This is a genomic window from Gammaproteobacteria bacterium, assembly GCA_035546635.1.
Taxonomy (GTDB): Bacteria; Pseudomonadota; Gammaproteobacteria; order JAURND01; family JAURND01; genus DASZWJ01.
Map to the genome: position 1 here is coordinate 1 of DASZWJ010000019.1, position 57,671 is coordinate 57,671.

Genomic DNA, 57,671 nt, shown 5'->3' on the forward strand with positions numbered 1-57,671 from the left:
TCAATCAAGCTCACAAAATCAGACGCAAAGAAGTAGAACCCACCTCTCTCCTGCCGCAGTTTATCAATAAGTCCTTATTTATATAAAGAAAACATTCGCTAGAAAAATTCAAATATGGGATGGAATTATTAGGGGCTTACAGTAAAATCCGGAAGTTCATCCATTAATTCTGAAAAAACTACACTTTTTGCACTATTTTACAACTTTGTTCTCATCATATTTCATTGTATTTATTTTGGTGTCTTTACGCTTGGATTGGTATAGTTTGATTAACTTGTAGTGAGAAAATGAATTGCAATCAATAATGATAAATTTTCGGCGATGCACGTGAATAACCGGGTAGTGTGTGATAAATGTAGTAAAACATGATATAAATAAATTAATTTCTCTTTGCCAGCCCTACTGCGACGGCGGGAAAACTGGGCACCTTCACCTGGCTGGTGCTGGCAATCTTTTTTGAAGGCACACGCTGGAAGGAGCGGGCAATGAAAAATAAGGATAAGCCTGACTATAAATTGTGGGCAAAAAAAGAAACTTGGTCGTTGAAAGAAGGGGTATTATTGCTGCATGGACTTGATCCGCTAAAGCATCGATCATTGCGGCCTTATGATCGTGAGGTACCTCCAGAATTTGAAGAAGTGCAGAAAACTTATTTATTAATGCGCTCTGTTCCTTGGCGAGAGCGGTATCCAGAATTTTATTCTTATAGTGAAGGTTTGCATCCTATTGTTATGATTCGCGAGGCAATGCGAAAGGAAATACGTGTGCCTAAACTTTTATTGAAGATGGTAAATGAGCGTTTTAAACGTGAAGAAGCTGAACGGAAAGAACAGCCAGCAACTTCAAAAGAGTTAGAGTCTGTACTCAGAGAACCAATTTATCCTTACAAAGAAATACAAAAAAATAAAACCACTTCTGAATCTCCGCTAACCAGCCGCGAGCGTCGTAATTTATTAAAAACTATCGCCATTCTGGTGCAAATGCATTTTGCAGAAGGTCAGAATTCTTCACCTCGTTATAATCGTGGCAATAAACTAAATGCCTATCAAGTAGCTCAATCCATTCTTGAAAAAGCGCAAGCCATGGGTATAGAAATAGAGGGCATGAAAAGTTTGGATCGTAAAATTACTGATGCTCTCGAATTGCTGGAAGAAGAAATCACTGCTTAGTTTTTTATCATCACTTTTTGCAATTGCAAATGGAATTTTGTAATTGCAACATTTCTTAAAAATCTTAAGGCATGCTTTGGCTTGTTATTAACAAGTTGGAGTAAGCCTTATGAAATCTAAAATAACCCGTTTAGCTCTTATCAGCCAATATGAATTAGCTCCTGAGGCAGCATTATTTTCGCAGGATACTATCGCTGCCATCCGTGATTGTTAATTTATGGTGAAACTGATCTGTTTGAGAATACGGTGTTAAAGGATATTGCTATTAATGCTATTTTATTAAACCGTGAAGTTTTAGGTTGAGCCGGCCAACCTTTAACCGTTCAAACTAGCTCTATTTCCTGCGGCGGCTGCTTCTTGTTTGCACGCATAAGACCCATGCTTGGTATTCCCGTACCATCGTCCATTTCTACTATGCCAAATTCCACTATTGGTGTTAAGCCAAACAACTTCATCATCAGGACAATGTTTCTGGGCAGCTTGTTCGGTAGTATATAAAGTTAAACTTGCAGTGTCTTGGGGGAGTGAGGCATAGCTAGCCGGTAACAAGCTAACTAACAGGAAAAAAGTTAAAGCGAATATACGCATTTCAGTCCTCCTTGACTGTTTTAATAATTTGGCTGGTTTTTTTATTTAAACCTTCGACACATATTCGACACGTTTCTGATATTTTTTAAGCTGCTTACTTTAACTCTTTGATTCTATGGTGGGCCCACTAGGACTCGAACCTAGGACCAAGGGATTATGAGTAATTGTTTAAATTTTTCTGTAATTACCCATTTTGTTCTAATATATTGATTTTATTGCTGTTTGGTATTTGCTGAAGTTCTTTAATATACTCTAAAAATACCCTGAATTCTCCATTTTTCTTTGCACGATTACACAGGAATTACACAGACTTAGCCATAAGATGTGTGTCAAAACTTGCACAAAATAACGGAAAACAATATATAGCGCAAGTATTGGCCCAATCTTAATCGGAAGCTAAAAATCTCTGTACAAATGTAGAAGGCTTTAGTACCTCAATTTCCCTCAGGCCAGTTACAGTTAGTAAATCTTTATCGCCACTGACAATAATCTTAACTTTTGCTGCTAAGGCGCATGCAATAAACATGTCATCTGCAGGATCTCTGGATATCTGTTCTTTTAGTTTAACAGGGGTATGTAGTTCAGCATGTATTGTCAAAAGCTCCATAAAGGGAGCTAAATCTATCGCAGGGTATTTTTTTGCAAGCTCATTAGCAACGAAGTCATATTCTTTTAAAATTTCTTCGGAAAGAACTAATTTAATTTTCTTGTTCTGCCAAGCTTTGAGAATCTTATAAGGAGGACCAGACCAAAAAATACCTGAAATTAACACATTGGTGTCTAGTACAATTTTCATGTGTTCGAGCGGGCTTTTTTAATGATTTTGGCAACGTCAGATTTCTTGAAGCCAGCTTTTTTCGCTTGCTTGCGGGCAGTCTGTATAAGCTCATCAAATTCAGTTAAAGAGGGCGGTGTAACAGTTTTTAGGATGATAACGTCCTTTTCACCTAAAACTACAAATTGCTCGCCTGGATTTAGCTTCATCGACGTTCTAATTTCTTCTGGTATAACAACTTGGCCTTTTGAAGACATGCGGGTGGTTGCAATTGATGTCATGATTATGACCCTTTGGAAGTATGTGGGTGTAAGAATACTTACTATTAGTAAGTATTCTTACTGGTAAGATAGCAGGTCTTTATGTTTAAAGCAATTATGCGCTAAGCGTCTGCTAAATTGGTTGGAAATGGCCGTACTGGCTGTGCAATTAATATCCCATCGGTCATGAGTAAGCAATTCATTAATAGCGTAGTTAGGCTCATAACGGTTTAAACCTGTTAAAACATACAAAAATGTATACTTTGAAGGTTTGTAACCGTTGTAATCTTGATGTGCTGTTTCTAGAACGAAAAATAATTTTTAATTTTAACGCTCGCCGCTGGGCAGGGGTTGCAGAGAAAAGATTCTGCAACCCTGGTGATAGCGTGGGGTCGCCTCCAAAATGTCAAGGTCAAGCCCTGCGGGTGCGCTGCGCGCAACCTTGACATTTCTCCGGCTCCTGCACACCCGTTAATTGAGTGCTCCAATATAGGCACTGGCAATTGCTGGTCTACTATGGCCCGCAACTTCAGCTATTTCTTGGCGCGCTACCTGGTCCAGTTGTGGGTTTGCATGGTTGCTACTATTTTTTATTGGACTTTCCTGGCCGGTAATATCCAAATAAAGCTCATTTAGCCTTTCATGGCGTAATCCGTGGCTGGTTATGCCGTCTTTGCGACTGATGCCATGCTGCCTGCAGATATAGTAATAGTGGTTACGCCATTGTTTATAGTTGTATTGAGTCGGAACCATCGAATGGGCAGGATTAGCTATCAAAGCTTTTGCCTGCGCTAATACGGTGCGTTGGTATTCCGTGGTAATGGGGATAATACGATCCCGTCCGCCTTTAGTGCCCCAATTGACTGCAAGATAATTCACTTTATCTGCTCCGTGCGGTTTTAGCAAAGCAGCTTCTTTCATGCGTAAACCAAAGGCACGTTGCAATTCTAGCTGTAGGGCAATAAATTTATCCTGCGCTTGGATGATATCAAGTTTATGTTTTAAATCCTGTTGCTGACTGCTCCAGGTTTTATCTATTTGAGCAGCCAAATGACGTGTTACGCTTTCAGGGTGTTTAACATAATTTTCTGAACTACGGATCATCCCGGGCTTGCCTATCCACTCTGCAAATACTCGGAATGTGCTAATGCGGTTTTGAATGGTCGAGGCGGATAGTTTCTTGGCTTCCCAAGCATGACCCAAAGCAATGATATGCCGTTCTTTAAAACCACGAACATCATCGAGTTTATAACCTAATTCGCGCAACTCTTTAAACCCGCGCCATAAAATTTCCTGGCGGGCATCCTGGGTGGCAAAGCTTACCGCTTTGCCACCGACAGCAGCGGTTTTATTATTCGCCTTCAACACTGCTTGTAAAGTTGATTTCCAGCTCATGCTAAATTCCTTAATTCAATTTTATTTGGCAATACGTAAGTGTTTTACCGACACTGCCCTACAACGTTTCCGCCATAGTTACAGTTCTGTTACCAGATGATGCATTGCGCATCAGTCAACCCCACTTTAGGACTGCAGGGGAGCTCAGATTAGAAAGGGGATTTACCCGCTGCCAACGAGGGAGCTTTCTACCACATGCGGTTACGGTTCTGCCAAGTGTTGTAAACACACAGCAAAACAGCAGGCAACAATGCCTGATTCATGCAGATGATTTTAGAAGAGCCGAAAATCATGCTATATCGGCTTGAGTATAGTAGAACCACTGAACCTTTTGTGGTGCAGATATTAAAATCAATACCTAACGCCAGGCCAGCAGATGATACGTAAATTACAGAAAATATAATCTGTGGTATTTACGCTCATGGATAAAGTAGAAAATAGTGCTAAACAAAACACTATTTGAGTTGTAAAGTAGAATTCTCACCAACTGCGTGAGGAGTGTGATGAATATCTTTCTCACAAAAGATACCAGCATTCATCACGGTTGTTTTGCTGGGTTTTTACTGCCATTTTGAGTCGGGCAGATACGACGCATACCGATTAATTTATCAGAATTTTAATGACAAACAAATACCAAAACGTTCTGAGTTATTCTGATTTGATTTTTTCAACTTTTTATTCAGGGTACTATTCACTGTTGAAAATCAGAATAAAGTAATTTTGTTTCAACAGCTTATCAGTAGCGTGATCGCACTCTCTGTTGACAGAGCTAACGCTCTTCAACAGAGAGTGCTTTAATTTTCAGTGTCGCAAAAAATGGAAGCTAAAAAAAATCCCTATAAATACACCCATACCGGCTAGGAAGAAAAGACAAAGATCATGTTTAAATTGAGATGTAATTTTATGCCAAAATTCCAGTTCATCTAAAATTTCATTAGCGTATATTTTTAAGCTGGATAATTTCGATCGCAGAGTTGAAAGTTGTTGTTGCCCAGAATTGTAATCACGAAAGCTTAATTCAGTGAGTTGATTAATTTCACTAATAAGTTTAGCCATTTCTTGAGCGCATTCCCGTAGATTGCTTATGCTCATCGCGGTTCTCCTTGTAGATGAGGAATATTACTTTTTATTAAGCTGGATAGAATAGATTCGCTCAAAAGAGAAGCTTCGAGAAGGAAATCGCTGATGGCTGCAAAATAGTAATACATTAGCGTTGCAGGACAATCCAGCAGCTCTTTCACGATCACTAAATCTATTAATGTTTTAGCTTTAAGAATGTTTTCGTTCAGGGATTCTTGAATTTGGGTTTGTAAAATCATGGAATGGTTAGTGCCATTACTCATTGTTAGACTCCTGAAATTGATATGATGGTTATGCGAGATGCCTAAGTGATCCAGTGAATTAGGATTGGAGCAAACGGGCGCCGCGCATTTAGTAATATATTAGTTACTATAATATCTAAAAAGTTACCAAAAATCAATCATCTTTGACCCTGCAAAACTTTATGCTAAGTTGCATAAAAGGATTAGTGTAATTAGGGGTTACTATGCCAAATAAGAAAACGTTCTGGGCTAAAGCGGCATCAAACTTGCTTAGAGTTGAACTTGCCAAGCGGGGCATGAGCTATGGTGATTTAAAAATAAAACTTGCGAATATTGGGGTGGTGGAAAGTGAAGCAAATATAAAAAATAAGTTTTCCCGAGGCACATTCAGTACGATTTTTTTTCTGCAGTGTTTGCGAGCTTTAGAGGTAAAAAAACTGGAATTAGATGAAACTATTTTCACTGATGCGAAAGCTGCGAAGTGATAAGATTTAAAATCGTTAACAAGCAATCCCCCTGAAAAAGTGAAAAATGTGAAAATTGTTATTGCTGAGAACACTTTTTTCACAATTTTCACTTTTTCAGGCACCTCTGAAGTTTTAAAAATATTTTTTAATGTTAAGAAAATAATTGCGGATTGATATAGTATAAAGTAGTTGGTTTACGCGTTGGCAGTTTAATCGCTTGACTAATAATATTGCGCTGCTGCAATACTCGTAATCCCTTCAATAACCGCTCGGCTTTGCCTAACTTCCTACCGCGCATGGCTAAAGTAATCTCCGACTGAGTGAAATTAGGATTAGTCCGCTCCCGCAACCAATGAAAAATAGCTTTGGCATCTTCCATATCTTGATCTACTCCCATCAGGCTGAATGCAGCAACGGCGTGCTCGGTGAGTAAAGCCGCAATTTCAAGCGCATTGTTCATGATGTTTTCTGAAATGCAGTTGATCTCCCGTTCCTGTTGTGCCACCTTCAATAAGCCAGCAATGCGTAAAGCATAACCGCAAATTTTCCCTCCCCAGCCTTGGCAATTGCTCAGTTTCCCTTCAGGTCTTAGTTGAATTTCAATGTGGGATTGAAACGCGCGCCATAATTGAAGGGCTGCATCAGATAAAGTCAGTGCAGCAACGGAATTGTTTTGAGCATCTAGGGCGTATTTGTTTAGCAAACCAGTCACTTCGGCATGATATGCATTTTGTATGGATGGTGGGATAGGTGGTTTATCATGCGTTCGGTATCCCAGCTTGCTTTTGGGCAGCACATACAAAAACCGTTCCAGCACCCCGTTACCGAAATAAGCGCGCTTTTCACTCATGCTTTGGATGATGCTGGGCTGAACAGTCAGCACTACCGTTAAAAACGGATTAAGCGCAATGCTAGAATCTTTGCGCCTGATGCGTACTTCACCGCCGTCAATCCCTTTCAGTAGAATATCGACATTAGCTAGACCATTGCTATAAAGTCCAGCTAATGTTTCCAGAATGCCGCCTTCATCGGAAAAAATTGCCAGTCGCCCGCCTTGTTCATGCACCAAATATGCCAGAGATTCAGGAGTGACATCGTTGATAAATAGAGTAGGCAAGGGCGGCACTGCGGTGAGTGTCGCTTCTTTGGCGGAAATCTCTGCAATCAACAATTGCTGCTCAGCGATATCATTGGCTTTGGCGGCTTTCAAACGCAGTCCTTCAATAATCTTTTCCTGAGTTTTACGTTCTGAAGACAGACGCTTGATATTCCCTTCCAAGAGAAGGCGTTGTGCATTTTCCCAATCGATTAAAGGCTTGGTGCATTGCGCCAGCACCAGCGATTTATGATTGGCTGGGGGCAGGGCGATCAGTGTATAAAGATTTATTGGCTCCTGCCAACCTGGAATCGGGGAAACAACGAAGCGTTTGCTTAAACAGGCCGATAAGACCCCAAGAATGACCATCACGGATAAGGCTTCTGGAGTTTCAGTAGTGCAAGCTAAAGCGGAGGCAAATTCACCAAAAACGCCAGGTAAAAGGTTCGCTGGAATTTTGGGTGTTTCGAGTTCATTAAAAAGTATTGGTTCATCCCAGGCGCTAGATTCAGTTATTGCCGGGAGTTCTATTACGGGTGGATGAGTCATCATATTTTTTTTCCATCCTATATTGCAATTAGTACTAAAAGAATTTTACCGGCGCCACTGGCTTGAACAGCTTGGGCGAGCGCCATAGCTTCATTGAATTGACAAGGCTTTGAATACATTACCCAGACTTCTCGTTGGTAGCAAAAGCTCAAGTTATAACGACTGGGATGTTCTTTGCAAAATAAGCACTGTCCTTTTAGGCGATGCGTAAAGCGCAAGCTATGGATATCAGCTGTGATAGATAGTGGGTTTACTTTGGGAAAGTGCAAAAGCTCTTGATAATAGCTGGGATAGGGCAAGGTTTGGTAAGTCTGGTAATATAGGTGCCTGAGTCTATTAATCTCAAAATTATTATTAACCATAGTGATTTTTCCGTAAGTTATTCATCTCGCGATATTTTTTTGCTGCAAACTTTGGGCGGTACTTAAAAGCCGACCACGTTCATTAAGCCATTGGTCTAAATCTTCTTTGTAATAAAAAACACGTCCCCGCTTGATAAAGCGTGGTCCTGTGCCTTCGCTGCGCATCATGGCCAGGGTTTTTTCTGTATACCCTAAATAGAGTGCAGCATTTTTGGTATTAAAGCGGCCATCTGGGAACATCATGATGCTGGGAGAAGCAAGGGAAGGGGTTTGCATGATTATATGCTCCTGTATTTAGGAAATAGTTATGATAAAATAGATTAATAGATTATAATGTAATTTACAACATTACATTTATGGGTCGGATAAAAGTAGATATTTTTAGAACAGAGTAGAACTCTTAAAGAGGAGAATAATATGGCTAGAAAGAAAGGTGCAGGTGGGAAGCTGAATCGTACTGAAATCCTGCAAGCACGCCTGAACTCAAAACTTCGTTTTGCCGCTGAAATTTTATCTCGGCTTGAACGTCGCACTGTATCTAGTCTGGTCGAGGGTTTAATTGAAAAAGCAGCTAAGGAAACTACAGTGGAAATGGTGCCATTATATCCATCTCCTGACGCAGTGTTCTTTGTTGAAGATCATGAGGTGCAAAAAATTACTCTGGATAAAGCGCTGCTACAAATTTGGAGTGAAGAAGAGTCAGATCGGTTTGTCGCTTTTGCAATGTGTTTCCCTGACTTGCTCAATGATTATGAGTATCGTTTGTGGGAAATTATCAAGCTCACACAGTATTTTTGGAAGTATTTTCGGGTTGAGGTAAAAGATGAGAAAGGGCAAGTGACAGGTGAACGCTGGTGGCCAATGCTAGAATATTCTGGCGTTATACGAGAGCATTTGCGTCAACATTGGAAAATATTGAATGAGGTTGTTTCGCGTCGTAGACCTTTCAGTGATATACGCGAGCTAGTAGAGACAATGGGTGAAAAAGTGGAGAAACCTGAGAATTACCCAGAACTATCGGAAGTGATGAGGGATTTATGGCAATCAAATTCGAAAAAATAACCCGCTTGAAACAGCGTAAATTAAGCGTAAAGCAAAAATTGGAAGAACACGGTATTACTTTTGAGCGTTTAGCTAATGGTGATGGCCGCTATACGGTTAATATCATGGTGGATGGTCAGCGCATCCATCGTGTGGTAGGCAAAGAATCTGAAGGTGTCACTCGAGTACAGGTGGAGGAACTGATTGCTAAATTACGCACTGATGCCCGACATGGCCGGTTGAGTCTTCCTAAAGGTCGTAAGAATAGTTTGGTATTCAAAGAGGCGGCGGAAAAATATTTGGCTAAATTGAAACAGGAAGCTGGAAAAGATTTAGAAAAAAAGAATTATCGTTTGAATTTACATCTGATTCCATTTTTTAACGAAAAGCCTTTATCACAGATTGATAGTTCTGATGTAGAACTGTATAAAAAACAGCGGTTGGCAAATAGTGCAAAGCCAGGCACAGTAAATCGTGAATTGGCTACACTTTCGCATTTGCTAAATAAGGCATTGGAGTGGAAATGGCTGCAACATTCACCATGTCGTATTAAAAGACTGCCTGAAGGTCAGGGGCGTATTACTTACCTAACCACTGAACAAATTAAGCGCCTGTTGGAGGTAGCTAAGCGAGACCCGTCACCACATATTTATCTATTTACCATGATTGGCCTTGAAACCTCTATGCGTAAGACGGAAATTTTGTCGATTAAATTGCAGAATATAGATTTAGGGCGAAAAATGATTTATATCCCTAAAGCTAAAGCAGGTGCTAGGGAGCAGCCGATTACTCAGCGTTTGGCGAATGCCCTAAAGCTTTATCTGGAAGGGGTTGGAGAAGAGCAAGAATGGCTGTTCCCTTCCAAACGTTCTGTAACTGGCTATTGCGTGAATATCGAAAAGCCTTTCCGCCGCGTGGTTGCAGAGGCAGGGCTCGATGTCAAACAGATAGTGAGGCATACTTTGCGGCATACTGCGATTACCCATTTGGTGCAAGCTGGGGTTGATTTGCCAACGGTGCAACGGATTTCAGGGCATAAGACTCTACAGATGGTGGTGCGGTATAGCCATCAGAATGGCCAGCATATTCAAGAGGCAATGGATGCTTTGGAGCGGCGATATAATAATGCTGGGGAAGGAGCATAAATGAAACCGAGCGTAATTATGATTGCAGGTCCGAACGGCGCTGGTAAAACCACTGCCGCCATGACGCTGTTACCTGATTTTCTGCATATGCGTGAATTTGTTAATGCGGATGAGATAGCCAGAGGTTTATCACCACTAAATGCTTCCTCTGTTGCTATTGAGGCCGGACGCTTAATGTTAAAACGATTACACACTCTGATTGAACAGCGCAAACATTTTGCTTTTGAAACGACGAGCGCTGGTCAAGGACATATTCGCACTTTAGAACGGTGTCGTGATGCAGGTTACGAGATTAGTCTGGCTTTTCTGTATTTACTATCAGCTGAAGTCGCTATTGACCGAGTCAAACTCGTTTCTCAAGGTGGGCATGATGTGTCGCAGCCTGATATAATTCGTCGCTACAATAAAGGGATAAAGATGTTCTTTACCCGTTATGCTCCATTGGCTGATAAGGTAGAGGTTTATGACAATAGCTATGGAGATACAAGATTAGTAGCTGATAACTGCCTGGATAAATCATGGAGAGTATACCAACCGGCAGTTTGGAAAGAAATTCAGGAAAAAATCAATGAAAGATAATCAAGAACCAATTCCTTCAATACATGATGTTTTAGGTCCAGCCCTACATAAGGCATTTCTCCGGGCAGCTGAACTTGCGAAACAAACTCGCACTTATCTTGTTGTGCAAGAGGGAGATAGAATAAGGCATGTTTCCTATGAAGAAATTGATGCTTTTGTGGCAGAACGTAATATTTTTAAGGAAAGAAAATAAAATCTATCATTGAGGCTTGAAAATACAACGCTAGGATTATAACTAAAAATCTATGAATAATTTTTTCTCTCATATTATTTCATTTGGGCTTTCATTAGGTCTTATTTTTCAGATCTGGTTGTATTGGAAAAACTCAGTCTATAAAAAATCTGAAGCTTTTCTAAATGAAATAAAAAACAGTTTTGATAATGCGACCAATCTTATATCTAGTCAAGATAATACTAGTTCAAAATGGCATGCCGCAACAAATTCGTTGAGGCAATGTATTGCTCTCGGGGAAAATTTAAAAATTAAAGAGCATAAAATAATATATGTAGTAAAATATTTGGATGTAATATATAAGATAACCTGCCAGATTATGGCGATTGATTCTCCTGAATTTTTTTCTGGAGTTAGAGCCTATCAAGTTGGAAGTGTTATTAAACAGCTTGTACTCATGACTGAACCCAAATTATTGACTCTGTCTTACACCAATCCAACTCCAGAGCTTATTGAAATAGGTAGGAATCGTGTGCTCATCTCTTGTGCACAGCTTTCTTTTTTATTACGTTTTCTAGGGAAAGCACAATATTTTCATAAAGAAAATTTTGGAAACACAGAGAAAGAGTATAAAAAAGTCTTTGTATTTCTTACCAATAAAATAGAGGAAGAGGTGCTAACCCATAATGAGATTAGTGATTACTGTATGCTCTACCCTGTAGTGGTAGAGTACATAAAGATTTATGTCAAATATTTCTCGGATATAGAAAAAGGCGGAAAACCTTGTTAGAAATATTAAAAGTGATTATTTCAGAATCAGCTGTTTCATTTCCTTTGGAATTCTGGTTGAAACCGCTCACTTCTGTTTCAAATTGAATAAGTTATCAATGTTCAGATTTGACGTATTAGAGGGTAAATTACTATTATTGAGGATTGAAACTCCAGGGGTTGGAATTGTTAGAGGATTAGGCGAAGAATTTAAGTCGAATAAGTTATTGTTATATATTGAATGATATTTGTTACGTGATAATTCTTCCTGAAGATTTACAATCTCGTTCTTTAATCTGGAAATTTCACAGTGATGCTCTGAGCTAGATTTATCAGCTTCTGAACTGAGTTTTTTAAGATCAGCTTCGTGCCCTTCAATCTTTTTCTTTAGCTTCGTTATAATACCCAGCTTTAAATCCTCATCCTCTTTATTGAGTGCATCTTTTGGGATGATATTTTTCCAGTTTTGAATAGAATTTACAGCTTCCTCTTCTAACATGCCGCATAAGTTTATAATTTCGCTATAATTTCTGTTTGTTTCAATATCTTGAGATTTTTCTCGCAAAAAAGTGATAACACGATCCTCTAAAGCGGAAATATTGCTCAATAACAATTTAAGTGCATCAATGGAAACTCTTCCAATTTTAATAACTATGGTGTCGCTAGTAATTTCTTCATACCGCTTATATATTCGAGCTCCTATGATCCCAGAAGACAGACTACTTAAAATATTTAGCGCTGATGAAATCCATACAGTTTTCTCCACCAGAGGAGATATTGAAAAATATAGTAAAGCTATGGTTACAAGAATAAGGATAAAAGTCCATGGGTCCAAAATAACCTGACAAAAATCAATCCAGCGTTCTTTAAGTTTTTCCATTATAATTTCCAATTACTTAAGAAATGACCTCTTCCTTATCTTGGTTACACAGAAATTACACAGGCTTTAAGGCGGAGGAGAATGCGATATTATGAAAAATGGTTTATATTCAATCTATTATATGGTGGGCCCACTAGGACTCGAACCTAGGACCAAGGGATTATGAGTCCCCTGCTCTAACCAACTGAGCTATGGGCCCACGAGGGGAGAAGTATAGCTTAATAACAGCTAATGTAAATAACCCAATATAAGGAAAAGCTTTTATTCTTTCATGAAAAACTTCTCTTAGACTATTCCTTTTCTAAATCCGTAAAGCTAATCAATTTCTCAGCGCGGCTGGGATGGCGGAGTTTCCTTAATGCTTTGGCTTCGATCTGTCGGATACGCTCACGTGTCACATCAAACTGCTTACCCACTTCCTCTAACGTATGGTCGGTGTTCATTTCAATACCGAAGCGCATGCGCAATACCTTGGCCTCTCGGGAGGTTAGGCTGCCGAGGACATCATTGATGGCTTGTTGCAGGCCGGCGATGGTGGCGGCGTCGATGGGGGATTCTTGGTACATGTCTTCGATAAAATCGCCCAGGTGTGAGTCTTCGTCGTCGCCAATGGGGGTTTCCATGGAGATGGGTTCTTTGGCGATTTTTAGTACTTTGCGAATCTTATCTTCGCTCATTTCCATGAGTTTGCTGAGTTCTTCCGGGGTGGGCTCTTGGCCGGTTTCCTGGAGGATTTGCCGGGAGATGCGATTTAATTTGTTGATGGTCTCGATCATGTGCACGGGGATACGGATGGTGCGAGCTTGATCGGCGATGGAGCGGGTGATGGCTTGGCGAATCCACCAGGTGGCATAAGTAGAGAATTTGTAGCCGCGGCGGTATTCGAATTTATCTACAGCTTTCATTAGGCCAATGTTGCCTTCCTGGATCAGATCGAGGAACTGTAGGCCGCGGTTGGTGTATTTTTTAGCAATGGAGATCACTAGCCTTAAGTTGGCTTCGATCATCTCCTTTTTGGCGCGGCGTGCTTTGGCTTCGCCTATGGACATGCGGCGGTTGATTTCTTTGATTTCAGGAATAGACAGATCGGTTTCTGTTTCTATCACCTGGAGTTTTTTCTGGGCGCGCAAGACATCTTCAGCAACGAGTTTAAGTGCGGCGCTTTTGGCTTTGTGGCTTTTGATGTATTCGTTTAACCATTCATGGTTGGTCTCATTATTGGGGAATGAGGCGATGAAGGATTTACGTGGGGTGTTAGCACGGTTGACGCAAAGATCGAGGATGATGCGCTCTTGTTCGCGTACTTGTTCTAGCATTTCGCGCACGCGGCGAATTTGGCGGTTAAACTGCTTAGGTGATAATTTGAAGGCGGAAAATACATCTTGCAGGTTTTTCAAGTGTTTATCGGTGGTGCGGTGTTTTTTGCCGTGTTTGGCTTTAGCATTGAGATAGTTCTCTTGCATTTTAGCTAATTCGGCAAAACGCTCTTTGGCCAATTCGGGGTCGGGGCCGGTGTCGAGGATGCTGCCTTCTTCACCCCCTTCGCCACCTTCTTCCTCTTCGGCGACTAAGGCTTCTACATCGAGGTCGGCAACAGCCGGTAGAGGCGCGGGAGTGGTTTCACTTTCGTCTAAGAAGCCGGTGATGACATCGCTTAAGCGTTTTTCGTCATTCATAGCTTTTTTGTATTCAGCTATGACGGAATCGATGATGCGAGGATAGTGCGCCAGGGCAAACATGACGTTTTTGGTGCCTTCTTCTATGCGTTGCGCAATGGCGATTTCGCCTTGACGGGTGAGTAGCTCGACGCTGCCCATTTCACGCATATACATGCGTACTGGGTCGGTGGTGCGGCCAAATTCTGAATCGACGGGCACTAGGGCGGCAGCTAGTTCTTCAACGACGACTTCTTCGTCGGCTTCTTGGTCTTCGCCGGCTTCGGTGAGGAGTAAGGTTTCAACGTCGGGCTGTTGTTCGAAGACTTCAATACCCATATTATTAAAAACGCTAATGATGTCCTCAATACGTTCCGGGTCTATAAACTCGGGCGGGAGTCCGTCATTCAGGTCGGCGGTCGTAAGGTAGCCTTGGCTCTTGCCTTTAATTATGAGGGCTTTTATTTCAGACTTTTCGGTTTCGAAACTCATAGGGAAGGTGCATCCAGAATAGGGGGAAGGTTAAAATAGTACATGGTAACTTTTTTTTGAATTTCAAGCTAGTAGGGCAACTTTTTTTAGCTATTACTAATGGTTGGTTGGAGGCTTTACCTGGGGGTAAGGAATTTTGTATTTTGGTGGCTCCTTCCGCCTTTACAAGAACATAGTAAGTGAGGGAGCGTAAAAGGTTGTACTGATTTTTAATATAGCAGTCAGCAATTTTTTGATGTAGATTTTAATAGTTTTTAATTACTTTGATTGAGGGAAATTACAATGGAAGACAATCCAGAAATGGGTGTTGGGCTTAAGGTTACTAAACGGTCAATGTTGAGCTCTTCTAATTTAATGGCTCCAAGGCCTCTATCAATATCACAGGCGCCACAAAGTCATGAGAATAGAGAATTTAAAGGTATAACAACTGCTCCAATAGTTGCAAAAATATTAATGCAGCTTAAAGAAGTTCAAATGTTAATAGCTCAGGATAAGGCTGAGGAGGGGATCGACTATTTTTTGTGTAAACTAATTTTTGATAACATTGCTAATTATCTTGAAGAGCTGGGTGATAACGAATTAACGAATATAGAAAAAAAGGCTATTCAAAAATTTTTTTCGCCAAAGTTCTGCAAGGATTTAGATAAAAATATAGGTAAATTTAATGATGATTATAGACCTTGGGGTAGTTATGACTTTGAAAAAATCATTAAAAAGCTTGATTTAAAAACTAATAATATGCTGTCATGGAAGAGAAAAGCTGATTATATAGTTTATGAGCTAAAAAATATTTTAACTTTTTTGGATGTAGCGAATAAAAAATATGTTCCAGGGCAAATTTACGATTTTTTGTTTCTAGCGAATTTTCAGGAAATTGAGGTATCTTTACGCTCAATTAGAGCAACTGATATGAGTAGAGAATATGTTAAAGCCATTAAACAGGGGATGCGGGATATCTTATTAAAATTACAAAAATATGAAAGATTTAATTTTTTTATTTACAGAGATTTTTTTAAAAATATTGATAATTTATTGGCTACACATGAAAAAACAAATGGAGAAATAAAGGGTAAAAAACAATCATCATTTAGTACAGTATTAATTAATTTATCGGAAAAAACTAAGAAATTTTTGCAGATTGATGCAGTAATTATCCAGCTTGACAAAATTTATAATTTATTTACCCATTCAACTTTTAAGAAAAACCCCGATGATGATTTTGATTTGGTATGGGAATTTGAAAAAATTAAGGGTTTGATAGACCAAGTAAATTTAGATGATAGCTATAAAAAACAGCGTATTAGCCAGGCTTTGCAAAACATCAGGTTACTAATAGTTGAGAAGAGGTTTGAAGCATTTTATAGTAGTAAGATGGCAGAGATTTTTTTAGATTTGGAATCCAGATGTGTACTTCAAGATGATGAAACTAGGGAAGTAAAATCCAAGTCCAAGTCCTACTCTTCTAGGGTAATGTCTTTTCAAGAGTTCTTAAGAGATAAACAAGAACGAAAAGAAAGAGATAAACAAGAACAAATAGAGAGAGAAGAAAGCATATTAGCCTTAGATAAAGTAGAGGAGGAGATTACAAGTTTTGATAGTGTTGAGACTTATGGTGAAGGGGACGATTATATTGGTGCGGACGATTATATTGAATCGGTTGAGCTTAAGAGTATGACTAATTAATATTTAAACCTGCTGTTCATGCCGTTCTTTATATAAATTAAATAAAGATTCTTTTTCTAGAACTGTTAATCCCTGTTGAGTCCGTTTATCTTCTAATATCAGAATCTTTTTTTCACGATCTTGCGCTAGGATGCCATTAAAAGCATCGCTCAGTAAGCGGGATTGAATTTCAGGTGCTGGGTTAAAAAAATCCCATTGAGCCAGCTCACCTAATCTGGCTGCTGCTTTGCTGTCTCGCCAGTGCTCAAGCAGACTGCCGGTATTTAAGTTGGGATTGGCTTTTAAACGCTCGAACAATTTACGCAAATGCTCCATGCCGGGGAGATTTATGTCTTGCAGGGCTTCTGGTAAGGGGTGAGTGGCTGCCAGCGCGGGATATTGTAGTAGTAAAGCAATAGCCAAGGGCACAGAAGATAATCCTTGAGATTTTGCAGCAGGTACCGATGGGGTAGCTGTTGGGCGCTTCTCTTCATAGTGTTGGCTAAGGGTAGTGACATTCATGCCTACCAGAGAGGCTAGTTTTTCTAGCATCAATTGTTGGAATACGCCATTTTGGATTTTATATAACAGGTTTTGCGCTAGGCTGGCCAGTTTGGCTTTGCCTTCCAGGGTTTGCAGGTTGACTTGCTGGCATAAGTGCTCAAAGAAAAAATCTTCTAAAGGTAGGGCTTGTTGTATCTGTTGTTGAAAATGGGTAGCGCCAATTTTGCGGATCATGCTATCTGGATCTTCGCCACTAGGGAGGAACATAAAACGGATCTGTAAGCCGTCAGCGATCACGGGCAAACTGACTTCTAGGGCGCGCCAGGCGGCGTCGAAACCGGCGCGGTCGCCGTCGAAGCAGAAGATAATTTCTGGGTAATAGCGAAATAGGCGTTGTAAATGTTTGGCGCTGGTAGCGGTGCCTAAAGTGGCGACTGCGTTGGTGATGCCGAATTGGTGCAGTGCGATGACGTCCATATAACCTTCGACTACCAGTATTTGGGTCGGAGGTGGGTTGCTTTGGCGGGCTTCATAGAGCCCGTAGAGTTCGCTGCCTTTGTGGAATAGGGGGGTTTCGGGTGAATTGAGGTATTTGGGGGTTTCTTCTCCTAGGGCACGTCCGCCAAAACCAATTATATGGCCGCGGCTATCTTTGATGGGGAACATAATGCGGTTTCGGAAGCGGTCGTAAATTTTACCTTGTTCATTTTTTATTAATATTCCGGTAGTAATGTATTCGGATAAGCTTTGGGCTGTGGGTTTGAAGTGGGGTTGTATGTTGTGCCAGGCGGCAGGGGCAAAGCCGAGGTTAAAGCGTTGTATGATGGCAGCTGATAACCCGCGCGCAGTTAAATAGGTTTTTGCCGCCTCATTGCGTGTCAGTTGTTGTTGATAATAGTTGGCGGTTTTTTCTAGCAGTGTATAGAGCGGGGTCTGGCGTTGTTGTGCGGCGTTGGTCACTTCTTGGGGAATGGGCAATCCTAGGTGGTTAGCCAGTTCTTCTATGGCTTCGACAAATTCCAGGTGGTCGTATTCCATGAGGAAGGAAATAACATTGCCATGTGCCCCGCAGCCAAAGCAATGGTAAAATTGTTTTTGCGGGCTGACGGTGAATGAGGGGGTTTTTTCGTTGTGGAAGGGGCAGCAGGCGTTGAAATTGCTGCCGGTTTTTTTTAAAGGGACGCGGCGCTCTATCCATTCGATAATGTCGGTGCGGGCGAGAAGTTCGTCAATGAAGCTGCGGGGGATGTGGTTAGTCATGGGGTGATGAATGCATCGCTTTAGTTGCAAATGGGTTGGATTCTTTTCCGCTATAGGAAATGTAAACTTCAATGACTTTAAGGTAAAATTATATATAAATATACAGTTTATGCAAAGAATTGTTCGATAGGTAATTTTTTTAGGTATTGTTAACTTTTACGGGGTGGTTATGTCTGATAAAAAAGAAACTGAAATGGGTTTAGTGAGTTCTTTTCCTTCTTCTTCAGGTTCTTCCGGTTCTTCAAGTTTTGCAGAGCTGCCGAAATCTGTGACTTATGCAAATTTGAGTGCATCCTTTGCCTTAACTGATAATTATGTAGGTAATTCAACTGATATTAATGATCAATGTGGAAAAAACATATTGGCTGGACTTAAGGAAATATCCTCTTTGATATCTGAGACTGAAGAAACAGCGGCTCCTTTTGTGAAGCATATTAAAGAAATTGATATGGCTTTAGACTTGCTAGGTAATAATGAGTTAAGTTTCTCAACTAAAAACAAGATTTCTTTTGCTTTAAATTCTTTTGAAATAGATTTTGAAAATTATATTTCTACCTATTTTCCTGATAATTATGAGTTTATTAAAACTGTCATGAAGCTTACATTAAAGCTTAATGATGAATTATCTCCAGATGCTAAAAATACGCTTTATATAATTTATGAACTTAAAAATGTTTTAAAGTTGTTGCTTGAGCATGATAAAGAACAGATCAGTAAGGCTCATGATCGATTTGATATACATTTTGAAGCAATTGATGCATCATTGAAAAAGATTAAGCAGCTGCCAATAGAGCTTAAAGGTAAAACAAGTAAACTGGTAGATAATATCTTAGGGCAAGCACGGATGGATGAGTTTTATTCTCCTGCTAATCAGATGGTTTTAAACAAACTTAATTCATTATTGCTTGGTTCCTCTGATAAAAAACAGGGAAAAAGACCCAGTTCCATTCCGCAAAGTTTTTATAGTCAACAAAAAAGCGAAATTCCAAGCACTCTTGATAGTAAAAAAACTCAACGTGAAGAAGCTTTTTCTATCATCGAGGCGCTCGGGCAGATTAAGCAATTAATTCCTGATTGTACAAAAACTTCAGACCCACCAAATTATGCGCCCTTAAGTCAAGAATTTGCCAAAATTAAAGTAATATTAGAATCTTTGAAGCAAGTCGAAAAAATTGATTTAGAGGGATTTGAGGGAAATATTTCAAGTCTTCTGGGAGAAATTAGAGAAATTATAATTAAAAATCAATTCTATCAATTTTACGAAGATGAAGAGTTAAGCAGCACTCTTTCTGAACTTGAATATTTGTGTCGATATAAAGAAATATATGTTGCTAAAGAAGAAATAAATTACTCTACCTTTGAGGAAGAGTCTAGGCAGACCAAAAGCTCATGCATACTTAGCTGATAGGTTTGTTTTTGGAATTTATAAAAGTGTATTTTTTTCGTCATCTTCATGGTTTAGTTTTTATATCAACTACAAGGTTTCTTGCGTCATAATCACTCATTATAGTGAGAGCAGTTCTTAAGTATTCCACTGATTTTTCTTCTATCTAGTAGCTTAAGGTTAGCTTAAGCTACTCCCATTTTCCTCTCAGCTTTTTTGCTTATTAACTCAAGAATTCAACTCAATTTAGCGATTCCCTAATATCTCCTTAATAAACTTTATGTAAAATATAGTATGTTTTAATTATATTTATTGATCATTTTAATATAAAAAATTAGCTTAAGTATTTGGTCGATGAGATGAGGATATGGTTATGATGCTAGATAAAAAAGAAAATTCAGTAATTAAAAAAAAATTAGTAAAACTAGAAGAGTTCGTGGCTGACACAAGACAAGAAATTGCTGAAATAGAAGATGATTTAACTCCATTAAGTGAATTCTTGTATAAGATTGTTAGAGAATATGTTGAGCTTGAAAGATTATTTGAATTTCAGAAACATGCATCTTTGTATTTTGACGAGTTAGATAATTTATATAGAACTTTGAAATTTGTGGAGGAGGATTTACGAAATAGTAATATTAATTTCCCAGCACTGGGAGCATTCATAACTAAAATTGAGCAAAAATTAGGCTATGAAGGTGTTCAGGAAAGCAAAGTACAATCAGAATCTAAATTATTATATCGTCATGAATCAGTTGTAGATGAGCAGGGTAGCCAGAGCCAGCCTGTGCCCAAGTATGAAAATTATAAGGATCAAAGTTTTTTAGTGTCTGATAGTGGGAATTTAAGCAAAAATTTGATTAAAAGACTGACGTTTTTTGAACTAGGAGATATTACATCTGAAGCTGCGAAGAAGAAGGTACAAGATATTATCAAAGATATAAATAGCGAGCTTGATAAAATACCTAAAGCTGCCTGGGGTCGAATTAAGCAAGAACTTGATAAGCTGGTAGAAACTATTCAGAGAGCTGGAGATAAAGCCAATCTTTATATACGAACCGAGAATATAAAATATATATCAACAGTAGGTTATAAGAAAAATCAAACGGAAATAAGCAGAAATCAATTGATAGCATCAAAAGCAGAAGAACTAATTAAAGATTTTATTCCTTTGCTTAGAAAGTTCAATGACGAACTCAAACCTAAACAAAATATTGAATTAAATAGGAGTGAAAGTGCGAGTTGCATAATTACTTAGTTAATTTACTTAGATGTAAGTTTTTAGCTCAATTTTTCTTTAATTAAACTACTAACCACAGCCATATCCGCTCGACCTTGCAATTGGGGCTTTAATTCGGCCATGACTCGTCCCATGTCTTTCATGGAGCTGGCATTGAGTGCTGTAATTGCCTGGTCAATTAGCGCTCTAATCTCCTGGTCACTTAAAGCGGGGGGTAGATAACCTTGCAGCACGGATATTTCAAAATTTTCCTGCTCAGCCAAGTCAAGACGATTAGCTTGTTGAAATTGGTTGGCAGAGTCTTGCCGCTGCTTGATCATCTTGTCGATGACAGCTAAAACTTGGCTGTCATCGAGGGTGATGCGTTCATCGACTTCACGTTGTTTAATGGCGGCCATTAATAACCGTATGGTGCCAAGCTTTTGTGTGGCTTGGGCCTTCATGGCGGCCTTCATATCTTCCTGGATACGTTGTTTCAAAGTGAGGTTATTCATTGGTTTCCGCGTGGGTTGGTCCTGATTTGAATTCACCACGGGGGGCATAGCCGCCACGGGTGGGGCGTTTGCGTTCATTGCTGGTACTGCTTGGGCGTTGTGGCATCATGCTTTCTTTTTCTTTGAGCAATTTTTTCTCCCAGCGTTTAACGGCAGCGGCGCGTTTACGTTTGCGTTTGCTGGTGGGTTTTTCATAAAACTCCATCTGTCTTAGTTTGGCGAGTATTCCGGCTTTTTCACATGCGCGTTTGAAGCGTCGTAATGCGACGTCGAAGGGTTCAGTTTCCCTGATATGAACTTGGGGCATTCGTTTAGCTACCTCAGTAGGTTGGATTGAGTTTATTTTTTGAATATTCTGATAGTGTTGGCTATCAGAGAAGCCGTCTATGATAAACACGATTTTTATTGAATGCAAAGATTTGTGCGCTTTGGAGGGAAATTTGTGTTATAAAATGGGCGATTTTTACTTCAACCTTACGGGAGCCAAGTCATGTCCGGGCGAGATACATTTAAAGCCAAGCAATCATTAGCCGTTAATAATATCACCTACCATTACTACAGTTTGCCTGCAGCGTACCAGTCTGGCTTGGGAGATTGTTCACGTCTGCCGGTTTCATTAAAGGTCTTACTGGAAAATTTATTGCGCCATGAGGATGGCAGCACCGTTACGGTTGAAGATATTAAGGCAGTGGCAAAATGGTTACAAGATAAGACTTCGCAGCGTGAAATTGCTTTTCGCCCTGCACGGGTGTTGATGCAAGATTTTACTGGGGTACCCGCAGTAGTCGACTTGGCAGCGATGCGGGATGCAATTGTAAAGCTGGGTGGCGATCCTAAGCGCATTAATCCTTTGACCCCGGTGGATTTGGTGATTGACCATTCGGTGCAGGTAGATGCCTTTGCTACTCCTTCGGCATTTGCACAAAATGTAGATATAGAAATGCAGCGTAACTATGAGCGTTATGTGTTTTTGCGCTGGGGGCAGCAGGCATTTGATAATTTCAGAGTAGTACCCCCCGGCACGGGAATTTGTCACCAGGTTAATTTGGAATATTTGGCTAAAACGGTATGGACTGAAGAAATTAACGGAGAAATTCTAGCGTTTCCCGATACTTTGGTTGGCACGGATAGCCATACCACCATGGTGAATGGTTTGGGTGTGTTAGGCTGGGGAGTGGGCGGTATTGAAGCGGAAGCGGTGATGTTAGGTCAGCCCATTTCTATGTTGATACCGGAAGTGGTAGGAGTCAAACTGACTGGAGAATTACGTGAAGGGGTCACAGCGACGGATTTGGTATTGACGATTACGCAATTGCTACGCCAAAAGGGTGTAGTGGGTAAGTTTGTAGAATTTTATGGGGAGGGTTTATCGCAGTTAGCTTTGGCCAATCGTGCTACGGTGGCGAATATGGCGCCGGAATATGGAGCAACTTGTGGATTTTTCCCAATTGATGAGCAAACCTTGGATTATTTGCGTTTGACGGGTAGAGATCAGCAGACAATTGCTCTGGTGGAGGCTTATGCTAAGGCACAGGGGTTGTGGAGAGCTGAGGCGGCAGTTGATCCGATATTTACTAGTGTTTTAGAGTTGGATTTGAGTAGCATTGCTCCGAGTTTGGCGGGTCCGAAACGGCCGCAAGATAAGGTGTTGTTAGAGCAATTACCCACCGTGTTTGAGAAAACGTTAGTGGAAGCAGGTAAAACAGCTACGGAGAATAAAGAGGATTTGACTGATGGCGCTGTGGTGATTGCAGCGATTACCAGTTGTACCAATACGTCCAATCCCAGTGTGTTATTGGCGGCGGGTTTATTGGCGAAAAAAGCGGTTGAGAAAGGTTTGCAGCGTAAGTCTTGGGTGAAATCTTCTTTAGCTCCAGGTTCTAAAGTGGTAACCGGGTATTTGAATAAAACCGGGCTACAGACTTATCTAGATCAGTTAGGATTTCACTTGGTTGGTTATGGCTGCACCACTTGCATTGGTAACTCGGGGCCTTTACCTGAAGCAGTACAACAAACTGTGGCGCAGAATAATTTGTTGGTGTGTTCAGTTTCATCGGGTAATCGTAATTTTGAAGGACGGGTACATCCTTTAGCTAAATTCAATTGGCTGGCATCGCCACCTATGGTCGTAGCATTTGCGTTGGCGGGAACGGTGCGTATTAATTTGCAAACTGAAGCTTTGGGAGTAGATAAGCAAGGTATGCCGGTGTTTTTAAAAGATATTTGGCCTTCCAATGCGGAGATTAATGCCGAAGTGGCGAAGGTTTCAAGTGAAATGTTCGCGCAAGAATACCGCGATGTGTTTGCGGGAGAGGCTAAGTGGCAAGAGATTACTGTAGCTCAAGGCACGACTTATCATTGGAATGAGCAGTCGACCTATGTGCAAAATCCTCCCTTTTTTAATCAATTGACCAAAGAGCCGCCGCAAGTTGCTGACATACGCGGTGCGCGGGTGTTGGCAGTCTTTGGTGACAGTATTACTACAGATCATATTTCTCCTGCAGGTAACATTAAAGTGGATAGTCCTGCTGGTTTATATCTTAAGGCGCAAGGTGTAGCTCCAGAAGATTTTAATGCTTATGGGGCAAGACGTGGTAATCATGAAGTGATGATGCGCGGGACTTTTGCCAATATCCGTATTCGTAATGAAATGACACCTGGTATTGAAGGTGGGGTAACCCGTTTTCTGCCAGATGGTAATGTGATGTCTATCTATGATGCGGCGATGCGTTATCAGGCTAGTCATACGCCGCTGGTCATTATCGCGGGCAAGGAATATGGTTCAGGCTCTTCGCGTGATTGGGCGGCGAAGGGGCCGAGTTTACTTGGGGTGAAAGTGGTGATTGCAGAAAGCTTTGAGCGTATTCATCGCTCTAATTTGATTGGTATGGGGATTTTGCCATTGCAGTTCTTAGCGGGGGTTACGCGTCAGAGTTTGCAATTAACAGGTGAAGAAATTTTTGATGTGACGCATATTGCACATTTACAACCGGGGGCTGAAATAGGGGTGAGGATAACTCGTGCCGATGGGCGGCAGGAAATGCTGCAGTTGCTTTGCAGAATTGATACGCAGAATGAATTGGATTATTGGCGTAATGGTGGAATTTTGCCGTATGTGTTGCGGAATTTGTGCAAGTCTAATGAACAGACAGGTGCGGTATTGGTTTAAGATAAAACTCAGGGAGAAACAATGATCGATTTATATTACTGGCCTACACCCAACGGCCATAAAATCACCATCTTTTTAGAAGAAACTGGAATTCCTTATAAGATCATCCCAGTGAATATTGGGCAAGGTGAGCAATTTGCCGAAGATTTTTTGCGAATTTCGCCTAACAATAAAATGCCTGCAATCGTTGACCACCTGCCGGCAGATGGGCAGGAGCCTATATCTGTATTTGAGTCAGGGGCTATTTTAATGTATCTGGCGGACAAAACAGGCCGTTTTTTGCCGCAAGATGATATACGCAATCGCTATGAAGTGTTGTCATGGTTATTCTGGCAGATGGGTGGATTAGGTCCCATGGCGGGACAGAACCATCATTTTGTGCAATATGCACCCGAAAAAATCCCTTATGCCATTGATCGCTATGTTAAAGAAATCGGGCGTTTATATGCGGTTTTAAATAAACAGCTGCATAATCATGAATATATCGCTGGGGATTATTCCATTGCCGATATGGCATGTTATCCCTGGATTGTGCCTTTTGAATTGCAACAACAACGTCTGGACGATTTTTTGCATTTAAAGCGCTGGTTTGCACTGATGAGTGAGCGCCCGGCTGTGCAGCGCGCTTATGCGAGGGCAGAGGGTTTTAATCAGGGAGCTATGAGTGAGTAAGCTAAGAAAATTTTATTTGGTCAAGATGCTGCTAGTAAGGTGCGTTGAAAATTTTCTAGTTACATAGTTCAGTTAAATTTACCGTAACTATTCAGCACATTTCTTGAAGTAGCACAAAACGGTCAGATTTTCCCAAGATCGTCCTTAAAAATTTAGGAAAAAGCGCAGCATACACAGAGTATGTGAGCATTTTTCCTAAATTTTTAGGGGCGAGGTTGGGAAAATATGGCCGTTTCAGTTCTGTGGTGAATGGTTACAAATTTACGAGAATATTTCATGATAAATAAAACCTTAGTCGGTCTAGTGATGGGATCGAAATCTGATTGGGATACGATGCAGCATGCGGCGGAAATTTTAGCAACACTGCAGGTGCCTCATGAGGTGAAAGTCGTTTCTGCGCATCGTACGCCGGATTTGCTGTTTGAGTATGCTCAAACAGCACATGAGCGCGGATTGCGAGCGATTATTGCAGGCGCCGGAGGGGCGGCGCATTTGCCGGGGATGCTGGCAGCAAAAACTTTATTACCAGTGTTGGGAGTGCCGGTACAAACGGCAGCTTTGCAAGGTATGGATTCATTATTGTCTATGGTGCAGATGCCAGGTGGTGTGCCGGTAGCGACTTTTGCTATTGGTAAGGCGGGGGCAATCAATGCTGGTATTTTTGCTGCATCTTTGCTCGCTGACCAATTCCACAATATTGCTTTGGCCTTACAGAATTATCGCAGCCAACAAACTCGTCAAGTACTCATGCAACCCGATCCGCGAGGCTAAGTACGCTCATGAATATTGGAGTCATTGGCGGTGGTCAATTAGCACGAATGCTAGCTTTGGCCGGGTATCCATTGGGATTAAAGCTCATTTGCCTTGAGCCCAATGCTAATTGTCCAGCGGCAGAAGTGGCAGAAGTTATCAAAGGGGATTATGCTGATCCTAAACAATTGCAGGCTTTGGCTGATCGAGTGGATGTCATTACCTATGAGTTTGAGAATATCAACCTAAGCGCATTAGCAGCTATTACCCACCCACCAATTTATCCTGCAATTAATGCATTGGCAGTTGCGCAAGATAGATTGAGTGAAAAGACTTTTTTTAACCAATTAGATATTCCTACTACACAATTTGCGGCGATAAATTCTTTGGAAGAATTGTATAGTGCCGCGAGAAAAATTGGATTACCCGCGGTTTTGAAAACACGGCGTTGGGGCTATGATGGTAAAGGGCAGGTAGTTATACATGCAATGGATGAGCTGGAGCCAGCGTGGCTACAATTACAGCATCAACCTTTATTGTTGGAAAATAAAGTTCCATTTCAGCGTGAAGTGTCCTGTTTAGCTGTGCGTTCTACTTTAGGTGAAACGGCTTTTTATCCTTTGGTGATGAATCAGCATCAAGCTGGCATTTTGCGTCTTTCCCAGGTTGTGACAGAAGAAGATGAAGTTGCTGCTGCTGCGCGTGATTATGTGGGTAGGATTTTAAATGAATGGAATTATGTAGGGGTATTGGCGGTTGAGTTTTTTGAAGACAAGGGATGTTTGTTTGCGAATGAGATAGCGCCGCGGGTGCATAATTCAGGACATTGGTCTATAGAGGGTGCAGTGAGCAGCCAATTTGAAAATCATCTGCGTGCAGTTGCTGGGTTACCGTTAGGCGCAACTACGGCTAATGGTTACACCGCGATGGTGAATTTTATTGGCAGCGTGCCACCACTTGCAACAATTTTGAAAATACAGGGTGTGCACTGTCATCTCTATGGTAAAGAGGCAAGGCCAGGGCGGAAATTAGGCCATGCAACGATCTGTTCAGTCGATAAAAATAGCTATTCTCAGCAGTTGCAAGCATTGTGTGCTTTAGCAGGTTTTGAAAATTCAGTTTGATTTTTAGGACCGTTCTGTGGTAAAAACTGTTCTGTCATTAGCGTAATGATTGGAGATTTTAAAGGGGAACCGCAATTCCTCTGATACGGGCGAAATCTTTTTCGAGCCGTGTCAATATTCTTTTGTTCCTGAATAACGGAGCAACTGGCAAAAAGTAAACTATCGAGCATTTCTGATACATGGATGTGAAAGGCGAGAAGTACTGGTGCCACGAGTAGCATAGAACATCATTCTAACCACCAGCCAAAGAGATGATTGAAATGACCCGGATATTTATTTTAGCACTCGCATTATTTCTTGTTCAGCCTGCAATAGCAGCGACACATGTATCACCCACTACTTCGCATCCCGTTAAAACTTCTACTAAACGCGGTGCAACGAATAACAAAACCACACTACCTTCTTCCAAAACATATAATAGCGGCCGTAAAAGAGTGAGTCACCATGCTGCAAAGTCTGGTCGGCATCACCATCACTATGTGAAAACTGCTCGTGCTAATTTTGGCTATAGCGGTAGATCTCCGCTATTAACTGAGGCAGCTGATACGCCTTTAGTATCTGTTCCAGTTGATTCTTCTAGTGTTGCTAATACCGCGCCTGCTCCATCCAACCGCTATATGCGTTGGGCTAGTTCTATGGAGCATAAAATGGTAGGTATGGTGCAGAGTACTATACAAAATTTACGTTACAGTAATTACCGAATGGGCGGTTCTAATTTTGATCCAGCTCGTGGTGTTTATGTGTTGGATTGTTCGGATTACGTCGATCATTTGCTGAATCGGGCAAATCCTGGAGCCTATTACAGTCTGGTGAATGGTACGGGTACCGATAAACCAACTACAGCCGATTATTACAGATTTTTTAACCGATTGCCGGAGGTTGGTCGTAATGACGTCTGGCGCAAGATTTCCAATGTCGGGGATGTCCAACCAGGTGATATATTAGTTTTCCGCAGTATGGGTGGGGGTGGTCATGTGATGGTGGTAATGGGTAAGCCTATCCCTGTACGCGATTCTGATGTGTTTTCTGTGAGAGTTGCAGACTCTGCCCGCTCTGGTCATAGTTTGGATACCAGGCCGCCGCATGCTTCAGGTATTGGTATTGGCACCATGCTCCTGAAAGTAGACCCTAGAACTGAGCAATTAGCTGCTTATTCTTGGAAAATGGGTGCGCCTTGGAAAAGTAATGTCAATTTCGCCATTGCTAGGCCAGCTAATGCTTAATTATTCACCCCTTTTTTCAAAGGGGTGAATAAGTCAAAAAAAATCCATTAACAACAGTCTTTTTAGACTCTGGACTTTCCTTATTGAGCTACTTGTGAGTTTGATTGACCAGTTCCGCTGTTTTCGTTGCCTGTCTCACCAGTTCCAGTACCAGTACCACCTGTTCCAGTTCCTGTCCCTTCTTGATGCTCCATTTCTTTATTGTGACCTATTTTGTGTAGTCTTTTATTTTCTTGCTCTTTTGCTTTTTGTTTCTGCTCATTACTCATATGACTCCAGGCTTTTTCTGCGTTGGCGCCTTTGTTATTTTTGACTACAGTTTGAACTTGCTCGTTTCTCAGCACGCTTTCAGTGGGATTGCCAACAGTGGCGAGTGCCGTGGTGGTTAAACACATAGCAGCAGCGCTGGATATAAGCATGACTTTAACTGAATTTAAACCAATTTTCATAAAAAACCTCGTTAAGTTGAGCTACAAATTCCTAATATTTAGGGTTTCACGATCCTGCTTCTGCATTATAATTCTTTTCCCTGAAAAACAACAGCAGCGCTCCAGACTCTGAGTATCTACCCTTGTACTATAATTAAAAGAGGGGGTAGTATCATGAAAACTAATGATTATTTAGTAAAAATAATAAAAATTATAGGCCTAGCCATCCTGGCTGGCATTGGGCTGGGTAGCTTGCAAATTGCATTTGGGCAAGCAACGAATTACTTTAGTGCATATTGTAAAGCTTATGAGAATTCTCCCTATTTATATGGAAGTAGTGTTAATAATTATTACAGTTTCAATCCCTATAATTATTATTTCCTGCAAAATTTGGCTATTTTGAATAAAGAGACGCAATGCAATAACTATTACTCGGGATACTATTCCTATAACTACCCAGATGTTTATTATTCATATTATCCATTTTATGGTTATTTTCCTCCGATAATTTACTACCCACAAATCATTGTAGAAAATAAAGAACATCATGAAGAATATGAGAATCATGATGAAAATCATCACGGATATGAAAATAATGATGAGCAGTTTCATCATTACCCCTATTTAAACCCGAACTCTTATGAGGGGCGTCCACCTAAAGTGGTTGGAGGTCCTAAGCCGGTTGAGTCACAAATGGTTAGCCATGCCCCTTCAGGTGTTGGTGAGCATGAAGCGGGTAAACCGCCACAAATGGTCGGGAATCAAAAGTCAGGTAAAACACAGATGGTTGGCGGTGGACATAATAGAAGTTTACCTCCTGGAAACTTGGGTGCTCCTAATAAGTTTAAGCATGAGAACTTAAATCAAGTGACTCATACACCCAGGATGCATGCGCCAGGCACTGTGTATCATGCTAATCCCAATGCGATGCACCACCCATATCAAATGATAGCGCCCCGAGGGGCACAGCTATATCCCATGCTGCATAATTATCAAGTGCCAATGCACATGTTTGTCCCTCAAGAAGGCATGAGGCCATATCCTGGTTTTATACCTCAGGGTACTACTTTCCATGGTGCACCGCCGCCTATGTTTAGAGGGTCGGTGCCAGGTACTACTATAGGAGCTCCCCAAGGAATACAAGGCGGTGGAATTCTATTTAGACTACCTATGGAAGGTGGCATGGGAGGCGGTGTGCACATGGGCGGTGGCGGTATAGGTGGCATGCACATGGGCGGTGGTGGCAGGCATTGAGTCCCCCCTTTGAAAAGGGGGGTGAGACTTTATTTATAGAAATCCATTAAAACCTCGACTTTATCCCTCACATTGTTAAAATTGCTAAAAACCCACTAATTCCTTTTTATGCAGCCTGCAAAATTTTCCAGAACCTTGCTTGACTGGTACGACCATCAGGGTCGTAAGGATTTGCCGTGGCGCCAGGATATTTCTCCCTATCGGGTTTGGATATCGGAAATTATGCTGCAGCAAACCCAAGTGAAAACAGTCATACCTTATTTTCAGCGATTCATGCAATATTTTCCTACCTTGCCGGATTTAGCCAATGCGAGCGAAGATGAGATATTACATCTTTGGACTGGCTTAGGTTATTATGCCCGAGCTAGGAATATGCATCGTGCTGCTAAAACTGTGCTTGAACATCACGCTGGGAATTTACCAGACTCCTTGCAAGGTTTGCAGTCATTACCCGGAGTAGGACGCTCTACCGCAGGTGCAATTCTCGCCATCTCCTGGAATAAACGCGCGCCGATTCTGGACGGTAATGTAAAACGCGTTTTAACTCGCTTCCACACCTTGTCTGGCTCACCTAGTCAAGCAAGCGTTGCTGCAAAATTATGGCAGTATGCAGAACAATATACTCCTACTACCAGAGTGGGTGATTATACCCAAGCGATTATGGATCTTGGCGCGAGGGTGTGTGTGCGGGCGCACCCGCGCTGCCATGATTGTCCTTTAGTTAAAGGGTGTATGGCCTATAAACTTGGTAAAACTTCCGCATTTCCTCAGCCAAAAACTAAGAAAAGGATTCCCGTGCGTTCAATAAGAATGCTGATTTTTTATGAGCAGCGCACGCAAAAGGTGTTATTAGAAAAACGTCCATCTACGGGTGTTTGGGGAGGATTATGGAGTTTCCCTGAGTGCCCAGTTGATGTTGGATTAGAAGAATGGTGCCGTGATAAATTTGGCTATTCCATCACTAACTTTCAGCAATTAACTACTTTTAAGCACATTTTTACTCATTTTCAATTAAACATCACGCCTTTGCTTTTATCTTGGGATCAGCGGATGTTGCGAGTGATGGACTCACCGCATCAGGTTTGGTATAAACTGAATAATACAAACGTATTGGGGTTGGCAAGTCCGGTGAAACGGCTGTTAGAGCAATTAGCTAGCCTTGAGCTCACTTGAGAGGTCTATAAGATGTCGCGTATAATTTATTGTGTCAAACTTCAACAAGAGGCAGAGGGTTTAGAAGTGTCGCCTTATCCAGGTCTTCTGGGCCAAAAAATTTTACAGCAAATTTCCAAACAGGCCTGGCAAATGTGGCTTAATCATCAAACCATGTTAATTAATGAATACCGTTTAAGTTTAATTGATCCCAAAGCAAAAGAGTTTTTAATTAAGGAAATGGAAAAATTTTTATTTGGTGAGGGTAGTGCAAAACCGGAAGGTTATATTCCTCAAAGCCTCTAATATTTTCGAGCTCAGTTTCTATCGTTTTAATCCTGTGGTGAATAATTACCGATGACTTTTTAAGGAGAAAATATGCTCATAAGTAATACCAAAGCAATTGTGAAAGAACTATTAGCTTTGGCAGATATAAACATTAATGGTTCAAGGCCGTGGGATATTCAAGTCCATGATGAACGGGTCTATGAGGCTGTGCTTAGAAAAAAAATATTGGGCTTTGGCGAGAGTTATACTGAAGGATGGTGGGATTGCGCTGAATTGGATAATTGCATAACCCGTCTAGTGAGAGCTGAGCTGGAATATAAACTGAAAGATCGTCCAGGATTAAAATTGTCTATTTTGGCTAACCGGCTATTAAATTTTCAAACTAGAGACCGCTCATTAGAAGTGGCACAAAAACATTACGATCTAGGTAATGATTTGTTCCAGTGTATGCTGGATGAAAACATGATGTATAGCTGTGGTTATTGGAAATCTGCTAATAACTTGACCCAGGCGCAGATTGATAAGTTGGAATTGGTGTGTAAGAAGTTAAATTTAGCCCCTGGTATGCGTTTATTGGATATTGGTTGTGGTTGGGGAGGGTTGGCTAAGTTTGCTGCAGAGAATTATGGCGTTCGGGTAGTTGGTGTCACTATATCGCAACAGCAAGCTGAATTAGCCAGACAACGCTGCAAGGATTTACCCATTGAGATTCGTTTACAGGATTATCGTGAATTGAATGAGCAGTTTGATCGAATTGCATCAATCGGCATGTTTGAGCATGTCGGTTATAAAAATTATCGTCATTATATGCAGGTAGTAAAACGTTGTCTTGCGCCTGAGGGTCTTTTTCTATTGCATACTTTAGGAAGTAATATTTCTGTGGTTAAAGGTCAAAATGAATGGTTAGCTAAATATATATTTCCCAATGGTATGTTGCCTTCGATTAAACAGCTAGGCGCATCTTTTGAAAAATTATTTGTCATGGAGGATTGGCAGAATTTTGGTGCTTATTATCATCCCACTTTAATGAGTTGGCATGAAAGATTTAACCAGCATTGGGAACAATTGAAAACTAAGTATGGTGAACAATTTAGAAGGCTGTGGAATTTTTATTTGTTATCGTGCGCAGGAGGATTACAGGGGAGAGATTGTCAAGTTTGGCAAATTGTTCTATCGCATAATGGCATAGATGGGGTCTATCATTCAGCGCGATGAATTTCTCCACCTTTTTCAAAGTGGGTGAGCAGGTTAATTAAAAACCGGACCGGAGTGATCATTATGAAGCTTAGCCAAAATAAGTTATTATTCTGTTTAGCAAATTTAATTTTATTTCTAGCAATAATTTCTACGAATGCAATGTCACAAGTTCCTGTTGAAAAAAATGATACTAAATACCCATTAACTGATTTTAGTAAACCCATTTTGGTACATCCGCAAACACAAACGATAACGATTAATTTGCCTGCCAACCCCAGCACTGGATATCAATGGTATTTGTTGCAATATGATGACAAGTTGTTTGAACCCATGGGATATCAATATATACCTGCTAAAGTCAAACTAGCAGGCGCTCCTGGAGTCAGTTCTTGGCAATTTCAGTTGAAAAAAGCAGCATTTCTGGTGCCGCGAGTGACGCATATTCAATTTGAATATCGAAGATCATGGGAGGTTTCCGGTGGAAATCGGCAAACAGTGACGATTGTTTCCAATTCTGGAGAGAGCAAATAATTTATGATGAAAATCACTAAAAAAATGTTATTGGGTTGTGCATTGTGGCTGGGAGTTTTTGCCCAAGCCCAAGCTGAGGTGATTAATTGGTCTGAACCGGCTCTAGCACCATTAAAGCAGTTTCTAATTCAAGAAAATATCGCTCAGCATTTTTGGCCGGCTTTAACTGAAGTGAAGATGGTCAATCTCCCTGAGCCTTATGATTTTCTTTTGACCCAACCGTTAATGACGATGGGTATTGCTAAATTTTACCAGCGTACCCCTAAAGTGCGTTCTCCCTTGTATGTGATTGATAATCCCAGTCAGAAAACTTATTCACGAGCTATTCTTATGATTGTCGATAACAATAAAAGCCGTGATGATGCTTTAGCAGCTGATAAGTTAGGTGAAGCTACTGTTGCTGAATTAGGTATTAGCCATATTAACTTCGCAGCTTTAACTCCAAGAGCTATTGATAGTGTATTGCATACCCAAATACCCTTGGGTGCTATTTTAGCGGATAATCAAATTAGCACCCATCCTTCTAATGTGCGTTATTTCAAGCTCAATTGCACTAAAGTTTTAGATCCCTATTTAAACTGCTCTCAGCACCCAGTTTTATATGGTCGTACCAATACGTTAGTACGTGATGATAATGGTCAATGGGTGGTGCGAGTGGTTGAAATATTGACAGGTAATCAGTTACCTGGACAATCTAAAGGCACTTGAGAAACGAGGATATATTTAATAGCAAATCATTTAATATATTTGCTTAAAATCTACATTAATAATAGGGCGTGAGATTAATAAAATTTTTATCTATCTCAAGCTTGACTCTTTAAGCGCCACCCGGTTTAATTATGCCTCTTGATGGCCAGATAGCTCAGTTGGTAGAGCAGAGGACTGAAAATCCTCGTGTCCCTGGTTCAATTCCAGGTCTGGCCACCAAAAACCCATATGCTCGACGTTGAATCAATTTCATCTTGTGATGGAATCCTTCAGTAATCCCATTGTTCTTCGCAAACCGCCACTTCCTCTCGTCACTGATACAAAGTTTTGCCTAGAGTTCTTAATGACTTAAAGTTTATAAGATTATAAAATTGATGGTAGATATTGTGAGATAGAGTGTTATGAGTGCAACCCACCAGCCTGAGCTTCCCAAACAGTCCCATGAATCCTCATCTGTTATAGATGAATGTGAGAAGATAGCGAGAGAAAATAGCATACGTATAGAATCTTATGTCAATGCTTCAACTTCTTGGAATGGGTATACAAGCAGCAAATATGTTGTCATAAATTCACAATTGTCATGGATGAATTTTGTAACTCGTTTCAGCGATAATATGCATAATTATGGGGTTTACCAAAAGCATAATCGATGCTATATCCCTATTGAGGTTTTTAGTAAGGAAGAAGTAATAAAGATGCTGACGCAATTATCATCGCAAAAACAGCAGCAATCCCAATCTTCTTCAGTTTCGTCATCAAGTACCTCTTCTACTTCATCTCAACCTGAAGAAAAGAAGCAGAAAGCACTAGAAGAAGAAGGACCAAAGCCATCATTATCCGAATCCAGTCCGATCAGCCCTACGCTAGCTAAATCCTCCCTTACCACATCTGAATCTCAAGAGCGGAAACAACCCAAGAGCGTTCAACTCAAATGGCTTGGGGCAGCGAAAGACGGCGACATCTCCGCCTTGCAAATAGCTTTGCAAGGCGATCAAGACATCAATGAAGTGGTTGATGGCGAAACTGCACTACAAGCAACTATTATTGCAAGAAAATTGTCAGCTTTAGAATATCTATTAAATAAAGGCGCGCATTGCGATGTATTAACTCCCCAAGGAACGGCCCTGACCACAACGCTATTCCATGGAGATGAAAAATTACTAACAAAGATAATACAAACCCCAAGTGGCCAGAGAGCTTTGAATTTAGTGCACATTCAAGTTGATGAAGCAAAAAGGGAAAGCGAATCTTTTATCAACAGTGAAGCCTGCTACTTTCCGCTGACTTATTTAACTGCACTTTATGATAAAGCTTCAAAAGAAGCTAAAAGTACCTATGCAGAGACAACACAATTCTTTCTAAAGGCTTGCTTATCTCGCCCTCCTTTTTGGCCGGTTATGACTGAACCTTCCGAAACAAAACTCAAAACGCCGCAACATACGACAGATATTTTATCCCATCTGTATCGATTTTATGCCTCTTGTTATGACCTTGAACAACCTCAGCGTAATTGTGATTTACTCCGCTATGCGATTGCCCGTTTAACTGGCCAGAACATCCAAGAGCTCTTGACCACAATCCCAGAGAAGTCGTTACTCGGGGGTTTAAATAATGAGAATATGACGTCTGTAGGCGAGGAATCTCCCTGTTGGCAACATGAGCCTTTTTTAACGTTACGTATTGGTACCCTGTTTGCTCTGGGTTGTGCATTAACCCTAGATGCTGGGCAAGAGTTTAAAAAATTTACAAAGCTATCATCCAAACGTGAATTACAAGATCGTTTGGACCACATAATTGCCATTGAATTAGAGATGTTGCGCACCGCCCAAGAAATCCGGGCTTTACCATTAGACGCAGGGAAGCCAACAAAGTTGACTCAGGCAGGGTATGGCCAGATTGCGCAACGTCTTTGCAATAAAATAGCAGCCCTTCCTGACGGGGAAGAATATGCCTTTGCTTTTGGCTGGGCGACGATCGGCGGTGCGCATGCCATATACATGAGTTGGATGCGTCGAAACAATGAAATCATTTGGCGAGTTGACAATCTTGAAAGACCAGAAAACGATTATTATCACGCGACACAATATGACAATGTTGGGTCACAAGAAAATTACTTTCACGGGAGACAATGGTTCAATCGTCCATTATGCATACAATCAGCATTGATTGGAAAATGTACACAGGCAGATTTAACTAAAAAAGAATATCTTGAGCATTTTACTCAATTAGTTCAGGCATTCCATTTATTTCCATCCCACAAGGAAGGCATAAAATTGAGCATAAAATTAGCATATGAACCACCTGACAAATTAGGGTTAAAATCTGTTGGTAGTGAAGATCCATTGCGTAAAACTTTACCCTATCTCACAAAACAAGTTAGGAGTAACTGCTACGTTAAAAGCCATGAACCTGGAGATTGGATTCGATTCCAACAAGATAAATCACTTATCGAATATATACAGGAATGCGAAAAACTAAATGTGAAGGCATGGCAAGCGGCACCCGGATTGTCTTTAAAGCAATGTCAGGAATTAGAAATTAACCTACAAAAGCGCCTATTGGTTAAACCACCTTTAGAGAAAAAACACGCATCATTGAATCCAGCCAAATCATCGTCTAGTCTTCATTACCATAGTTCTAGTAGCTCTAGCGCTTCAAGCAGCGCTATGCCCACAGCTCCTTTGCCAGTTCCCAGTCATGATGATTTGCTAAAACATTTGCAGGATCGCTTAGGTTGTAGCGAATCTGATGTTCGTCAGGGCTGTGTGGTAGAGCAAAGCCTGGTGGGATTAGCAGACATAAAAAGCTCACAAAAGGGTGCTCAATTCTTGAGAGAGAGAGACGGTAATAATACCTGTTTTCAATTATTACTAAATGCATCTGAATTGGAGAAGTTTCAAATATATTTTGTAGTGAATCATCCCGAGTTTATTAAAAAATGCGGCAATCTCCGGTCTGGGAAGATTCAAATAGATGTAGATACCTCTGTGCTTTATCATCAAATTACGGAAGAGCTAGCAAAGCATCATCGTACACACTTTTCTCTAATGCCCTAGAAGGAGAAGGGTTAAGTTTGGACTTGTGCTTTTGATTCTAAAATCTTTGACCCCTGTTCCCTTTGCAGTGTAATTCTTATGTAATTGTCCTAGAAAAAGAGTAGAATCTTAAAGGTTTTTAAGTCTCTGAAGCTAAGATGTTCTCTTTTATTTCTCGATGGATATTTTCAAATATATGTTGGCTATTATAGAAGCTTATCGCGCTGGTTTATTAAAACCCAAAAATTGGTGGGTGAATGTGGTTGCCGGATTGATCGTCGGTGTGGTTGCTTTACCTTTAGCGATGGCTTTTGCTATTGCCTCGGGTGTTAAACCGGAACAAGGTATCTATACTGCAATTGTTGCGGGAATTGTCGTGGGTATTTTTGGTGGCAGTCGAGTACAAATCTCTGGGCCTACAGGGGCATTTATCGTCATTTTGGCGAGTATAACTGCGCAATATGGGGTTGCTGGTTTGCAGATGGCAGCAATGATTGCCGGTGTTTTTTTGCTCATTATGGGATTTCTTAAGCTCGGCAGTGTAATTAAATTTATTCCAGAACCGGTCATTGTCGGATTTACCGCTGGAATTGGTGTTATCATTTTCGTTGGTGAATGGAAAGATTTTTTTGGGTTACCCATTCATCTGCCGCTGGATATGCCCTTTTATCAGAAATTATGGATGCTGATAAAAGCTCTGCCGCATTTTGATTGGGCTACTACGGCGTTAGCTGCTCTCAGTGTGTTATTAGTTCTCTTCTCTCCTAAATTACTCAAGCGAGTCCCAAGCCCACTTATCGCTATGGTGGTGACTACAGCACTACAAGCTATTTTTCATTTTCAAAATGTCAACACGCTAGGAAAAGCCTTTGGCGGGATTCCACATCATCTTCCGCATTTTACTTTACCTGACCTAACACGCATGCATACCAATTTAATCTGGCCGGCGTTTACTATCGCGTTATTGGGTGCGATTGAATCATTATTGTCTGCAGCTGCAGCTGATAGTATGGCTAATACTCGACACGATTCGAACCAGGAATTAATAGGCCAAGGATTGGCTAATATTATTGCACCGTTGTTTGGTGGATTCGCTGCAACCGGTGCTATTGCGCGAACCGCAACCAATATCCGTAACGGCGGTAACTGCCCTTTGGCAGCGATTATCCATGCCATGGTGCTGATATTGGTGTTGGTGTTACTGGCGCCATTAGCCAGTGATATTCCGTTATGTACTTTAGCAGCAATCCTATTTGTCGTTGCTTATAACATGAGCGACATCCCGCATTTTGCACACATTGTTCGACGCGCACCGCTTGCGGATGTCATGATCTTATTGGTTACCTTTTTATTGACTGTGTTGACCAATTTGGTGATTGCCGTCAATTTGGGTGTCCTGCTTGCTATGATCTTTTTTATTCGCCGCATGCATCAATTTGTCGATGTAGAACTAACCACCGGCAACGCAATACAACTTTCAGAAGACATTCTCATCTATACGATTCAAGGACCTGTCTTTTTTGGGGTAGCAGAAAAGGTTGAACATGCATTAGCGGTAACGCATACTGATCCTGAAATAGTCATTTTTCGTCTTAAAAACATGCCTTTCATAGACATGACGGGTTTAGAAACATTTGATGAAATCGTCCAGAAATATCACCAGCGTGGTATTAAAGTATATCTATGTGAAGCAAATGCCCGAGTTAGTCGTAAATTAGCGAATATTAGTTTATTGCGCTGGGTGGAGGAAAAAAAGATTTTTGACTCTATGGAAGAAATCATTTCTCAAGCGCTTTAAGTATAATTGTTGTGCATTCCCTTCGCGGGATTAATATATTATTTATTCAAAAATAAATTCTCCAATGTTTATATCAGCAGAAATACTAAGTTGCGGAATTCAAGGTAATTCTTATATCTGGTACTACGAACTTGAGAGTTCCCCTATCAAAGCTTAATTCATGGCATTTTCTAAGTTTGCAATCACTTTTTTTAACAGTAGATGCAGCGTCTCTTGCTCGTTTTTTGTAAATCCTTCAGTTCCAATTTTATTAATCTTCAAAGCACAGGCGATAACATCATTTTGTAATTGTTGCGCCTTTGGAGTTAGAAATATTTTAATTGCGCGACGATCAGTCGTGCTGCGAACACGCGTGATTAAATTGTCTCTTTCCATTCTGTCGAGGGTTCTAACAGCAGCTGGCTGTTCAATGCCAATTTTGCGGCATAATTCAGCTTGGGTCTGTTCATTCTTGTCCCATAATTGTACTAAAAAAGGGGTGTAGGCGTGGGTAATACCGCGTTTTTTTAGCCATTGATTAGACAGGCGCACAAATAAAGCACTGGTTTTTTTAGTCAGGGCGGAAGTGCTGATATTGGGATTATAACGCATAAAGACACTCCTATTGCTGAAGCAGATTTATCTTGACTAAAATGAATAACATGTTATATAATAACTTATTAATCATGAGTATAACTAATACTTAAAGCATATGAAAGATTGTCAATTTAATAAAAGATCAATAATCCTTATGTGTTTCGCGATGGCGGCACTTACCCAGGCGGCATTAGTACTTTATACGCCAGCATTTTTACAAATTGCCGCACAATTTCAAATCTCAAGCAGTCAGGTTAGATTTACTTTAGCAGCTTATTTATTAGGCTTTGGGTTAGCACAGTTACCTTATGGTATTTTATCTGACCATTATGGAAGAAAAAAGCTTATCATCATAGGCTTGGTTATATTTTCACTTGGCTGTATTTTGAGTCTTTTGGCGCATTCCTATGTGGAATTATTGTCTTCTAGGATTATTCAGGGTGTTGGTGCGGGCTCTTGTATGACGTTGAGTCGTGCTATTATGCGAGATTGTTTCACGGGTAGCGATTATGTTAAAGGAATTACTTATTTATCTTCAGGATTCGCTTTCGGTTTAGGTATTACGCCAGTGATTGGTGGGCACTTATTAGATTATTTCTCCTGGCGATCTGAATTTGTATTTTTATTGATCTGTGGCCTGCTGCTATTGACCAGCGTTTGGACATTTCTTCCAGAAACGGTTAAATTACAATCTATCAAATTACCTACCAAAGTTTTTTTTCAACAAACAGTTAGACCTTTAATTTCTGTACTAAAATCAAAAGGCTTTGCTTGTTATCTGGTTGGGGGTGTCGCCGCTTATGGTGTCATTATCACTTATAACACTATGGCACCTTTTTTATTGCAAAAAACGCTAGCCATTAGTTCAGCCCAATTTGGTTGGTTAACGTTGATTGTGGCGGCTACTTATTACTTAGCTACTTCATTCAATCGGTATTTTCTTAAGTTTGTTAGTGTTGAAAACCTATTAAGAATCGGCTTGGCATTGATTTTTTTAGCTGGTATCAGTTTGTTGTTAAGCAAAATTTATTTCAATGTCATTAATGTTTATGTGATTTTGATTCCGATGTTGTTTGCAACCTTTGGGCAAGCTCTAATTTGGTCAATCAGCATAGCATTTGCTTTGAAAGATTTATCACATATTGCGGGAACAGCTTCGGCGTTGTTTAGCTCTCTACAGATGTTATTGTCTGCTTTATTATCGGCAATTATTGCTGTGCCAGCGGAACAAGATCAAATTCCGATGGCTGTGGTGGTCATTTTTTTAGCGATAATATCCTGGGTAAGTTTCCGATTTGTAAAATTACCAAAATCAAAGAGGTAAAAATATGTATACTGAAAAATTATTTTCTTACGGTACTTTGCGTCAGGAGTCGGTGCAGCTGGAAAAATTTAGACGAAAATTGGACGGTATGGCAGATACTTTAAAAGGGTTTAGTTTATCTATGGTTGAAATTAAAGATCCACAAGTGGTGGCGATTAGCGGGCAGGCTTCGCATCCAATTCTTAATTATACGGGTAATGCTACCGATCATATTGAAGGAATGGTATTTGATGTAACCGCAGAGGAATTGAAACAAGCAGACGCCTATGAAACTAAAGATTACCGCCGTGTCAGTGTGCAGCTTACTTCAGGGTTGACTGCTTGGGTATATGTAAATGCGAATTCTCCGGTCAACTTCGACTCTGTTTAAACAGTTTAAACGCCTCCATAGTTGCTGCAAAACTAGCAGGCACGGCATATTGATTAATAAAACCATGAACCATTCCCGATGCTTCATGAAGTAAAACAACATTGCCTGCTTCCTGTAGCTTTTTCGCATAAGCAAAACCTTCATCACGCAAAGGATCGCATTCGGCTGGGATAATGACAGCCGGCGGTAATCCCGCTAAATTATCGATCTTCATCGGATAAGTAGGGAAAGCTGCAGGTTTATTTTGGCTGCGAAAATGTTGGTCGAACCATTGCATACCTGCGGTAGTCAGTGAATAACCTTGGGCATATTGATTGTAAGAATTACGTGAGAGATCGTTATCCACCCAGGGATAAAACAACCACTGCCCATCAATTTTCGGTCCTTTTCGATCTCGTGATAAGATGCTAACCATAGTGGCTAAATGAGCGCCAGCACTGTCACCGACCACTATGATATGTTTATCATCGAGATCCAATTTTTTCCGTTGTGTTGCTACCCATTCTAGTGCTGCATAACCATCTTCTATTGGGGTTGGAAATGGATATTCCGGTGCAAGACGATAATCCACGGATACAATGTTTGCTCCTAACTCCGCACACATCCAGCGACAGAAAACATCATAAGCTTGTAGATTGCTGAGCACATAACCACCGCCATGATAAAAAATAATGGTGGCATCAAAGCTGGTAGTGGAGGGTTGATAAACCCGTAGTGTTATTTGTTGTCCCGATTCGCGTGGTAGAGAGTGATCGTAGGTTTTTACATCTGGAATTGGTTGCGGGAATTTGCGTAAACTAGCGTAATAATCTGATTGTGCACGCGCTTCTGCTACGGTTAGTCCCGACACTTCTTTCCAACCAGATGCATACAGTTGGTCCAGCATCTGTTGAATTTGTGGGTGTAATGGCATAAGTTTTTTCTCAAATAAAAAATGGATTATGAAAGCGTGCAGCGTATCTTTAAATATTATAATTTCAATTGAAATTTATCTGTTGTCAATTTACCAGATAATATCGATAAACTCCAGTAACTTGCTATGAAATAAAATTTCTTCAAATTATTTTTTTAATAGTTAAATCCTAAGTTTTGTTTTTGGCTGGGTTGATGATATTATTCAAAGCCACAAAACAGGTTGCAATTTGGAATAATACTATGATTAATATTCAATCGCTAAAATTGATTTACGGCACTGCATGGAAAGGTGCTAAAACTACAGGACTTGTCAAGCAAGCCGTTGCAGCTGGGTTTTTTGCAATCGATACGGCCAATCAACCTAAGCATTACTCAGAATCACTAGTGGGTGAAGCCTTGTTGCAATTGCAAGCCACGGGTGTTCATCGTCAGCAATTATTTTTGCAAACTAAATTTACACCGGTGGATGGGCATGATGAAAATATTCCTTATAATCCATCCGAAGACTACACCACGCAAGTCCTCACTTCATTCCATAGTTCGTTAAAGCATTTGCATACTGATTATCTGGACTCCTATTTATTGCATGGTCCTTATGTCGCAGTTGGACTCAGTGATGCAGATTGGCAAGTTTGGCAAGCCATAGAATCATTATATGATTCTGGTCAAGCTAAATTAATTGGCGTTAGCAATGTGAATATTAAGCAGCTGGAGTTATTAACTAATCATGCTCGAATAAAGCCTATGGTAGTGCAAAATCGCTGTTTTGCTAGTTATGGATGGGATAAGCAAGTTAGGGAGTTTTGTTGTGCCAATGATATTATTTATCAAGGATTTTCGTTGTTAACTGCTAATTTACCCGTATTAGAAAGTGCGGCTGTGTCAAACCTTGCAAATCATTACAATAAAACTCCTGCGCAAGTTATATTTAGATTCGCTCAACAACTTGGAATCCTTCCCTTAACAGGCACTACCGATTTGCAACATATGCGCGAAGATTTACACCTCGATAATTTTACATTGACGGAAGAAGATAAAATGATGATTGGGAAATTGAGTTGATTTTTTTCTGTCTATGTCAGTGAAGCCTTAGAGATTTAGGTGCAAATATGCCAAAAAATCTGAAAAATTTTTGGGTTTCCTTATTTTTCCTAATCGGAATATTCTTGCCCAATGCTTATTCCGCAGTTGATGCACAACAACAGGAAGTTAAAGCCAATTCTTTGCTGGCGCAACATACTCCGGTATTAAATTATATTCAAAAGACCTGGCCTACTTTAACTCGTTCACATGCACAATTATTACAAGCAGCAATTGATCCTAAATTAATTCCCTCTCCGCAAAAATGGATCGTATATATACCGACGCAGGAATCTTTAAGCAGAATTTCTACTGAATTAAAAACACAAATGTCTTCTGATGATTTTCAGAAAATTGTCCTTAAGAAATTACCCGCTGATATCAATCATGTTCCTCCTGGTTTACTTTATTTGCCTTACCCTTATGTGGTTCCGGGCGGGATGTTTAATGAAATGTATGGTTGGGACAGTTATTTTATCATTTTAGGATTATTAAAATCTCAACAAATCACGTTGGCTAAAAATATAGTGGATAATTTTATTTATGAGATAATTTTTTATGGAAAAATATTGAATTCCAATCGGACATTTCATTTAGAAAGATCACAACCGCCGTTGTTAACTGAAATGATTTTGGCGGTTTATGATAAAACTCAGGATAAAAATTGGCTAAAATCTACTTTGCCGGCAATTGAAAAATTTTATACTTACTGGATAACCCCACCGCATTTAATTTCTGAATTAGGTTTATCACGTTATTATGCTGAGGGCAAAGGTCCCGCGTATGAAGTGACTATGCCGGATAAATTGACGGGCAAACTATTTTATAATGAGGTGAAAAATTATTACCGTCAATATCCTGTATCCGACTACGATGTCAACTTATATTATAATAAAGAGAAAAATCAATTAACCGAGTTTTATTATATTAACGATCGAACATTGAGAGAGTCAGGGTTTGATTTAACAGGACAATATGGGGCTTTCGGTGCGATGATTACAGATTATGCTCCAGTGACGCTTAATTCTTTGTTGTACAAAATGGAAGTAGACACCCAAAAAATTTACACTCTTTTAGGAGATTTAAACCAAGCGCAAATATGGCAACAAAGAGCGAAAAAACGCGCAGCGCTGATGAATCGCTATCTGTGGGATAATATGACAGGTTATTATTTTGATTATAATTTTAAAACCAAACAAACTAGGCCTTATATTGACGCCAGTACTTTTTATCCGTTATGGGCAGGTGTTGCTTCTTCTGAACAAGCCAAGCGGATCGTAGAGAATTTACCTGCATTAGAGACGCATTGTGGTGTGGTTACGAGCCGTTATGTCACGCATATGCAGTGGGATGCACCTTATGGTTGGGCGCCTTTACAGTACTTTGCTGTCACGGGACTTGCCAATTATGGATATGATAACGATGCGCGCCGGATTGCACAGAAGTGGAATCATCTAATTGATGAAGATTTTGCTAAGCATGGAAAGATTGTAGAAAAGTATGACTTGTATCGTTGTAGCTCAGAGTTAACCATTCGCTACGGTTATTCCAGCAATGAGGCAGGATTTGGCTGGACAAATGGTGTCTATTTGTTTTTTAGGGATTTTTTGAATCCAGGCCGAGACCAGCTACAGTAAACTAATTGTTGTGTTAAGCGCCAATTAGTTATACTATATGGATACGAATTTAAATTCGGTAAATTATATGTATCAACGAATTCTGCAAATCAATCTTCCCGCAAGGCAATCCACCTTCTTATGGGGAGCAAGGCAAACCGGAAAATCTTCCTTCCTTAAAAATCATTATCCTGATTCAGTCTATTATGACTTATTAGATACTCATCGCATGCTACAATTCCTCAGGTCACCGTATTTGTTAAGAGAAGAAATATTAAGCCTAGATAAAAAAAAACTAAAACAGCCTATTATTATTGATGAAATACAAAAAGTTCCTGAATTACTCAATGAAGTGCATTGGCTAATAGAAAACAAGTACGCTCAATTTATTCTATGTGGATCAAGTGCGCGAAAGTTAAAAACCCAAAGCACTAATTTGCTAGGTGGCAGAGCCTGGCAATATCATTTTTACCCCTTGGTGTTTCCCGAAATACCCGATTTTGATTTATTAAAAGCATTACAACAAGGACTAATCCCCAATCACTATTTAGCCGATCCATCCTTTATCAATGACCATTTACAAGCTTATATCGATATTTATCTTACGGATGAAATCCGCAACGAAGGTTTAGTCAGGAATCTCGCTGGTTTTGCACGATTTCTTGATGTCGCCGGCATGTGCAATGGGGAAATTATTAATGTCAGCAATATAGCTCGGGATTGTGGGGTTGATCGACATACTGCGCAAGGATTTTATCAAATTCTGGTAGATACCTTATTAGGATACTTTATTTATCCGTATCGCCAAAAAATTAAACGCGACATTATTGTGGCCGCACCAAAATTTTATTTATTTGATGTGGGTGTAGCAAATTATCTAGCACGTCAAACTTTAACCGACTTAAAAGGGACAGTGGCTGGAAAAAGCTTTGAACATTATATTTTTATGGAATTAATGGCCTATTTGAAATTAAAGCGCATGCGTATCGATATAGCTTATTGGCGTACGAAAACTGGTTTAGAGGTAGATTTTATTTTAGGAAAAGCTGATGTTGCTATTGAAGTTAAAATTAGCGAGCAAGTACATCAGGAAGATTTAAAAGGGTTAATTGCTTTTTGTGAAGAATATCCAAAAGCTAAAGCTTATGTTGTTTCTCAGGATAAAAAGACTAGGTTGCTTCAAATAAATGACAACCTCAATATTAACATCATGCCGTGGAAAATTTTCTTAAATGAATTATGGCAAGGTAGGATTATTTCTTAAGTTTATAAGACTTTGATGTTTTTATATTGCATTGTGTGTCTATCTTTTCAGGGCTAAGTATCCATCCAGTCATTTAATTTGAAAAAATACCTATCCAGTGTTACGATTGCGGTTTGGCTAATTTTTAAACAATTGGTGCGCTCCCACTCATCAGGGTTATCTTCCACTTTCCATATGCTGGAGACCTAAAAATGGATGAAACATCTGTAACACTGAATCCCACCGCGGTCATCTCTACCGGGCAGGCAGAGGCTGATGCTACTGGACTGAAACGCTCGATTGGCTTGGTGCAATTAACTTTTATTGGTATCAGCTCTATTATCGGCTCAGGTTGGTTATTTGGTGCCTATCATAGCGCAAAGATTGCAGGTCCAGCCGCATTGCTATCTTGGATGATCGGCGCTTTCGCCTTATTGTTAATTGCCCTTACCGTCGCTGAGGTAGGCACCCGTTTTGCTCAGTCTGGTGGTATCGCGCGCTATTTGGAATATACCCATGGCTCCTTAACCGGTTTTTTGAGCGGGTGGGTTAACTGGTTAGGCATTGTGGCGGCTATTCCGACTGAAGCGGCTGCTTCGGTGCAATATTTAAGTTCTATCCATGGGTTTAAAAATTTATTTGACGCTGGAACTGGCAGTATGAGCACCACCGGCTTGTCGGTAGCCAGTGTTTTGATGTTGGTGTATTTTTTTCTTAACTATTGGACATTGCAGTTATTCCTGCGTTCCATGACAGTGGTCACTATTTTTAAATTGATTGTGCCCCTTTTGTCAGCCGGTGCGATTATATGGGCTGGATTCCAGCCGGGTAATTTTGGCAATAATTGGCAGACTTTTGCGCCGAATGGAATAGATTCAGTATTTATCGCGGTGGCTGCTGGCGGAATTATTTTTGCATTCAATGGTTTTCAGTCTATTGTGAATTTTGCAGGGGAAGCGAAAAATCCACACCGTAATATACCGATTGCTTTAGTTTCTTCTATTCTAATTTGTCTATTAATTTATTTAGTGTTACAAGCTGGATTTATAGGAGCTTTAAATGGGCAAGATATGGCGCATGGCTGGCAGGGTCTGAATTTTAATTCTCCGTTTGTACAATTGGCGCTGAGTTTTAATCTCAACTTGATCGCTTTGTTGCTTTATATTGATGCTGTGGTTTCACCTTCAGGTACAGGTATTACTTATATGGGTTCGACTGCGCGAATGTTATTTGGTATGCAACGTTGTGGTTATATGCCGGAAGCATTTGGTCAATTGCATCCTAAGTACGCTATTCCGCGTAATGCCTTGTGGGTGAGTCTGATTTTGGGATTTGTTTTTTTATGGATATTTCGTGGCTGGGGACATTTGGCCAGTGTTATTTCTATTTTGCATACTATTTCGTATGTCGCAGGGCCGATGGCGGTAGTCGGTTTGCGGCGTATTGCACCATCCTGGCGTAGCCCCTGTCAGATACCTGGGATGCGTGTCATTGCCTTTGTTGCCTTTATAATTATGTCGCTGATTATTTTCTGGTCACGCTGGCCTTTAAACGGACAAGTGTTGTTTGTGATCTTTGCGGGGTTGTTTATTTATCTCTTTTACCAATTTAAAAATGGTTTAACTGGCATTAGTCAACATCTGAAAAGCGGTTGTTGGTTGGTTGCTTATTTATTGGTTATGGCGTTGTTATCTTGGTTGGGTAGCACTAATTTTGGTGGTATCAATTTTTTAAAAGCGCCGTTTGATCAGTTAATGGTAGTGGCGGCGGCTGGGGTATTTTATTTCTGGGGTGCAAGGAGCGCTTGGAATACGCCGTTATTGCAGCAGTTTCGTCAGAATGGCCAGATGCTTTAGGCTATGAATCTCCCCCCTTTTTCAAGGGGGCGAGAACAGAATTTATTTGCCAGACTTATAATACAGTCAAGCGCACTTCAATATTGCCACGAGTTGCATTGGAATATGGACATACCTGATGCGCCTTTTCTACTAGCATTTTAGCTTTTTCATGGTCTATCCCTGGTAAAGAAATTTGCAACTCAGCATTCAGCGCGAATGCATCCGAAACTGGACCAATGCCTATGATGGCGGTGATCTTGGCATCATGCGGAACGGCAATTTTTTCTTTTCCAGCAACCAATTTTAAGGCGCTGAGAAAACAGGCTGAATATCCTGCAGCAAAAAGCTGTTCTGGATTAGTGGCGCCGCCGGTGCCGCCTAGCTCTTTTTGTACCGCTAATTTAACATCTAGGATGCCATCGGAAGAAGTGGCGTGTCCATCTCGGCCTCCAGTTGTGGTAACTGTCGCCTGGTAAAGAACTTTTTCGGGTTTCATCATAATCAATCTCCTTATTGTATGAAGTTCATTCGAGTATATCATATGCCGTAGTCAATGTTGTGAATAAGACAGTCATTCTTTGCGGCGGAAGGAATGACCATCTAGTTCTTTCATTTGCGCTCATGACGATTTAGAAATCAAACCAGGTCTGCTTTCAACAGCCGGCGTAAAATCCACCAGCACCTCTTGCAAACATTTAATGGCATCATCATGCCGCCAGTCATTGCCAAGTTGTCTCAGATCTTGGGCTAGCGTGGTACTATGATATCTGGCTGTGATATCGCGGATAGCGGGGTTGGCAACTAAAAAGCGAATTGCTAATTCATACACAACTGTTTTAGCAGATTTTGAACCATCTTCTCTATCCAGTTTGCTCCATGCTACGCCAAAATCCTCATTAAATTTGTTAAAAAGTGTAGCTGAAATCACAGATTTTTCGTCGGCTACGCATTCTACAGTAAGACTGTTTAATAAAGGACTTTCAAAAGTTTGTAAGTGGGTTTCATCGAAACCTTCATGCGCAACTTGTTGCACTTTTTCAAAAAACTCCACTGCTGCCGGTACAATTTCCGTTAGATTTTTTTTAAGTGGTTCATTGATAGCATGTCCAAGCCTATCGCGTATATGTTCCAGATTTTCTCGTGCAGTGGTCTTTTCTTTGAAATGTGGCTCCTTAATGGCTTCAGCAACTAAAAGCATTGCAAATAATAGCGCTAATTTGGGTGGAATCGCCTTGCCTGATGCAATGACGTGTGGGAGGATTCTTGATTTTTTATCCATGTAAACACTATCCTTACCAATACCTGCCTCTTTAAACACAGTAGTCAGCTCGCTAACTAATTGCATTTTTTGTGAATATGACAGAGTAGATTTTTTTCTTTTTCTTTTTCTTTCTCTTGGTATAGCAGGTGGTGGTTCAGGCTCGGATGCCGTTGGAGTTAAGCGAAAGGTGTTTTGGTAAGTCTTCTCCGGTTTTTGGGGAGTGGCTGGAGTTGGAACTGATTTTTCTTCAGGATATGCATCCTGACTGTCATTATAAAACTTAGAATATCTATTCGTTGCAGTACGGGCTGTTGTTTTAAGATCTATGCCAGAAATGGGAAGATTTTGCATTGCGCTGTTAAATTCAATTTTGAGTGCATAGTAGGGTTCCAAGACAGCTGGCGATTTATCTAAGAGTAAGCGTTCAGCTTCTTTATGGATCGCTGCTAAGCGTTGCCTGAATTCGATAAATTTTAGTGCTTCAGTTTCCATCTCTTTTTTGGCGGCATGACTGATACCTATTGCCTGCCAATATTTTAATTTGATGCTATTGTTTGATTTCTCTTGTTCTTTATCAAGGTGGGCGATAGTTTCTTTTGAGACAGAGTCATCGCGCATGCGCTTTAAATCGCTAGAAATGTCATCCCAGTCAAATTTGATTGGTGCAGGCGCAGGTGATTTTGGCAGAGGAGACGGGTCTGATTTTAGCTGCTCCTTTTGCGGCGGTTTGTCTTTGTTTCCCTTGTGAGTGTCTTTAGGTTTTGGTTTTTTTTCTGTCTCTTCAACAAGTGGTAAGGGTTGCGTGATTCGACGTGTTTTATATATCAGAAAGGCCGTACTGAAAAATAAAATAGCCGCATAAAATCCAGCGCTAATATTTGCAGAATAACCGCCTATTATCTCAGAATCTTTTTGGGCTGTATCATCAGTCATCATTTTGGGGTGAGTTGATTTATCTAATTTTTTATCATCAGAGGTGGTTTTTTGGCCAGACAGAGCTTTATAAAATTCCTGTTCAAAACCATTTGCTTTAGCCAGTGCTTCCACAGTGCCATGTTTCACAGAGAAAGCATGCAAGTTTGCCCCTGCTTCTGCCAGAGCAGTAAAAATTTGCCTTTCCTGACGGAATATTGCCAGCATTAACAGTGTTGCCCCTGCTTCTTCGAATTCTGCTGGCAAGTGTTTATTAATATCTATTTGTTTTGCAGCCAACAATGTTATGGAAAGATCTTCTTGATTAAATTGTATTGCGCGATATAAAGATCTGAGTGTGACATTTATGCCATGATCTATTAATATTTTAGCCATTTGTGCATCATCTTTGCCCAAGAAAGCAGTATATTCTAATAAATTGAGCTCTAATTCTTGCCCAGAATCGGTTTTAATTTTGACATGAATAAAACCATTGGCGCCATGCTTAAAGAGTTCTTGTACAATGTCATGATGACCATTTTGAATTGCTTGAGCGATAGGGGATAAAATTGTCTTTTCGGCTATGTCAGGATTGGCTTTATGACTCAGTAATAGTTTTGTAATCTGAAAAAGTCCGTTGCGAGCAGCTAATTGCAAAGCAGTTGCGTGACCTTCTGTATGAGTATTTGCATTAGCGCCTCTTCGGAGTAAAGTAGCTACGCTTTTAAAACTACCATGAGTGACAGCAGTGGTCAGCAATCTTTTCCCACCTAAAAAACTTTCATCTAGTATTGGAGATTCTAGTTTATTAAGGGCTGCCAATGCCAAATCATCATCTTTAGCGATCAAGGCTTGTTCAAATTCAGTAAAAATATTAGCAATTTTTAACAGGACATGACAATGGAACAGCTGTTTATCTTTTTTGCCGGTAACTAGGTTTATCCCAGGCAGTTTAGTAATGATATCTTGAGCTGTCATATTAGATTTATTGCGATGCTTTAGGTTGGCGCCAAAATTTATCAGTGTGTTTAGTATTGTTGGAACATGCCAATAAGCGGCTACGGTAAGTGGCGAATCACCCGTTGGAGCTCTTGCCTCAATGTTGGCGCCAGCTTGTAATAGATTTTTTAAAATCTCATCTTCACCTGATTCTATAGCGCGAAAAATGGGAGGGTAACCCGCTTGGTCTGGTACATTTAATCTTGCACGCAAATCTGTTTTTTCTAAATAGCGTAATACTTTTTCGAGATTTTTTTGTTTTATAGCTTTTAAAAAACCTTTTTCTGTTTTATACGTGCCAAAAGGTAGCGTCGGGAAATTACTCGGGTTGGGGCTGGTAAAACTAGGAGAAGCTTTTTTCCCTTGCGAAGCGGAATTGCTGAGTGGTTTTTTAACTGAAGTGTAAGTACTTTCTGGTTCTGAATGACCAATTTCAGCAGCTCCAACCAGAACGGGTGGAAACTGCAGCCATGATAATTCAGCAAAATTAATAATTTTCAGCAGTAATGATGAAAAGTCTAAGTAATCGATCAGGGTATGGCGCCGGACTTTTTCCTTGGGAGAAGCCACTAGCTTATCAATTGAATCTTGAATGAGGGTGAATCCAGAAAAGGGTTCTTGTGCGGCAGTTTTTTGCAGTTTTGTAAAGAAGGCAGTTCTTAGCTGAGTTGTGGTGAGTGATCGAGGATCAAATGGGGTTGCTTCAGGGGTTTGGGCGGGCTGGGTGAGGATGTCATCAATTGTTTCCTGAATAGGTGTGAACCCAGAAATGGGTCCTTGCGCCTTGGATTCGCATTCCATTCTATATGCCGCGGCTCTGGCTTGGTCTGAGTTCAAGGGTATTTCTATCTCATCTTCATCATCTGAGGTAACTGATGTTGGAAAAGAAGTATTAGATTCGTGAGTAGATTTTTTTGTGCGAATGCCTATGCCGAAGTTTTTTGATTCTTTTGATTCTGAAGACATGGCGGCCTCATATAAATAAGCTAATAGATTTTGTCGTCACTGCAATTTGGCGTGTACTTTTTCAGATGCAACAATGCTATTTTGAGGAAAGTTTAACAAGATAATATTATCAAAATCTTAAATTGGTCTAAATTATGATTGTCAGAGAATGAGAGTTTTGAGGCTGTAGGGAGATGAGTTGTAATAGACAGGCCAATAATTTAGCCACTATCCGTATAGGAACCCGAACCAAGGAGGTATTATTTTTTGGGTAACTTTCGAAAGCTGATAGCTAAACGATTCCAGCTATTGATGGTGATAACTGCCATGGTCAAATCAATAGTCGATTTTTCGTCAAAGTGCTCACGTACTTCCTGATATACTGCATCTGGAACATGGGTTGTTGATATTAAGGTCACTGCTTCTGCCCAGGCTAAAGCTGCCCGTTCGCGATCGCTGAAAAAGGGAGATTCTTGCCAGATGCAAACAGCTTGCAGTCGTCGTTCAGATTCACCACTTTTGCGAGCCTCAGCGCAATGTATGTCGACGCAATAAGCGCAGCCATTGATTTGTGAAACTCGCAGCAGGACTAAATTCAGCAAAGATTCTTCTAGGCTGCTGTGATTTACGAATTTTTGTAATTCTAATACCGCTTTAACTGCTTCTGGTGCAATTCGATCATAATCAATTCTAGGATTCATAGAGTGCTCCATTCTTATATTGCCATAACTGAAAGGATATTATATAGCTTTGAAAATAAAAAGACATGCATACTAAGTATCGAGTTGAAATTTTTTCATTGAAACTCAAGTTTTTCACTAAGTAAAAAAATGCAAGCTCTGGCTTGATGCAAAATACTTACAGTTTTAATCTGCAGTTCATTGCATCAGGCCAGAACTCAGAGCATTATTGTGGAGTTACGCCACTTTGACTTATGACATGGGTACCATCAGGATTGGTAAAAGATGCACCATCGGTGTAATAACAAATACCATCTTGGCAGTACAATAAAGTTTTTGTACCACAGTAGCCACTCCAATCACCAGTATTTACATACTCGTGTCCTAATGCAGTGCCTGATAAAGTTAATGCAATTGCACAGGCTCCTAATACATATTTGATTTTTGACATTGTTCATCTCCTTAAGTCTTAACTGAGTTTTATTTCCTGATATAGTTAACTACACAGTATTTCCTGTACTCGTTTATAACTATAGTATATGTTTTTTACTTTTACCAAATGATGAGATTAAGATAATGTTTTGTGACAAGATGTTGTGAAAATATGGTATTTAATCTGATAGAAATTTGAAATTTTGCCAAAAATATAGTTAAAAAAGAGAGGGAAATCAAATAGATATTGATATTCGAAGCGTTTGAAATTTAACGCTTCGAATAAAGAGGATTATTAAACTTTACTTTTCATATTTTCCATAATGTTATTAAAGCTGCTGGTATAGCTTTCATGACATTGTGTATAGAATGATTCGCTCATCATCTTTTTTTGCCAGGCTTTGAGATGTGGGAAAGAAGTCAGATCAACATGTGATAGTTCAGCAACATCTAAAGTCGCTACTAGAGCAAAATCGACTAATGTTAATTTTTTGTTGATGATATTGTCATGTAATGATAATTGTTTTTCAATTACTGGCAAATATTGTGTCAGAAAGTGACGTCCATCTTGTAAGGAGCGTTCATCTTTTTCAGTATTTAATAATTGATAAAAGTAAGTGTTATACATGATTTTGCTAATGGCAATCGTAATATGTTGTGATACATAATCTAGCCATTGGTCAACTATGGCACGTTCTTGCAGTACTTTGGGATAAATGGTTGATTGATTTTTATCTGCGAGGTAACGAATGATGGCGTTGCTTTCTCCTAGCGTGAAGCCATCGTCATTGATTGCCGGTACTTTTCCAAGCGGATTGATGCGTTGAAATTCTGGTTGACGTTGATCGCCGGCTGCTAAGTTGACACGATGAAATTCGTAGGGGATGCCTAAATAGTTTGCAACATAGCGGACTTTATTTGTGGGTGTAGATAGAGGTGTGCCATAAATTTTTAACATTGTGGAGTCTCCTTGAAAGGCAGGGTTGAGTTTAAAAGAATTTTGTTGGGACAATAGGTTGTGATGTAATTTAAATTGTATTCCTGTCTGTACTAAATAGATATTGTACCAGGTGGAGATATTAATTTTTCATTGTAATTGCTCACCTAGCATAGCTGCCGTATAGCTGTCATCCTGAGCGTCAGCGAAGGATCTCATTATGTTGGCATATTCAGCGTTACTGCCAACATAAAGAGAGCCTTTAAAGAATTTTGTGTAAATTTAAAATAAATATAAAAACAAAAATATTAAAATAATATAATAATAATGAGCTTTCTTCCACCCGTCATTTTCCTACAAATCCCTTAGTCTGAGTCCTACAGATAATATCAGGCAGATTCTATATCATGACTTTATTCAAAGATTACGAGCATCCTAAATTATTTTGAAGTTGATGCTTCAAACAAGTGGCTAGAAGCTAGCAATAGTGAATTTTAAGAATTTAGGATTTACATAAGAGAGGAGATGATTATGAAACTGCAACTTGAGCATATGAAAAAGTTTTCCTGGGGAGTTTCTCGAAGCACCCATAACTTACATCATAAGGTAGTTAAATTTACTTCAGCTTATGGATTAGGCGATGCACAGAAAACTACTATGCGGGATTTACAACGCTATCTCAGGACTAAAAAAATCAGCTCCACTCATGGCAGCATGGAATGTGTCCATCAAAGTATCAGGATTTATTTAGCTGAGACTTTATTGCAGATTGTGACAGAAAAATCTAGAACCTATCGCTATTACTTTCATAGATTTTTGGGTTTGTTAGAACATTATCAAAGTGCAGATCCAACTTTTTTTATGGATGAGGATTTTGACAAAATAGTAAAAAATCCTTTAGAAAAACATGCGAAAAAGTATGTTTGGAGTTACTCTCATCACGAGCATGAAACAGTATAGTGGAATGTCATGCCAGCCATAGCTGGCATGACAAGACATTCAAACAGGTTTGCCTGAGCCAATCAATCCAGGATCCCAACCGCCTTTATTCGCGCCGGCTTGATAAGCGCTATTAAAAAATGCCAGTAAATCTGCTTCTGGATTTTTGGCAGTGCGGATCGCTTCATAATTGAGAATAAATTCGCTTAGCTCTTTATTCCAGGATGCAGAGGCTGGTTGTATTTTAATATCCTCAAGTCCCTTAGGCTGCGGATAGGTGAAAGAGAAATAGGCTGCTTGAGGCCAAGTTTCATTACCTGGCCACCAGCCGACCTCAATCATTTCTGCATCCATCGCGTTGCGTGTAATAAAGTCCATTTTCTGATCGATTGGAATTTTGCGACCGTTGTAGCGGACATCACGCAGATCAAAAGTGCCCCACATCAGTCCAATGGCTGGCGTTCGCCCCAGAAAGCCGGCATGATAGCATTCCATTACTCGCTGTGAGCTGACAAGTATCTGCCACCATGTATGGGCTAATGATGCGTCATAAGGTCGAATCTGCTTATCCTCTTCAAATGGGATGGGGTTGGGAACCTCTTGCGGATGGGTATTTATGGTGATCTTGATATCTAGGCTATGCAAGGTATTGAAAAGCAGATGTGTAAATTCCGCAACTGAGCGAGACGTCAATGCAAGCCCCCCCTTTTGTCCCCAGGAAGTTTGAATTAGAAGCTCATGGGTATTCAAATCCATCTCTATTGTAAAGTTGCCATCGCCATAGGGGATTAACCCGCTGCTAAGGCCATTGGTTGTGACCCAAAGCGGCACATGATCCCAGTGGGGTTCAAAGGGGGCAGTGAGTTTTAGCTTGCCGATGACTTGTACAGTCATATGTAACAAATAGGCGGTGGGTGCAAATGCTTCATAGGGCAGAGCAGGCCAGGGTAGGTTGGCCTCAGTTAGGTTATGCATTTTGGTATCCTCCTGATAAGTTTGATCCTTCACAACTTAATTTCACCTGTTAGCTGAAAATTATTCAACACACATTCAGGTATTTTTACATTTTCCAAGGCTAACTGGCAAATATCGGCCAGATTATCCCAGGTGCCGTGAACTTTAATGCCCACAATATATCCGTTTAGTGCATAGAGTTCACGAATAGTTTCATTATTCTGCTGATAGCGATAATTTTTTTCACCAGCGACATTGGATACGGTGAGTATAAATAGTTCTTGGTCAAGAGACATTTCAGACAATACGTACTTGTTATCTGTCGTTTTCGATAAGCTGGTGATGGTAGTTCCCATGTTGGGAGTGTTGCCTACGAATTGTTCTACTGTTTTTTTGACTGGGAATTGATAGGTCTGTTGTAATTTTTGGGTGATGTGTTGTAATGAGAAACTTTGGGTGAAATATTGTTTAAAAATTTTGGCAGGTATGGCTAAAAGGTGGGTGGTGCCGCGCATGATGGCGGTAGCAGCGCGTGTTTTACCCTGAATAATGCTTAATTCACCAAATAGATAGCCTTCATGCAAGGTAATATTGTTTTGGTGATTGCTAAATTGCAGTTCAACTTCACCATCCATTATAAAATAAGCGTAGTCAGGTTTGTCACCTATTTTGAACAGTATTTCTTTATCATTTAGTTCAAAAATATAGCCATGTTCTTCCGCTTTCTCCAGCAACGCTTTCATATCGCTGTAGAATCCAAGTGCAGCAACCAAAGTACTAATTGATTGCTTATATGCGGCTTTAATTAAGCTTTTTCTGACTTCGGTGTCTGTTTTTATAGCCAGAAGCATAAATTTAGCAGGAACTTTAATGAGTGTGGTTTCCCCAAAAATTTCTAGGTAAATTTTATGGCCGGGGTTAAATTTTCCTATGATAGTTTCGGCGCCAAAATATTTACCTTTAACTAAGGAATTGATGATAACTTTTTTGCCCTGTCGATCATAAATAAATAGCCGTACTAAGCCTTGACTTACAATATATAGAGCATCGCGGTGGGTCTCATATTGGAAAACTTGGGTTGCATCCAATAAATGGATAATTTCTATGGAATCTAGCAGTTTGGAGAATGAAGTTTCACTTAACTTATTAAATAGGTGGGTATCTTTGATGAGGGATATCTCTAACTCATTGATTTTGTGATATATTTTTTCTTTGAAATTGATGAGGCCTTGTCTTAGGTTTTGTAAGTGCATTTTGGTATAAATTTAGTCGGTGGAGATTAAGAAAACATTAACAATTCAATGTTACAATGTTTTAGCTGTAGAATTTTGTAGCCACTTCTAACAGGTGCCATAAAACGCTTTCAAGGCAGTGGGTGGGAGGGCTACCGTGAAAACGCTGTAAATACTTCCATGTACGCTCCGTTGTTTCATCCATGAAACAAAGGTTTCACGGTAGCCCTCCCGCCCACTGCCTTGAAAGCTCAGTTGAATGCCATTTAAAATTTTACATCCTGCTTATCCCTAAGGAATCACAAGTAATGTCAATACCCATAAATCCAATTGTCATTGTCGGCAGCGGTCTGGCCGGTTATACCCTGGCGCAGGAATTTCGCAAATTAAACAGTGAAGCTCCGTTGATTATCGTGACTGGTTGTGATGGGCGCTATTATTATAAACCTTCATTATCCAATGCGCTTGTAAAAAATCAAGTGCCGGCAACTTTTGCTATGGCCGAGGTTAGCAAAATGCAGGAGCGGCTTAAGGCAGTGATTCATACTAAAACTCGGGTTACGGGCATCAACCCAGCACAACGTCAGCTTTATACGCAGAATCAGACTATTTCATACAGTAAACTCGTGCTGGCTTGTGGTGCAAACGTTGTAGCGCCTCCTGTAGCAGGGGGGGAAGGGGTTATGCGTTATGTCAATAATATGCAGGACTATGAGGCATTTCGTGATGAGCTATCTGGAAAAAAACATATTGTTATTTTGGGAGCAGGATTTGTAGGATGTGAATTTGCTAATACGCTATTGGATGCTGGTTATGCCGTTAGTATCATA

The 57,671-nt window shown here is 40.3% G+C and carries 54 protein-coding genes, 2 tRNA genes and 2 pseudogenes (1 of these 58 running past the window's edge); 32 read left to right on the plus strand and 26 right to left on the minus strand.

Features of this window, described 5'->3' with window-relative positions:
* Window positions 1-485: 485 nt before the first annotated feature.
* A complete protein-coding gene (locus VHE99_03985; protein HVV68185.1) occupies window positions 486-1,169 on the plus strand; it encodes a hypothetical protein in 684 nt (227 codons plus the stop codon).
* Between the two features lie 315 nt (window positions 1,170-1,484).
* On the opposite strand, the gene VHE99_03990 is transcribed toward VHE99_03985, so the two are convergent.
* The 6 genes from VHE99_03990 to VHE99_04015 all read right to left on the minus strand — a co-directional run bounded on the left by VHE99_03990 (window position 1,485) and on the right by VHE99_04015 (window position 5,530).
* Entirely contained in the window at window positions 1,485-1,757 is a 273-nt protein-coding gene (locus VHE99_03990) for a hypothetical protein (GenBank protein HVV68186.1), read from the minus strand.
* Window positions 1,758-2,142: 385 nt separating this feature from the next.
* Window positions 2,143-2,553: a putative toxin-antitoxin system toxin component, PIN family gene (locus tag VHE99_03995; GenBank protein HVV68187.1), complete on the minus strand. Its 411-nt coding sequence runs from the start codon at window positions 2,551-2,553 to the stop codon at window positions 2,143-2,145.
* A complete protein-coding gene (locus VHE99_04000; protein ID HVV68188.1) occupies window positions 2,550-2,813 on the minus strand; it encodes an AbrB/MazE/SpoVT family DNA-binding domain-containing protein in 264 nt (87 codons plus the stop codon). Before VHE99_04000 ends, VHE99_03995 begins: the two co-directional genes overlap by 4 nt.
* Window positions 2,814-3,263: 450 nt before the next feature.
* Window positions 3,264-4,187 carry a phage integrase N-terminal domain-containing protein gene (locus VHE99_04005; GenBank protein ID HVV68189.1) on the minus strand — a complete coding sequence of 308 codons (924 nt, stop codon included), beginning with the start codon at window positions 4,185-4,187 and terminating at the stop codon, window positions 3,264-3,266.
* Window positions 4,188-4,988: 801 nt separating this feature from the next.
* Window positions 4,989-5,279, minus strand: a complete 291-nt coding sequence (locus VHE99_04010) for a hypothetical protein (protein ID HVV68190.1) — start codon at window positions 5,277-5,279, stop codon at window positions 4,989-4,991.
* Entirely contained in the window at window positions 5,276-5,530 is a 255-nt protein-coding gene (locus VHE99_04015) for a hypothetical protein (GenBank protein ID HVV68191.1), read from the minus strand. The genes VHE99_04010 and VHE99_04015 overlap by 4 nt, the downstream gene beginning before the upstream one ends.
* 203 nt (window positions 5,531-5,733) lie before the next feature.
* Here VHE99_04015 and VHE99_04020 point away from each other — a divergent pair, with 203 nt between their 5' ends.
* A complete protein-coding gene (locus VHE99_04020) occupies window positions 5,734-5,994 on the plus strand; it encodes a DUF6471 domain-containing protein (GenBank protein ID HVV68192.1) in 261 nt (86 codons plus the stop codon).
* Window positions 5,995-6,127: 133 nt separating this feature from the next.
* Here VHE99_04020 and VHE99_04025 read toward each other — a convergent pair whose 3' ends face one another.
* Genes VHE99_04025 through VHE99_04035 form a run of 3 tightly spaced genes read right to left on the minus strand, consistent with a single transcriptional unit; the run spans window position 6,128 to window position 8,259 of the window.
* On the minus strand, window positions 6,128-7,624 hold the full coding sequence (locus VHE99_04025; protein HVV68193.1) for a YfjI family protein: 1,497 nt from the start codon (window positions 7,622-7,624) through the stop codon (window positions 6,128-6,130).
* A 14-nt stretch (window positions 7,625-7,638) separates the two neighbouring features.
* The gene (locus VHE99_04030) at window positions 7,639-7,983 is read right to left on the minus strand and encodes a hypothetical protein (GenBank protein ID HVV68194.1); all 345 of its coding nucleotides are present in this window, start codon (window positions 7,981-7,983) and stop codon (window positions 7,639-7,641) included.
* Window positions 7,984-8,004: 21 nt separating this feature from the next.
* The gene (locus VHE99_04035) at window positions 8,005-8,259 is read right to left on the minus strand and encodes a helix-turn-helix domain-containing protein (GenBank protein ID HVV68195.1); all 255 of its coding nucleotides are present in this window, start codon (window positions 8,257-8,259) and stop codon (window positions 8,005-8,007) included.
* A gap of 141 nt (window positions 8,260-8,400) precedes the next feature.
* On the opposite strand from VHE99_04035, the gene VHE99_04040 reads away from it, so the two are divergent.
* The 5 genes from VHE99_04040 to VHE99_04060 are packed head-to-tail and all read left to right on the plus strand — an operon-like array spanning window position 8,401 to window position 11,710.
* Window positions 8,401-9,045, plus strand: coding sequence for a hypothetical protein (locus VHE99_04040; GenBank protein ID HVV68196.1), 645 nt, complete (start codon window positions 8,401-8,403; stop codon window positions 9,043-9,045).
* Window positions 9,021-10,169 carry a site-specific integrase gene (locus VHE99_04045; protein ID HVV68197.1) on the plus strand — a complete coding sequence of 383 codons (1,149 nt, stop codon included), beginning with the start codon at window positions 9,021-9,023 and terminating at the stop codon, window positions 10,167-10,169. The genes VHE99_04040 and VHE99_04045 overlap by 25 nt, the downstream gene beginning before the upstream one ends.
* Complete coding sequence (locus VHE99_04050; protein ID HVV68198.1) at window positions 10,170-10,748, plus strand: zeta toxin family protein; 579 nt, start codon at window positions 10,170-10,172, stop codon at window positions 10,746-10,748. It abuts the gene before it with no gap.
* Window positions 10,738-10,941: a hypothetical protein gene (locus tag VHE99_04055; GenBank protein ID HVV68199.1), complete on the plus strand. Its 204-nt coding sequence runs from the start codon at window positions 10,738-10,740 to the stop codon at window positions 10,939-10,941. Before VHE99_04050 ends, VHE99_04055 begins: the two co-directional genes overlap by 11 nt.
* Before the next feature lie 52 nt (window positions 10,942-10,993).
* Window positions 10,994-11,710: a hypothetical protein gene (locus VHE99_04060; protein HVV68200.1), complete on the plus strand. Its 717-nt coding sequence runs from the start codon at window positions 10,994-10,996 to the stop codon at window positions 11,708-11,710.
* Between the two features lie 66 nt (window positions 11,711-11,776).
* Here VHE99_04060 and VHE99_04065 read toward each other — a convergent pair whose 3' ends face one another.
* The 3 genes from VHE99_04065 to rpoD all read right to left on the minus strand — a co-directional run bounded on the left by VHE99_04065 (window position 11,777) and on the right by rpoD (window position 14,715).
* Entirely contained in the window at window positions 11,777-12,568 is a 792-nt protein-coding gene (locus tag VHE99_04065; protein ID HVV68201.1) for a TIGR04086 family membrane protein, read from the minus strand.
* A 122-nt stretch (window positions 12,569-12,690) separates the two neighbouring features.
* Window positions 12,691-12,767, minus strand: a tRNA-Ile gene (locus tag VHE99_04070).
* A 91-nt stretch (window positions 12,768-12,858) separates the two neighbouring features.
* Entirely contained in the window at window positions 12,859-14,715 is a 1,857-nt protein-coding gene (gene rpoD / locus VHE99_04075) for an RNA polymerase sigma factor RpoD (GenBank protein HVV68202.1), read from the minus strand.
* A 282-nt stretch (window positions 14,716-14,997) separates the two neighbouring features.
* Here rpoD and VHE99_04080 point away from each other — a divergent pair, with 282 nt between their 5' ends.
* Window positions 14,998-16,398, plus strand: a complete 1,401-nt coding sequence (locus tag VHE99_04080; GenBank protein HVV68203.1) for a hypothetical protein — start codon at window positions 14,998-15,000, stop codon at window positions 16,396-16,398.
* 3 nt (window positions 16,399-16,401) lie between these two features.
* Here VHE99_04080 and dnaG read toward each other — a convergent pair whose 3' ends face one another.
* Window positions 16,402-18,141, minus strand: a complete 1,740-nt coding sequence (gene dnaG / locus VHE99_04085) for a DNA primase (GenBank protein HVV68204.1) — start codon at window positions 18,139-18,141, stop codon at window positions 16,402-16,404.
* A 169-nt stretch (window positions 18,142-18,310) separates the two neighbouring features.
* On the opposite strand from dnaG, the gene VHE99_04090 reads away from it, so the two are divergent.
* Together VHE99_04090 and VHE99_04095 are read left to right on the plus strand one after the other, a co-directional pair.
* Window positions 18,311-19,546, plus strand: coding sequence for a hypothetical protein (locus VHE99_04090; GenBank protein ID HVV68205.1), 1,236 nt, complete (start codon window positions 18,311-18,313; stop codon window positions 19,544-19,546).
* A 352-nt stretch (window positions 19,547-19,898) separates the two neighbouring features.
* Window positions 19,899-20,783, plus strand: a complete 885-nt coding sequence (locus tag VHE99_04095) for a hypothetical protein (protein HVV68206.1) — start codon at window positions 19,899-19,901, stop codon at window positions 20,781-20,783.
* A gap of 23 nt (window positions 20,784-20,806) precedes the next feature.
* On the opposite strand, the gene VHE99_04100 is transcribed toward VHE99_04095, so the two are convergent.
* Together VHE99_04100 and rpsU are read right to left on the minus strand one after the other, a co-directional pair.
* On the minus strand, window positions 20,807-21,259 hold the full coding sequence (locus tag VHE99_04100; protein HVV68207.1) for a GatB/YqeY domain-containing protein: 453 nt from the start codon (window positions 21,257-21,259) through the stop codon (window positions 20,807-20,809).
* Between the two features lie 106 nt (window positions 21,260-21,365).
* Window positions 21,366-21,566: pseudogene (rpsU, locus tag VHE99_04105) on the minus strand (30S ribosomal protein S21).
* 183 nt (window positions 21,567-21,749) lie between these two features.
* Between rpsU and acnA the strand changes: the two are divergent.
* From acnA to VHE99_04130, 5 genes are all read left to right on the plus strand, one after another.
* A complete protein-coding gene (gene acnA, locus VHE99_04110; GenBank protein HVV68208.1) occupies window positions 21,750-24,428 on the plus strand; it encodes an aconitate hydratase AcnA in 2,679 nt (892 codons plus the stop codon).
* Between the two features lie 21 nt (window positions 24,429-24,449).
* Window positions 24,450-25,100 carry a glutathione S-transferase N-terminal domain-containing protein gene (locus VHE99_04115; protein HVV68209.1) on the plus strand — a complete coding sequence of 217 codons (651 nt, stop codon included), beginning with the start codon at window positions 24,450-24,452 and terminating at the stop codon, window positions 25,098-25,100.
* Between the two features lie 276 nt (window positions 25,101-25,376).
* Complete coding sequence (purE, locus tag VHE99_04120; protein ID HVV68210.1) at window positions 25,377-25,871, plus strand: 5-(carboxyamino)imidazole ribonucleotide mutase; 495 nt, start codon at window positions 25,377-25,379, stop codon at window positions 25,869-25,871.
* A gap of 8 nt (window positions 25,872-25,879) precedes the next feature.
* A complete protein-coding gene (locus VHE99_04125; protein ID HVV68211.1) occupies window positions 25,880-26,974 on the plus strand; it encodes a 5-(carboxyamino)imidazole ribonucleotide synthase in 1,095 nt (364 codons plus the stop codon).
* A 260-nt stretch (window positions 26,975-27,234) separates the two neighbouring features.
* Window positions 27,235-28,197 carry a hypothetical protein gene (locus VHE99_04130; protein HVV68212.1) on the plus strand — a complete coding sequence of 321 codons (963 nt, stop codon included), beginning with the start codon at window positions 27,235-27,237 and terminating at the stop codon, window positions 28,195-28,197.
* A gap of 80 nt (window positions 28,198-28,277) precedes the next feature.
* Here VHE99_04130 and VHE99_04135 read toward each other — a convergent pair whose 3' ends face one another.
* Window positions 28,278-28,646 carry a hypothetical protein gene (locus VHE99_04135; GenBank protein ID HVV68213.1) on the minus strand — a complete coding sequence of 123 codons (369 nt, stop codon included), beginning with the start codon at window positions 28,644-28,646 and terminating at the stop codon, window positions 28,278-28,280.
* Window positions 28,647-28,799: 153 nt separating this feature from the next.
* Here VHE99_04135 and VHE99_04140 point away from each other — a divergent pair, with 153 nt between their 5' ends.
* From VHE99_04140 to VHE99_04170, 7 genes are all read left to right on the plus strand, one after another.
* On the plus strand, window positions 28,800-29,879 hold the full coding sequence (locus VHE99_04140) for a hypothetical protein (GenBank protein HVV68214.1): 1,080 nt from the start codon (window positions 28,800-28,802) through the stop codon (window positions 29,877-29,879).
* Between the two features lie 108 nt (window positions 29,880-29,987).
* A complete protein-coding gene (mutY, locus tag VHE99_04145; GenBank protein HVV68215.1) occupies window positions 29,988-31,052 on the plus strand; it encodes an A/G-specific adenine glycosylase in 1,065 nt (354 codons plus the stop codon).
* Between the two features lie 12 nt (window positions 31,053-31,064).
* Entirely contained in the window at window positions 31,065-31,337 is a 273-nt protein-coding gene (locus VHE99_04150; GenBank protein HVV68216.1) for an oxidative damage protection protein, read from the plus strand.
* A gap of 72 nt (window positions 31,338-31,409) precedes the next feature.
* Window positions 31,410-32,534 (plus strand): cyclopropane fatty acyl phospholipid synthase, encoded by a 1,125-nt coding sequence (gene cfa, locus VHE99_04155; GenBank protein ID HVV68217.1) that lies wholly within the window; start codon window positions 31,410-31,412, stop codon window positions 32,532-32,534.
* Between the two features lie 63 nt (window positions 32,535-32,597).
* The gene (locus tag VHE99_04160) at window positions 32,598-33,047 is read left to right on the plus strand and encodes a protease inhibitor I42 family protein (protein HVV68218.1); all 450 of its coding nucleotides are present in this window, start codon (window positions 32,598-32,600) and stop codon (window positions 33,045-33,047) included.
* Between the two features lie 3 nt (window positions 33,048-33,050).
* A complete protein-coding gene (locus VHE99_04165; protein ID HVV68219.1) occupies window positions 33,051-33,755 on the plus strand; it encodes a hypothetical protein in 705 nt (234 codons plus the stop codon).
* 143 nt (window positions 33,756-33,898) lie between these two features.
* Window positions 33,899-33,974, plus strand: a tRNA-Phe gene (locus VHE99_04170).
* A gap of 1 nt (window position 33,975) precedes the next feature.
* Here VHE99_04170 and VHE99_04175 read toward each other — a convergent pair.
* Window positions 33,976-34,108: pseudogene (locus tag VHE99_04175) on the minus strand (transposase).
* 48 nt (window positions 34,109-34,156) lie between these two features.
* On the opposite strand from VHE99_04175, the gene VHE99_04180 reads away from it, so the two are divergent.
* Both VHE99_04180 and VHE99_04185 read left to right on the plus strand, forming a co-directional pair.
* The gene (locus VHE99_04180; GenBank protein ID HVV68220.1) at window positions 34,157-36,811 is read left to right on the plus strand and encodes a hypothetical protein; all 2,655 of its coding nucleotides are present in this window, start codon (window positions 34,157-34,159) and stop codon (window positions 36,809-36,811) included.
* Between the two features lie 175 nt (window positions 36,812-36,986).
* Window positions 36,987-38,588: a SulP family inorganic anion transporter gene (locus VHE99_04185; GenBank protein HVV68221.1), complete on the plus strand. Its 1,602-nt coding sequence runs from the start codon at window positions 36,987-36,989 to the stop codon at window positions 38,586-38,588.
* A gap of 153 nt (window positions 38,589-38,741) precedes the next feature.
* On the opposite strand, the gene VHE99_04190 is transcribed toward VHE99_04185, so the two are convergent.
* The gene (locus VHE99_04190; GenBank protein ID HVV68222.1) at window positions 38,742-39,179 is read right to left on the minus strand and encodes a MarR family transcriptional regulator; all 438 of its coding nucleotides are present in this window, start codon (window positions 39,177-39,179) and stop codon (window positions 38,742-38,744) included.
* Between the two features lie 139 nt (window positions 39,180-39,318).
* On the opposite strand from VHE99_04190, the gene VHE99_04195 reads away from it, so the two are divergent.
* Window positions 39,319-40,488: a multidrug effflux MFS transporter gene (locus VHE99_04195; GenBank protein ID HVV68223.1), complete on the plus strand. Its 1,170-nt coding sequence runs from the start codon at window positions 39,319-39,321 to the stop codon at window positions 40,486-40,488.
* Between the two features lie 4 nt (window positions 40,489-40,492).
* Window positions 40,493-40,858 (plus strand): gamma-glutamylcyclotransferase family protein, encoded by a 366-nt coding sequence (locus tag VHE99_04200; protein HVV68224.1) that lies wholly within the window; start codon window positions 40,493-40,495, stop codon window positions 40,856-40,858.
* Here the strand turns inward: VHE99_04200 and VHE99_04205 are convergent.
* Window positions 40,839-41,771 (minus strand): alpha/beta hydrolase, encoded by a 933-nt coding sequence (locus tag VHE99_04205; protein ID HVV68225.1) that lies wholly within the window; start codon window positions 41,769-41,771, stop codon window positions 40,839-40,841. The two genes, VHE99_04200 and VHE99_04205, sit on opposite strands and share 20 nt — an antisense overlap.
* Before the next feature lie 242 nt (window positions 41,772-42,013).
* Between VHE99_04205 and VHE99_04210 the strand changes: the two genes are divergently transcribed.
* The 4 genes from VHE99_04210 (at window position 42,014) to VHE99_04225 (ending at window position 47,568) form a co-directional block, all read left to right on the plus strand.
* Window positions 42,014-42,835, plus strand: coding sequence for an aldo/keto reductase (locus VHE99_04210; protein ID HVV68226.1), 822 nt, complete (start codon window positions 42,014-42,016; stop codon window positions 42,833-42,835).
* Between the two features lie 47 nt (window positions 42,836-42,882).
* Entirely contained in the window at window positions 42,883-44,490 is a 1,608-nt protein-coding gene (locus VHE99_04215) for a trehalase family glycosidase (protein HVV68227.1), read from the plus strand.
* 67 nt (window positions 44,491-44,557) lie between these two features.
* Window positions 44,558-45,733, plus strand: coding sequence for an AAA family ATPase (locus tag VHE99_04220; GenBank protein HVV68228.1), 1,176 nt, complete (start codon window positions 44,558-44,560; stop codon window positions 45,731-45,733).
* Window positions 45,734-45,924: 191 nt separating this feature from the next.
* Entirely contained in the window at window positions 45,925-47,568 is a 1,644-nt protein-coding gene (locus tag VHE99_04225) for an APC family permease (protein HVV68229.1), read from the plus strand.
* A gap of 55 nt (window positions 47,569-47,623) precedes the next feature.
* Here the strand turns inward: VHE99_04225 and VHE99_04230 are convergent, their stop codons facing one another.
* From VHE99_04230 to VHE99_04250, 5 genes are all read right to left on the minus strand, one after another.
* Window positions 47,624-48,046 carry an organic hydroperoxide resistance protein gene (locus VHE99_04230; protein HVV68230.1) on the minus strand — a complete coding sequence of 141 codons (423 nt, stop codon included), beginning with the start codon at window positions 48,044-48,046 and terminating at the stop codon, window positions 47,624-47,626.
* A 123-nt stretch (window positions 48,047-48,169) separates the two neighbouring features.
* Window positions 48,170-51,688, minus strand: a complete 3,519-nt coding sequence (locus VHE99_04235; GenBank protein HVV68231.1) for an ankyrin repeat domain-containing protein — start codon at window positions 51,686-51,688, stop codon at window positions 48,170-48,172.
* A gap of 239 nt (window positions 51,689-51,927) precedes the next feature.
* Window positions 51,928-52,368: a carboxymuconolactone decarboxylase family protein gene (locus VHE99_04240; protein ID HVV68232.1), complete on the minus strand. Its 441-nt coding sequence runs from the start codon at window positions 52,366-52,368 to the stop codon at window positions 51,928-51,930.
* 205 nt (window positions 52,369-52,573) lie between these two features.
* A complete protein-coding gene (locus tag VHE99_04245) occupies window positions 52,574-52,798 on the minus strand; it encodes a hypothetical protein (protein HVV68233.1) in 225 nt (74 codons plus the stop codon).
* A 276-nt stretch (window positions 52,799-53,074) separates the two neighbouring features.
* On the minus strand, window positions 53,075-53,737 hold the full coding sequence (locus VHE99_04250; GenBank protein HVV68234.1) for a glutathione S-transferase family protein: 663 nt from the start codon (window positions 53,735-53,737) through the stop codon (window positions 53,075-53,077).
* A 510-nt stretch (window positions 53,738-54,247) separates the two neighbouring features.
* On the opposite strand from VHE99_04250, the gene VHE99_04255 reads away from it, so the two are divergent.
* Window positions 54,248-54,676, plus strand: coding sequence for a hypothetical protein (locus tag VHE99_04255; GenBank protein HVV68235.1), 429 nt, complete (start codon window positions 54,248-54,250; stop codon window positions 54,674-54,676).
* Between the two features lie 39 nt (window positions 54,677-54,715).
* Here VHE99_04255 and VHE99_04260 read toward each other — a convergent pair whose 3' ends face one another.
* Both VHE99_04260 and VHE99_04265 read right to left on the minus strand, forming a co-directional pair.
* Window positions 54,716-55,630 (minus strand): DUF5996 family protein, encoded by a 915-nt coding sequence (locus tag VHE99_04260; GenBank protein ID HVV68236.1) that lies wholly within the window; start codon window positions 55,628-55,630, stop codon window positions 54,716-54,718.
* A gap of 29 nt (window positions 55,631-55,659) precedes the next feature.
* On the minus strand, window positions 55,660-56,862 hold the full coding sequence (locus VHE99_04265) for a cyclic nucleotide-binding domain-containing protein (GenBank protein ID HVV68237.1): 1,203 nt from the start codon (window positions 56,860-56,862) through the stop codon (window positions 55,660-55,662).
* A gap of 287 nt (window positions 56,863-57,149) precedes the next feature.
* On the opposite strand from VHE99_04265, the gene VHE99_04270 reads away from it, so the two are divergent.
* Window positions 57,150-57,671, plus strand: partial view of an FAD-dependent oxidoreductase gene (locus VHE99_04270; protein ID HVV68238.1) — the 5' portion only. The gene runs 630 nt beyond the window's last position; only the first 522 of its 1,152 coding nucleotides appear in the window; the start codon lies at window positions 57,150-57,152; its stop codon lies beyond the right edge, outside the window.

Bases quoted from the DNA above. Each gene is read 5' to 3' on its own strand.
- VHE99_03985 (HVV68185.1), top strand. From the start codon at position 486: ATGAAAAATAAGGATAAGCCTGACTATAAATTGTGGGCAAAAAAAGAA.
- VHE99_03990 (HVV68186.1), bottom strand. From the start codon at position 1,757: ATGCGTATATTCGCTTTAACTTTTTTCCTGTTAGTTAGCTTGTTACCG.
- VHE99_03995 (HVV68187.1), bottom strand. From the start codon at position 2,553: ATGAAAATTGTACTAGACACCAATGTGTTAATTTCAGGTATTTTTTGG.
- VHE99_04000 (HVV68188.1), bottom strand. From the start codon at position 2,813: ATGACATCAATTGCAACCACCCGCATGTCTTCAAAAGGCCAAGTTGTT.
- VHE99_04005 (HVV68189.1), bottom strand. From the start codon at position 4,187: ATGAGCTGGAAATCAACTTTACAAGCAGTGTTGAAGGCGAATAATAAA.
- VHE99_04010 (HVV68190.1), bottom strand. From the start codon at position 5,279: ATGAGCATAAGCAATCTACGGGAATGCGCTCAAGAAATGGCTAAACTT.
- VHE99_04015 (HVV68191.1), bottom strand. From the start codon at position 5,530: ATGAGTAATGGCACTAACCATTCCATGATTTTACAAACCCAAATTCAA.
- VHE99_04020 (HVV68192.1), top strand. From the start codon at position 5,734: ATGCCAAATAAGAAAACGTTCTGGGCTAAAGCGGCATCAAACTTGCTT.
- VHE99_04025 (HVV68193.1), bottom strand. From the start codon at position 7,624: ATGATGACTCATCCACCCGTAATAGAACTCCCGGCAATAACTGAATCT.
- VHE99_04030 (HVV68194.1), bottom strand. From the start codon at position 7,983: ATGGTTAATAATAATTTTGAGATTAATAGACTCAGGCACCTATATTAC.
- VHE99_04035 (HVV68195.1), bottom strand. From the start codon at position 8,259: ATGCAAACCCCTTCCCTTGCTTCTCCCAGCATCATGATGTTCCCAGAT.
- VHE99_04040 (HVV68196.1), top strand. From the start codon at position 8,401: ATGGCTAGAAAGAAAGGTGCAGGTGGGAAGCTGAATCGTACTGAAATC.
- VHE99_04045 (HVV68197.1), top strand. From the start codon at position 9,021: ATGGCAATCAAATTCGAAAAAATAACCCGCTTGAAACAGCGTAAATTA.
- VHE99_04050 (HVV68198.1), top strand. From the start codon at position 10,170: ATGAAACCGAGCGTAATTATGATTGCAGGTCCGAACGGCGCTGGTAAA.
- VHE99_04055 (HVV68199.1), top strand. From the start codon at position 10,738: ATGAAAGATAATCAAGAACCAATTCCTTCAATACATGATGTTTTAGGT.
- VHE99_04060 (HVV68200.1), top strand. From the start codon at position 10,994: ATGAATAATTTTTTCTCTCATATTATTTCATTTGGGCTTTCATTAGGT.
- VHE99_04065 (HVV68201.1), bottom strand. From the start codon at position 12,568: ATGGAAAAACTTAAAGAACGCTGGATTGATTTTTGTCAGGTTATTTTG.
- rpoD (HVV68202.1), bottom strand. From the start codon at position 14,715: ATGAGTTTCGAAACCGAAAAGTCTGAAATAAAAGCCCTCATAATTAAA.
- VHE99_04080 (HVV68203.1), top strand. From the start codon at position 14,998: ATGGAAGACAATCCAGAAATGGGTGTTGGGCTTAAGGTTACTAAACGG.
- dnaG (HVV68204.1), bottom strand. From the start codon at position 18,141: ATGACTAACCACATCCCCCGCAGCTTCATTGACGAACTTCTCGCCCGC.
- VHE99_04090 (HVV68205.1), top strand. From the start codon at position 18,311: ATGTCTGATAAAAAAGAAACTGAAATGGGTTTAGTGAGTTCTTTTCCT.
- VHE99_04095 (HVV68206.1), top strand. From the start codon at position 19,899: ATGATGCTAGATAAAAAAGAAAATTCAGTAATTAAAAAAAAATTAGTA.
- VHE99_04100 (HVV68207.1), bottom strand. From the start codon at position 21,259: ATGAATAACCTCACTTTGAAACAACGTATCCAGGAAGATATGAAGGCC.
- acnA (HVV68208.1), top strand. From the start codon at position 21,750: ATGTCCGGGCGAGATACATTTAAAGCCAAGCAATCATTAGCCGTTAAT.
- VHE99_04115 (HVV68209.1), top strand. From the start codon at position 24,450: ATGATCGATTTATATTACTGGCCTACACCCAACGGCCATAAAATCACC.
- purE (HVV68210.1), top strand. From the start codon at position 25,377: ATGATAAATAAAACCTTAGTCGGTCTAGTGATGGGATCGAAATCTGAT.
- VHE99_04125 (HVV68211.1), top strand. From the start codon at position 25,880: ATGAATATTGGAGTCATTGGCGGTGGTCAATTAGCACGAATGCTAGCT.
- VHE99_04130 (HVV68212.1), top strand. From the start codon at position 27,235: ATGACCCGGATATTTATTTTAGCACTCGCATTATTTCTTGTTCAGCCT.
- VHE99_04135 (HVV68213.1), bottom strand. From the start codon at position 28,646: ATGAAAATTGGTTTAAATTCAGTTAAAGTCATGCTTATATCCAGCGCT.
- VHE99_04140 (HVV68214.1), top strand. From the start codon at position 28,800: ATGAAAACTAATGATTATTTAGTAAAAATAATAAAAATTATAGGCCTA.
- mutY (HVV68215.1), top strand. From the start codon at position 29,988: ATGCAGCCTGCAAAATTTTCCAGAACCTTGCTTGACTGGTACGACCAT.
- VHE99_04150 (HVV68216.1), top strand. From the start codon at position 31,065: ATGTCGCGTATAATTTATTGTGTCAAACTTCAACAAGAGGCAGAGGGT.
- cfa (HVV68217.1), top strand. From the start codon at position 31,410: ATGCTCATAAGTAATACCAAAGCAATTGTGAAAGAACTATTAGCTTTG.
- VHE99_04160 (HVV68218.1), top strand. From the start codon at position 32,598: ATGAAGCTTAGCCAAAATAAGTTATTATTCTGTTTAGCAAATTTAATT.
- VHE99_04165 (HVV68219.1), top strand. From the start codon at position 33,051: ATGATGAAAATCACTAAAAAAATGTTATTGGGTTGTGCATTGTGGCTG.
- VHE99_04180 (HVV68220.1), top strand. From the start codon at position 34,157: ATGAGTGCAACCCACCAGCCTGAGCTTCCCAAACAGTCCCATGAATCC.
- VHE99_04185 (HVV68221.1), top strand. From the start codon at position 36,987: ATGTTGGCTATTATAGAAGCTTATCGCGCTGGTTTATTAAAACCCAAA.
- VHE99_04190 (HVV68222.1), bottom strand. From the start codon at position 39,179: ATGCGTTATAATCCCAATATCAGCACTTCCGCCCTGACTAAAAAAACC.
- VHE99_04195 (HVV68223.1), top strand. From the start codon at position 39,319: ATGTGTTTCGCGATGGCGGCACTTACCCAGGCGGCATTAGTACTTTAT.
- VHE99_04200 (HVV68224.1), top strand. From the start codon at position 40,493: ATGTATACTGAAAAATTATTTTCTTACGGTACTTTGCGTCAGGAGTCG.
- VHE99_04205 (HVV68225.1), bottom strand. From the start codon at position 41,771: ATGCCATTACACCCACAAATTCAACAGATGCTGGACCAACTGTATGCA.
- VHE99_04210 (HVV68226.1), top strand. From the start codon at position 42,014: ATGATTAATATTCAATCGCTAAAATTGATTTACGGCACTGCATGGAAA.
- VHE99_04215 (HVV68227.1), top strand. From the start codon at position 42,883: ATGCCAAAAAATCTGAAAAATTTTTGGGTTTCCTTATTTTTCCTAATC.
- VHE99_04220 (HVV68228.1), top strand. From the start codon at position 44,558: ATGTATCAACGAATTCTGCAAATCAATCTTCCCGCAAGGCAATCCACC.
- VHE99_04225 (HVV68229.1), top strand. From the start codon at position 45,925: ATGGATGAAACATCTGTAACACTGAATCCCACCGCGGTCATCTCTACC.
- VHE99_04230 (HVV68230.1), bottom strand. From the start codon at position 48,046: ATGAAACCCGAAAAAGTTCTTTACCAGGCGACAGTTACCACAACTGGA.
- VHE99_04235 (HVV68231.1), bottom strand. From the start codon at position 51,688: ATGTCTTCAGAATCAAAAGAATCAAAAAACTTCGGCATAGGCATTCGC.
- VHE99_04240 (HVV68232.1), bottom strand. From the start codon at position 52,368: ATGAATCCTAGAATTGATTATGATCGAATTGCACCAGAAGCAGTTAAA.
- VHE99_04245 (HVV68233.1), bottom strand. From the start codon at position 52,798: ATGTCAAAAATCAAATATGTATTAGGAGCCTGTGCAATTGCATTAACT.
- VHE99_04250 (HVV68234.1), bottom strand. From the start codon at position 53,737: ATGTTAAAAATTTATGGCACACCTCTATCTACACCCACAAATAAAGTC.
- VHE99_04255 (HVV68235.1), top strand. From the start codon at position 54,248: ATGAAACTGCAACTTGAGCATATGAAAAAGTTTTCCTGGGGAGTTTCT.
- VHE99_04260 (HVV68236.1), bottom strand. From the start codon at position 55,630: ATGCATAACCTAACTGAGGCCAACCTACCCTGGCCTGCTCTGCCCTAT.
- VHE99_04265 (HVV68237.1), bottom strand. From the start codon at position 56,862: ATGCACTTACAAAACCTAAGACAAGGCCTCATCAATTTCAAAGAAAAA.